Below are 45,911 nucleotides of genomic sequence, written 5' to 3'. Positions count from 1 at the left end.
ACCCCGGACGCGACCGACGAGGCAACCCCCGCCGACGACGCGAACGGGGGCGGTGGGGCGGACGAGTCCGCGCTGCCGGAGGCCCCCGTGTCCGGTGCGCCGGTGTCGGGGGTGCCGGTCGCCCCGCGTCAGCCTGACCTGAAAGTGCTGATCATGGCCGGTGTGTTGGGTGGGCACCCGGACGGCATCACCGCCGACAATGCGATCAACGAGAGTGGTCTGTCGGTCGTCATGGGCGACACGATCCTCGCCGCGATGGAGGTTGCCGGGGCCGCGCGTCGTCTGCCGGTTGACGACGAGGGTAACGAGTTGTGGGTCGTCGGGGACGGCGACCTCGCCACGGTGGACCCGGCCAACGCCCCGACTCACACCACGTGCCCGACCTGCGGTCACACCCGCAAGATTCGCCGCCCCTCGGCTCGGCGTACCACCGGCACCGGCCGCACGACCGGCGAGATCAACAGCGACGGGTCGGCCAGGTTGGGAAAGAACGAGTTGCGTAACCGGGTCGAGGCGTTCATGCGCGACCTCGGCCCCGGCCACGAGGTGACCCCGGGCACCGTCGCCCGTGAGATCGGCGGACGCAGCCCCGGGGCGGTCCGCAACGGCATGGACAAGCTGACCGGGGTCGGTGTGCTGATCCTGACCCGCGAGGCCCCGGAAACGTACGCCCTCGCGGACAACCCACCCGCCCCGACCGCCGAGGTTCGCGCGTTCCTGGCCCCGCCGGAGACCGACGACGCCACCGCCGCCGAGGCCAACACCGACGAGGCCGCCGCCGCGCCGGTAGCGGCCTGACCGACCACCCCGCCGGGGCCGGGCAGCCTGCCCGGCCCCGGCACCCGCACGCCCACCCGCACGCCCACCCGCACGCGCACGGAAGGAACGGACAATGACCAACCCCCACGGCCACAGCCACCACGACCACCACGCCCACGGCCCGACGGTCGCGCCGGGGTCGCTGCGCTGCCCCGAATGCGGGGAACCGGCCCGGCCAGTACCGCCGCGTGACTGGCCCCTCGACGGATTCGCCTCGCGTCCGGCCGCGTCTCACCACGACGGCACCCCGCTATGCCCGGTGCCCGGCCCGAACGGCTCGCAACCGGCCGAACCGATCGGCGTTCCGGCACGCCTGACCATGTGGCAGGCCGTACGGCAATCCTGGCTCATTCATCCTGATTGGATCGTCGCCGATCACCTCGCGTGGCTCGATGGTGAGGGCTACGACACCGGCACCCTGACCGGCGACCCGGTCGAGGTGGTCGGGCGGTGGCTGGCCGAACACCGGCGTACCGCCCCGCTGTCCCGTCCCGCCGACGACGCTCCGGTGTACGTGGTCGCCGGTGGCGACGTGGTGGCCGTGTTCGACAACGCCGACAGCGCCGGGACCCAACACGGCGTGATGGAGGCCGCTGGACTCGACACCAGCGTCTACACGCTGAGCGCGACGCAATGGGAAACCGCAGCACCGGTGCTGCGGATCGCCAATCCCGGCCTCGTCATCACCGACGCGCGGCCCGGCCGCACCGGCGAGGCGTCGTGACCCGCCCGATGCCGCCCGCCGACAAGCCCGGCATTCCGCCCGCGCTGGCCGCGCGTCCCCACGACGTGCGGCGCGGCCTGCCGATCCCGCCGGTCAACATCCACCCCGACCCGTCCGGCGGCGGGTCGCACGTGGACTTCACCACGATCAACACCACCGTCTCGACCCGCCTCGCCCTCGAACGCAAGTGCTCGCTGTGCGGCGAGCCGATGGGGTATTGGGTGGCGTTTCTTGGCGGCCCTCGTGCGGCTGAGTTGATGCGCTACGCCGACCCGCCGGGGCACCCCGAGTGCATGACCGCCGCACTGTCGCTGTGCCCCCACATCGCGCTCGGGCGGCACCGCCGCGCCCGCGCCGACCGGCCCGGCGCGGGCATCATCCCGCCGGGGTCGCACGGCGACAAACCCGACCGGCACCTGTTGGGCATCACCCGCGATTATCAAACGCGGTTCATTCCCGAACACGGATACACGGTGTACCTACCCGCCCCGTTCAAGACCGTCCACACCCATGTGTACGGCCCGGACGGGCAGCTACGGCCGGCCACCGACAGTCGGTAGGCCACGCCCGGCGGCGGGCGTCAGATTCGCCGCAGAAACCTCGATCGACTCGAATCGATCGTCTTGATCGACCCATCGAGGTAGGGAACATTGTTTGTGACGGCGCGGCCGGGGTCGCAACCCCCGGCCCGCCGCCCGCCGAAACCCAAACGACCTGGAAGGAGTGCCACCGTGGCACACGAACTCGAAACGTTCGCCAACGGCCAGACGGCGTTCGCCTCCGCGCGGCTGTCCGCCTGGCATCAGCTTGGCACCGTCGCCGAGGCGTGCATGACCGCGCAGGAGGTCATGAGCAAGGCGTGGCTCGGCGGCTGGGAGGTCCGCAAGATCGCCATCCAGGGCATCGAGATCACCGACAAGGGTGTGACCAAGATCGACTGCCCCGACAAGTACATGACCGTGCGGACGAACCCGGTCACCGGCGCCACCGAGTACCTCGGCGTGGTCGGCGAGGACTACAGCGTGGTCCAGAACGAGCAGGTCGCCGAGACGCTCAACCTCCTGGTCGATGCCTCCGGCGCTCATTTCGAGACGGCCGGCTCGATGCGCAAGGGCCGGTCGGTCTTCGTGACCATGAAGCTGCCCAAGGCGATGCGGATCGCCGGGGTGGACGACATGGACCTGTACCTCGCGGCCACCACCTCCCACGACGGCACCGCGTCGCTGCGCCTGGACGCGACCCCGGTACGGATTGTGTGTGCGAACACGCAGGCCCTCGCGTACCGGCGGTCGGTCAGCTCGTACACGTTCCGGCACACCTCGAACGTCACCAGCAAGATCGCCGAGGCGCGGCAGGCCCTCGGACTGATGTGGAAGGCGTTCCGCGACTTCGAGACCGAAGCCGAGAAGATGATCAACGAGTCGCTGACCATGGGGGAGTTCGAGAAGATCGTCGCGCAGGTGTGGCCCCTTGCCGACGACGCCTCCGACACGGCGAAGAACAACGCGAAGCAGCGCACCGCGACACTGCGGTACCTCATCCGCGACGCCGACACCCAAAAGGCGATCAAGGGCACCCGGTGGGCCGGCTACCAGGCCATCACCGAGTACATCGACCACTTCGCCCCCGCCAAGACCGACCTCGCCCGCGCCACCCGGGCGCTGACCGGTGCCGGTGCGGACCTCAAGGCCCGCGCGTTCGAGCTGCTGGCGGTCTGAGGTGGGCTGGCGTTGGTTCCGGGGTAGGCGGAAGACCTCGGCCGGCTCCGGTACCGGCGCGCACTGCGCCACCGGTACCGCGAAAGTCCGGATCGAGCCCGTCGTGACGTCACCGCCCGCCCCGATGCCCACCGTCGAGGCAATGATCGCCCTGGTCAACCAGGTGTGCGCCAACTTCGCGCGGGCCGAGGTCGCCCGCGCGATGGCCGAACACTCGACCAGCAGGGCCGAGTACGACAACTCGATCGCCCGCGCCGGGGAGTGGGACGCACTCGTCAACGAGCAGTGGCGGGCGCTGGCCAAGGCCCTTCGTGTGGGACTGCCCAAAGGGGCGCAGGTCGAGCGCTTCCAACCGGTCCGGCCACTGCCTAACGGTCACGTCGAGCTGCACCTGCACGACCCCTCGGCCCGCCGCCTCGTCGTGCTGCTCACCGGCGCGCAGGCCCTCGCCGTGGGCGCACACCTGACCGCCACCGGGGCGATCGTGCTCGACCGAATCGGTCAGCTCAATTCCGGACTTCCGCACGTGAAGGCGGCACCGCCATTCGCCCCCAACGGCACCGTCCGGCAACCGGCGACCCCGCCCGATGCCGCCGTACCGCCCGCCGACCGTCCCTGACCGCCGCAACATGCCGTGCGGCCACGGTCCGACCCCCGGCCGCGCGGCACCCCGGCGATATCCCCTTTGACTCACCACGGAGTCTCCGCATGAACCCAGAACGACTGTTCGACCTCGCGGCCGAGTTCGCCCAGGTGACCGGCAATGCTGAACGCTTCCACGCCCACGCGGCATCCACTACCAGCGACGGCCACACCGTCCACAGCAGGAGCGCCTCGAGGTGGGAGGCCATCGCCGCCCGCCGACGCGAGCACCTACGTACCGCACTGTGCGAGGGACTTCGGGGGACCGTCCACGCGGTCCCGGACGACGAGTTGCCCGTCGCCACCTGGCGACGAGGCCGCGTCGAGATCCGCGGCACCACCCTCGACGGCATCCGGACCGTACGAGTCCGCTACACCCCGGCCCAGGCCCTCGCCGCCGGAGCCGCCCTCATCGCCTGCGCCGCCATCACCGACGAGCAGGCCGGCGGCACCCTCACCGGCATCCTCGCCGCCTTCCCACCCAACCCGGCCACCGGCGACGAGTCGGCCAGCGACGAGGGAAGGCCGGCATGACGAGCTGGATCGACCCCTCGGAGAACACCGACGGCATCGGCGGCGAGCGGCAACACGCCATCAGCAGTCAGCAGCTCGCGGGCGCGCTCGCCCTGCTCGGCTCGGTCGACCCCGTGTGCGCCGAGGTGCTGGCACGACTCAACCTGCGCGTCTACCCCGGTGACGCCACGGCCGGGGACCGCACGGCGTACGTGGTGCTCGACGTGCACGACGTCTCCATCGGCGTCAAACGCCGAGCCGGCGACCTCTACCTGCACGCCGACACCACCGAGACCCCCGACGAGGTCATCACCTTCGAGATCAACGGTGGCGGCGAGACCGACCACCCGACCCGCTGACCCTTCGCATCCCGTGAACGGAGCACCGATGTACCGGTCCCTGGAAGCTGGCGACACCGCCCGGGTGATCAACCCGTCCGACGCCACCGAATACCGCCTCGGCACCGTCACCGACGTCCGCTACGCCACCCCACACACCACCTACGCACGCCGCTACACCCTGCGATTCCCCAACGGCGACGAGCGCACCTATCCGGCCGCCCACGTCGTGAGGTGCACACGAGCCGACGACCACGCCGCCCTGGAGAACGCGCTCATCAAGGCGTGCGTAGCCCTACGCCACGCCTGCCGCATCGCCCACGACTACGACCCCGATCTCAGCGGCGGAACGGCGAGCCTGCTCCGCCGACTCGTCGACCTCGCCAGCCTGCGCCTCAAGCAGACCCTCGACCCGGCGAACCCTGCTTGGCCGCACACCGGCCCCCAGAACGGAGGCGACCAGTAATGCCGCCGCACCTCCCGCACCCCGAGGAATTCACCCGTCCGCCCAAGCCGGCAGCCTTCGACACGAGTATGGCGCCGTTTGAGGAGCCGCTCTACTGCCGCCGCTGCCGTCGAGGGCTGAACATCCGCTTCAACGACCTGGGCCTCATCATCGGGTACCTGCACGCGGCCGAGCAGCGCGGCCAGCACAGCGACCACCGCCCCGAGCCTGCACCCCTCACCGAGATCCCCGATCCGATCATCGAGTGCGACTTCTGCTCCGCACCCGAGGCCGCCTGGATCTACCGATGCGCCAACCAGATCACCGACGCCCGCCGGATCACCCGGCAAGTCGTGTCCGTCAACGACTACCGATCCCGGCACCACGCGGCCAGGGTGCGCCGCACCGACACCGAGCACGCCCTCACCCAGGCGTGGGGCGAGCGGTGGACGGCCTGTCAGGGATGCGCCGACCTCATCGAGGCCCGCGACCTGTACGGGCTGATCCGCCGCGTGGCCGACGCGATGCCCGCCAAGCTCACCCGAGGCAAACACCTGATACGAACCCGAGGCGAACTGCACGACAGGTACTCCGCAGTGTTCGACACCCTCGCACCCGGCCGAGGCCAGATCACCCCCGGCCACCCGCTCGGCATCTGGCCCGACACGGCAGGAGGGGCATCATGACCGTCACGGCGCGGCACGATCCGCCCGCCTCCACCCACGCCAAGGCCCACCGCCGTACGGGGCCGGTGTGCGCAGCCGACGACGGGCCACTGACCCGCGTCACCGAGGACCCCCACCTCGTCACCTGCCCGGACTGCGAAGGACTGGCCGAGATCGACGCGCTTCCCGATGACGCGACCGCAGGCGACCTCCGCGTGATCGAGCTGCTGCGCGAGGCGAAGCGCGGCAACTTCCGCAAGATCGACGGGGTGGTGGTGGACGCGACCACCGCCGCCGCGATCCTGACCGTGTACCACGCCCTCAAACCCGCCACCCGGGCCAAACTCGCCGCCCTGCCACTGCACCGAATGGCGGACGTGGCGTGGCGGCTGCTGCGCCCGAAGCTATAACGGGGTGGTCGGTGGCCGGCGGGCGCACCCGAGGGTGCGCGCAACCCCGACCGGCCACCTCGCCCACTCCGGGCCGCCCGCGGACCAAACGACCGCTTCTACCCGGACCGGGGCGTGCCACCAATCCTACGGCGAGCCTGCCTCGACGCCACCGTGCTCGCAGGAAGCCACCCGGGGAAGGAGGATGGGCGACATGGCACGACGCGTGATCGGCGGACGAACCGCCCTCAACCGGGCCGGCGTCGCCGCGCACACCGGCGCGGCCTACTCCACCGTCAACCACTGGTACCGCCACCGCACTCGATTCGGTTTCCCCGAGGGCTTCCACCACGACGGCCGTGACTGGTTCTGGCTCGACGACGTCGAGACCTTCCACACCGAACACCAGGCAGCGAAACGCGCCGAGCTGACCAAGGTCCACCGCCGCGGCAAACCCGACGACCTCATCGGCTCCGGAGCAGCAGCCAAGATCCTCGGCTACCGCTCCTACCGCAACCTGCCCGACACCCTGCTCAACCACCCAGACCGCGTCACGAAGCTGCCAGACAACCGAACCCGCCGCCTGTGGTTCCGCCGCACAGTGTGGGCCGTGGCCGACGCCCGCACGGGCCGACAATCCACCGGCCGCACCCCCGGCACCACCGGTGCCCGCAAACCGCACCCGTACGCCGACGACTCTCGACTTCCCGCCGCCATCGCGCTCCTGGCCGAGGCCGCCCGCACTGGACGCGACCGGCGCGGCCTCGGCGTCGCGCTGGCTCAGCAGCTCGGCATCACTCAACGCACGGCGCAACGACTGCTTGCCGCCGTGTACGCGGCGAGCGGTACCTCTTCCGGGCAAACGGCTTAAGTACGAAGGGTGCCGCCGAGTCCTTCAGCCCGGCCTCGGCGGCACCCTTACTGCGAGCTGTTCAATCGCCGTCGGCGGCAGTCCGAGGCGTCGGAACCTCGATCAGGTAGCGCAGCGCGCCGTTGATGTCCGTGTCTCGGCTGTCGGTGGTGCGCTTCAGCACGTCGTACACGTCGTCAGTGACCTCGATCGTTCGGGGGCCGGGCGTTTCATCGGTCATGTGTGATCCCTTCTGGCAGCGTTTGGCGCGGTGCCCGTTGGGGCAGCCGTGCCTATCCACGCTGACCTCGACGGCGCGATCAAGACCGCCGCTGGCCCCAGACTGGGTTACGACTGACGGCTCTGTTCGAGGGCGGATCGTCGTCGATTCGCGTTTGGTGTATGTCACTGCGGGACGTCGCCTCGAATGGCCGCGTCGGCGGTGTCGGCGGCGCGGAGCAGGGCGGCGGCGAGGCCGGGAGCGTGCTCCGGGTTGAGGGTTAGTACTGCAACGGCACTGAGCGTGTCGAGCGCTGCCCGTAAAGGGACGGCGTAAACGTCGATATCATCACGGATTACAAGGAGTTGCCGTTTTAAGATGAGCTGGAAGATTGAGCCACCACCTTGCGGCAGTACGCGCGGATGGAGGTGTGGTACGATCGTTTTTTAATTCATCCAGCCAGTCGCCTCGCCCACAGATGCCGCCCACATACGCCATGCCACGTAGCGCATACTCGGGATTCAAGCGGCGCTGCAACCGCATCCTGACGGCTTGCCAGAATTCGTCACCAATCCTACTGTCGACGTGTGCAATTGCCCAGATCGCCGCGTCTGCCACGTCGGGTGGGGTGGCGACATCCAGCGCGATGCGTTCGATTGCTTTTCGTGAATCATTTCCTCCAAGCGTGCCGATGGCATGAATAATCGGCAATATAGTCGATGACTCCCTGCAAGAAAGTCGCCGATCAAGCTCGGTGATTAGAGCTGCAGCAACCGGCAGTCTATAAGGCGTAGCGGCTACCATCTGCACCGCCATGACTCGCGTGGACAACTGCGGGTGGTGCAGCATCTCGTCGAGGAGCCGCTCCAAGATGGGGTCGCTGTCCAACACATCCCGAGGGAGGCGCTGCAAGGCGCGGCAGGCGACTCGTTGGATGACCATCTGGCTCGCTACAGCTTGCATAGTTCGCCCACCAGCAATGATTGACGCCGCAGCCTTGTCCCGAAGAACCGCACGACGCAATGCGGTTGCTGCAATGCTGCCAACTGGAGGCATCCATCGTAGCAGTTCTGCTGCAGCCACTCTGCAGCCCGGCAAATGTGTATCTTCATTCAGAAGAGCAAGGGCTTCTCGGCCGAGTGCTTCTTTCTGCCTGTCGTTGAAGTGGCCTTGGGTGATCTTTTCGGCAGCGGCCCACCAGGCGCCTTGGTGGGCATGTTCGTTAAGCGGGTTAGTAGCATGACGCACGATCTGACTTGCGCTCTGCGGATGCTCCGAGGACTCGAGAAGGAGCAATGGTTCGATGAAGACTTGATTGTCGATATCGCGTACCAAGTCTCCACATGCTTGGACCACTGCGAGTTCGCTACGCGAGTCGGCGATCATGCGGCTAATTGCAACTGAGCGCAGTTGCCACTCCTCTCCATGGGAGATGGTCATCTCTAGCAGGAGTCGTCGACTGATCAAGTCCCAGGGAACTTTCCTTTTGCGAGATACGGCGAGATAGGTCGTGAGGGTGTCCCAGTCCGATCCTGTCATGGTTCCCGACTCGGCCGCATCAAGCAGGTTCGCTGTCGTAGCTCGCACATGCTCATCGTTCGGGTCAATCCGTCGGAACAGGCGTTGGGAGCCCCCTCCATGATCGACCTCTCGGTAGATCATGTCGGCGACCGAGGTCAACGATGCCGGCCGAACTCCAAGGATCTCCTCGTACCGGCGAATGACTAAGTGGTTGGCCTGCTCTGTGCCGCGTTCCCAGCGTGAGACCTGCGCTCGATCTGCTGATCTTCGGGAGCAGCCGCCACGGAACTCTTTGGCGAAGCCCTCCGCTTTGACGAGTCGTTCGTCCCAGCCGTAGAGCCGGTTGACGCGAAGTAGCCAGGCTACTCGATGCACTCGGCCCGGGATTTGATCTTCGATGGGAGAGGTGGGCTGGATCGGGCGGCCGCGACGAACACCGGATACTGCCATGTTCAGAACTCTTCAACAATCCAAGCCGGGAGTCAACACTGCGTGTACGTTCGGCTGTCAACGAAGGGAGCGACGATGCCAAAGATCATCAGGGTCATGGCGTTACTCGTAGCAATCGCCACATCTGTCGTCATACCGGCAACAGCTTCTGCGGCCCCGCCGGCAGGATACTGCTACGGTGATTACTGCTCCGGGATGGACCCAAATACCACACGGCATTACCCCTCCGGGGCCTACTGTGCCGCCGACGGGGAAACCGTTGCGCATTCGTACACGCCGAACCTGAGCTACAAGCTTGTTGAGCTGCGATGGTCCAACCGGTGTGGAACAAATTGGGTGCGAGCAAACTTTGGCCACTTCGAATGGCTGGAGGCCCGCCAGCCATGGCCGTCCTGTTCCGAACGATCCTCCGAATACAAGCAAGGCTACGTGAGCAACAATGGCTCGTACTGGTGGAGTAGGATGATTTATTCGCCCACACGCCCGGTCTACGGCAGCGCCATGGTGCTGTGGGGCTCGGAGCGCTGGCACGACACACAGACCGCTTGCGTTTAGACAATCGAGAGCATAGGTGCAGGCTCGTCGCGCTAATCATATTTGGCGACGTGTAAGGGGACTCGGCGACAGAGTTTCCTGTCGCCGAGTCCCTTCCGGCTCAACATGGCTTCTAGTACTCCAGCCGCCTTTCCGTCCGTGACGTCTGTCCTGGTCAGTGGCTGTTTGTGGTGCGATCTCACCGGTCGAGGGTGGAACTGTAGTCCTATGTAGACTCTGGTATCTGTGTCGATCAAAGAGGCGCCCGGCTGGTTGTCCCGGTTCGATGAGCTGCTGACGGTGTTGGCGCCCCGTTTCGGTCGGGTGGAGCCACGACGGCAGGCGCGGGCCTATCTGCTGGGGCTGTTGTCGCCGATCTCGGACAAGAACGGCTGGACGTTGGCCGAGGCCGCCGGTGACCGCACCCCGGACGCGATGCAACGCCTGCTGAACCGGACGGTGTGGGATCCCGACGCGGTCCGTGACGACCTGCGCGACTACGTCCGCAAGCACCTCGACCAGCCTGGTGGGGTCCTGATCGTGGACGAGACCGGGTTCATGAAGAAGGGCGTCAAGTCCGCCGGGGTGCAGCGCCAGTACTCCGGAACTGCGGGCCGGGTCGAGAACTGTCAACTCGGGGTGTTCCTCGCCTACGCCACCCCGCAGGGCAGGGTGCTGCTGGACCGGGAGTTGTACCTGCCGCAGTCCTGGTGCGACGACCTGTCACGACGACGCGAGGCCGGGATCGACGACTCGGTCACCTTCGCCACCAAGCCCGCACTCGGGCTGAGGATGCTTGCCCGGGCCCTGGACGCCGGCCTACCCGCGTCGTGGGTCACCGCGGACGAGGCCTACGGCAAGGACGGCAAGTTCCGCCTCGAACTTCAGCGACGGCACGTCGGATACGTGCTTGCCGTACCGGCGAACCAGAAGGTCCCGACCGAACGCGGTAGCGCCCGCGCCGACGCTCTGGCCGCCGCCGCGCCCGATCTGGCCTGGAAACGCCGCAGCTGCGGCGACGGCGTCAAGGGCCCCCGCATCTACGACTGGGCCGTGGCCACGCTACCCGACACCGGCACCGCCGAGCATGGCTTCGCCCGCTGGCTGCTGATCCGCCGCAGCGTCGCCAGGCCCACCGAGTTGGCCTACTACCTGTGCTACGGCCCGGCCGACACCAGCGACGAGGAACTGGTCCGGGTCGCCGGCACCCGGTGGGCGGTCGAGGAGTGCTTCCAGACGGCAAAGAACGAGGTCGGACTCGACCACTACCAGGTCCGCCGCTACGACGCCTGGTACCGCCACATAACTCTGGTTATGGTGGCCCACGCCTTCCTCGCGATCACCGCCACACACGCGGAAAAGGGGGCGCCGGAACAGGCCGGGACGGACTCATCCCACTCACCCTCGGCGAGATCCGCCGTCTCCTGGCACACCTGATCACCCAACCCCAACCAGTCGATCACATCGATCGATGGTCAACATGGCGCCGCCGACATCAGTTCCGCGCCAGAACATGCCACTACCAGCGAAGACTCCATCTGACGGAAGGGCGGCTGGAGTACTAGTTGTAGGCCGTCCTCGGCCGGGACGCTGAACTCGACGTAGGGGCGTTCCGATCGGTGCCGATCCAGCTCGGGACTTTGTCCCAGAACGCGACCCGCACGCGTGCCTCAACCAGGAGGCACGCCTGATCGTAGACGTGCACGGTGTCGGCCACACCTTGGTCCAGGAGTGCCTGGGGCGAGAAGGGACCGGCGTCATCGTGGCGGCAGTCGATACACCAGGGCGGGCAGTGCTGCGGGTGCGGTGGGCGGGCGGCGCTGGCCGCTCGGGCAGGCTCGGCTCACGTGCGACCTCCTCGCGCGTCTGATCGTGTGCGGTGACCTGACGTGGGCACGTTATACCGATGCGGTGGGGCGGGAGCCGCTGACCGAACACGCCTCCTGGCGTAGCGTGGCGAGAAGTTCCGACACGGCGCTGTTGCGGATCGAGTGGCCGTTCTGGCGTATGCGGCGTGCGAGGGCATCTCGGCTAACGGTCTGGCCTTCGCGGATTAGCTCGTCACGGGCTGCGCGGGCGGCGGGCAGCAGCGGTACGAGGTCCGGGGCAAGGTCTACATCGGCGTCGTCTGTGTCGGCGGACGATTCGTCATCGGCAGATTCCGTGTCGAGGTCATGACCAGCCTCATCGGCGTCTGATTCGTGGTCGCCTTCCCGACCTTCAGCGGTGTCAGAAGCCTCACCAAGGCCCGACTTGTCGACATCCACATCGACGTCGACAGCAGGGCACTCGGGCAGCGGCCTCTGATCGGCTGGCGGGAATCCGCTGGTGCCGGGCGAGGGCTCGACAGGCGCCGCACCGGCCCGCCCGGCCGGCGACGGTGCCGGTGGTGCCTCGGCCGGCACGGCGTGCGGTTCGCGTTCGGCTTCGCGGCGGCGGGCGGCGAGTTCTACGAGCGATACCGACGCGACGATGATCAACCCGTCCACCGAGAGCGGTAGAAGGTAGGGCACGGTGCCCGTCTCGCCGTAGCGGGCGACGACTCCGACCATGTGGTGGTAGCTGATCCATGCGGCGATGGCGGCGATGGCGGAGGCGGCGACGATTCGGATGACGCCGAGCGCGCGTCGGTGGACGGGTATGCGGGTGACCAGTTCGACGGTGATGAGTAGCGCGAGGGGTGGCCATGCCGCGATGGCCTGGGAGATCGGATTTGCCTGCGCGTGCAGGATGTTCGCGGTGACCGAGGCCGCTACGCCGAGGGCCAGTGTTGCCCGTACCGCCCACTGCATCCGTATGAGTTGGGTGTTGGTCATGGCCGCGCTCCGATGATGGGGGCGACGGGTCGGAGTTGGCGTTCGGCGACGCGGCGGGTTGCCTGTGATGGTTCGGTGTCGCCGAGGTCGGCGAGGCGTTCCTCCAGCCGCCGCAGGGTGCGTCGTACGGCGTCGGGGCGTTGCTGGCGGCCGTGGATCCGCATGATCCGCTGGTGCAGTTCCTCGTTGACGGGGTCGAGGTCGGCGGCGCGTTCGAGGGCGGCAACCGCTTGGTCGGGGTGGTCGGGTTCGAGGATTTCGGCGATGCGGGCGTGGGCGGTCAGGATCTGGTGTCGGTAGCTGGTGGCGTAGTCGGTGGCCCACGGGTGGTCGTGGCCTTCGGCGAAGTCACCCGTGTATAGGTCGGTCGCTCGGCGTAGCGCGGCGAGCGTCTCTTCGTCGTCCTCGGTGGTGGCGGCGTGGTTGATGTTGGTGAGCATCTGCCAGAGGTCCACGGTGACGGTGGCGGGGTCGAGGTGGTATCGGCCGGTGGCGGGGTCGTAGACGATGAACATGGGCTCGTCGTGGCCGGTCGCGGTCCGCAGGACTCGTCGGGCAGTGGTGATGTCGGTTCGTACGCGTTTGGCGGCGACGATGGGGTCGATGTCGGGGTGGAGGTCGGCGGTGAGCTGGTCGAGGGTGCGGCCGGCGGGGTGGGCGGCCAGGACGGTGAGGACGGTGTAGGAGCCGCTGCGCATTCCGGTGGCGATGGGGCCGGTGCGGGTGGTGACGGTGACCGGGCCGAGTACCTGGAGGCGGACCAGGGCCGTCGTGTCAGCGGTCCGGGCTGGTACCGGCTCGGTCGTCTCGGTGGGCGCCGCGGCTGGTGAGGTCTCGGTGGGCGGGTCGTCGACGTCGGTGCCGGGCTCAGGGCGGGCCAGGGTCTCGGTGAGCATGGTGAGGACGTCCGCGAGATCGTTCGCGTTGAGGGTGGACAGCTTTGCCGCCGGAAACGGGAAGTCGCCCGTGACGGTGCCTGCGTCGCTGATCTCGACGGTGGGGAGGTCGTCTTGCGCGCCGAGGATGACGGGGTGGAGGTCCAGGGTGGCGCGGTGGGTGGCGATGGCCTGGAGGCGGGCGGTGTGCCGGTTGGTGGACTCGATGAGTAGGACGTACGGGGGTTGGGTCTCGGCGTGGTCGTTGCGGGTGTTGAGGTCGGTGATCGTTTGGGCGTCGAAGGTGTCCAGCAGTCGTCGGCGGCCGATCATCTCCTCTTCGGCGTGGGTGATGGCTGCGGCGGTGTCGGCGAGCACGACGAGGCGTTCGCCGTCGTAGGCGGTGCCGTCGGGGTCCAGCCCGACCGCCGGGGTGTCGTCGGGCAGGAGTCGGGTGAGTAGGTCGGTGGTCGTGACGACCACGGGCTGCAGGGCGGCGGTCTCGGTCGCGTTGGTGGTGAGGACGGCGGCGAGGATGGCGCGGGCCGCCGGGATGGCTCCCTGACCGTGCAGGGCGATACCGGGACCGGGCAGGTGGAACAGGCTCACCTCGGCGGCTTCGGCGTCGACGCCGATCGGGGCCGGCACGGCGGGTGTGGCGGGCCGTCGGCCGCTGCTGTCGAGGTCGAGGTGGCGGCTGCCGATCGTGTTGACCCGGGCCATGGACGGTGACAGCGGGGCGGGTCGCGGCGTGATGCTGGCTGGGGTGGGAAAGGTGAGCCGGGCGCGGCGGCGTCGTTGCAGGCGCAGCAGGGCGGACACGGCGGCGATGGCGGCGGCCAGGCCGAGGCTAATCCATCCCTGGGCGGGTAGGGCGGACTGGTGTGGGGCGGTAGGCGGTGGGGTGTTGTCGGGTACCGCCGGTTTGCCCGGCCGGTTGGCCGTGGAGGGACTGTCGCGCGTGCCGGTGCCGTCGGGTGTTGTTTCGGGGGTGGAGGGTGTGGTGTCAGGTTCTGCAACGTCGTCGTCGTGATGGTTGCGGGGTGGCTGGTCGGTGTCCGGTTCGGTTGGTACGTGCGGGCGTTCGGCTGGTTGGTCGGATGTTGGTGGGGTGGGCAGGGCCAGGACCCATCCAGGTTGCAGGTGGTGGCCGCCGCGCATCTGGTAGCGAGTTTTGTTGAGGTTGTGGATCTCGGGCCATCGGTTCGGGTCGTCGAGGTGGGTGCCGGCGATACGCCACAGCGTGTCGTGGCGTCGGACTGTGACCGTGGTGTCGTGCTCGGCGGTGTTGTCCCGTTCGGTGGCCGTGTCCTGCGACGGGGCGGGGTTGTGCCGGGCGAGGTCGGTGGCCTTGTCGGGTTCGGCGCCGACGGTGGCGGTGACGGGGCCGGCGTGTGCCAGGGTGGGGGTGGCGGTAGTGACTGCGGCGGCGCCGAGCAGGGTGGCGGCGAGGCTGTGCATGGGTGCCGGCAGGCGTAGTTGTGCCAGCCACCGTCGGCGTGCGGACAGGCCGATGGCCAGTCGTGCGATGGCGGCGGCGACCAGCAGTATCCAGATTGTCCAGGCTGAGGCGGCGAGGCTGCCGGCGACGAACCCTTCTGTCAGGGGCTCGTCGATCCAGGCGATGACCGTTTGCCGGTCGGGTAGGCGGACGATTGGCGGTCCGGCCACGCGTACCAGGACCAGAGGTGTCCCGGCCAGCACCATCCCGACCATGATTGCGTCCCATATTGCTTTGAACAGCCGCATGCGGGGTCTCCTTTTTCGGTCCGCTCACGGTTGGTGGCCATGCTCGTGCAGGCCGAGCGTCGAGGGGTGGGCGGTAGGAATCGCGCCGATGGCGTTGCGCCGTGTCTTCGACGCTAGGGCGGCACGCCTGCCGGGGCCAGAGGTGTTGACCTCACAGCACCTCACACGGACCTCACACGACCTCACACCACGCTGACCAGTACCTGCGGGAGGACACCTTCACCGGCATGTTCGCCGACCAGTTGCCGCCGAGACGCGACACGGCGCTGGATGTCGTGAATCGGCGGACGCTGCTGCTGCGACCCGAGGCACGACGGCCGCTTGGAACAGCCGTTACTGCCCGTATTTGTGGATGACGTTTGGGTCGATCATCGGGTAGGAAGGTGAGGTGACGCCTGGGGAGGCACGTCTAGCGATCGATTGTGGAACGTCGTCAACGGTCGGGGTGGTGGCGTGGCCGGGTGGCGAGTGGACGGTGTTGCGGTTCGATGGTGTGCCGATGTTGCGGGGTGGGGTGTGGGTGGCGCCGGACGAGACTGTGTTCACCGGTGAGGTGGCGTGGCAGCGGGCGTCGATGGAGCCCGGCCGGTTCGTGGCGGCGCCTCTGCTGCTGACGGGTGACACCGCTGTGGTCGCGGGTGTCGAGGTGGCGGTGCTGGATCTGGTTGCGGCGGTGTTGCGTCGGGTGGCGGTTGAGGCGGCGCGGGTGGTGGGTGGTCCGGTTGGTGAGGTGCGGTTGGTGGTGCCGGCGGGTTGGGGTCCTCGTCGGCGTACGTGGTTGCGTCAGGCGGCGTATCGGGCGGGGCTGGGGCAGCCGGTGTTGGTAGAGGCGCCGGTAGCTGTCGCCGGCCAGCTCGTGGCGGGCGGTGCCCGGGTTCTGGTGGGCCAGTTCCTTCTGGTGTGCGATTTCGGTGGCGGGTTCGAGGCGACGGTGCTGCGTGGTGGCCCGCAGGGCTTCGAGGTCCTGTCTACCTTGTACGACGCCGATGCGGGCGGGTCGCGTTTGGATGAGCTGTTACTGGCCCGGTTGCGTCGGGCCGATCCGGGGCTGCCGGAGTTGTCGGAGCCGGGTGGGTGGGGTGTGTTCGTGGCGGTCCGGTCGGGGCGGGAGATGTTGTCGCGGCAGTCGGTGGTGACCGTGTTCCCGCCTGAGCCGTGGCCGGCCATGGTAGTGAGCGGTGGGGTGCTGGAGTCGATTGCCGGGCCGGTGCTGCGCAGGGCGGGTGAGGTGGCTGGTGCGGCGTTGTCGGCGGCGGAGGTCGAGCCCGGCCAGGTCGCGGGAGTGTTCTGTGTCGGTGGTGGCGCGGTAATGCCGGATGCTGTTCAGGCGGTCGCCGAAGGCACCGGTCTGGCGCCGGTAGCTGTGGAAGAGCCGGGGTTGGCGGCGGTTGTCGGCGCTGCGATGGCAGGCAGCCCTGGCCCGGGGCCGTCGGCGGCAGGTGTGGGCAACGCGGGTGGTGCGCCGGTGGATGGGGTGGGGTTGCCGTCGTTGCGGCGGGTGGTGGGGGCGGCCATACCGGTGTTCATGTCGCTGGTGGTGTTGGCGCACTTCGTGACGACCGCCGAGCTGCAGAACGGGACCAGGTTGTCCAAGTCGCCGTTGACGTATCTGTTGGCGAACTGGGGTGAGTTGGCGGTAGCCGCTGTCGCGGCGGTGGTCGGGTGCCTGTCGTTTGGTGCGGTGCTCGCGTCGGTGTTGGCCGTATCGGGGCCGCCGACGCGGCTGGTCGGGGTACGGGTGGGAACCGGCCTGGTCGCGGCAGCGGTCGCGGGCGTGTCCGTCGCCGGGTTGTACGGGGTCGGTGCGGCGTTGTTCTTCGGGATGCCACTCGAACCGTTTCTGCGGTGGTCGCTGTGGCCGGTCGTTCCGATCACGGCCGTAGCCGTCATCGGCTCGCTGATCGCCGCACGCTCGGGCCGCACCCCGGTGTCAGGCTGGCACGGCTGGCTGGCGTTCCCGCCAGGCTCGGTCGTGGCCGCGGCGGTCGGGATGATGCTGGTGCAGTACGCGATGACGACCGGCGGCACAGCTGATACAGCGCTGCTCCTGGAGGCTGCGGCCCGGGGCGGTGGTCTGCTCCTCGGGCTGGGGATGGCGTTGGCGGTGGTGTCGGGTTGGCTGGCCAGGTTGATGGTGGCGCCGCTGCTGGCGTTGTTCTGCGCGATCGTGGTGAGCGTGCAGGCGACCGGCGTGATGGCGGTGATGTACGTGGTCGCGGTGACCGTCTGGTGGCTACGACGACTGTGGCAACTGGTCCGCAGCCCGGCACAGGCCGACCAGCATGCCTGGTAGACCAAGCTGGACCACCGGCTGGGCACGACCGGCGGACGCCGCGGCTGGACCACCGGGTACGACCCGTAGTAGCAGCCGAGTCGCTTCGTACAGAGTCCGGGGCCGGCCAGTCCGGTCGATGCTCCATACGCTGGTGCCGCGCGGGTGGTGCTAGCGGTGCGCTGGCCTCAACGCCTGATGACGGCACTGTCCGTCGCCGCCCTGCTGGTCGGTCCACCGGTCGTCCTGGTGCACCTGGTCGGCTGGCCGCTGCCCCGGCACTGGCCCAGCCGGGACCAGGCGGCGACGTGGATCGCGGACCCGTTGAACGAACGAACCGTCGCCGTCGCGATCGCACTGCTCGGCTGGGCACTGTGGCTGCTCATCGTCGCGACGGTCGCCGCCCACCTGCTTGTACGGCTACAACGCACAGTGCGCTGGCTGCGCCGGATACCGGTCCCAACACCGTTACAGGCAGCGGCGAGCGGCCTCGTCGGCGCGACCGTTCTCACCGCAGCCGGCGTGGACCTTTCCCGGCCCGCTGCCGCACAGCCGTCTCCGGCGACCGGAACCCCCGCCGATCACAAGCCCGACCGGCCGACACCGACTCGGCCCGACGACAGCGATGCGGGCCGTGCACAGCTGGTGGGGGTGGAGCTGCCGGATGGCGGCTGGCTACCGTACGTGGTGGCGCAGGCGGTCGTGTCGGCGGCGGCACTGATCTGGTACCGGCGTCGACGCGACTACATACCCAACTCCCGCAACGTCGACCTGGCCCCGTTGCCAGCCACAGTCGCGGCCGTCCAAGCCACGCTCGACCCACCCGACTCCGAAACGGCAAGCTGGCGGCCACCGACACCACAACGTCCACCAGGCGGGGACGTCATCGGCCCGGTCGACCTACCCCCTGGCCTACTCCACCTCACCGGTCCCGGCGCGGCAGACGCCGGCCGAGGCCTACTCGTCGCCGCAGCTTTGACCAGGCACAACAGCCGCCACACGCTCGTCACCACCAGCTCGGACATCAACATCCTGCTAGACACCGACCCCAACGTCGGTGGGACATGGCGGGACATCCACGGGCTACTGGTCAGCGACACCCTCGACGACGCAATGACCACCTTCGACCAAGACACCAACGACCACGAACCTCAGACCGGACACGAGGGTCACCCGGCGAAGTCCACGCTGGTGCTACTGACCCATGCCTCGAGCGGCCCAGCCATCATCGATCACCCCGCCCCCCACACCAGCCCTTCACGACCGGCGACCACCGTCTTGATCGGTGAACCCGCATCCGGCGCGCCGACCTGGCACATCGCCGCGGACGGCAACTCCACGACCGGACAACGGATGTGCATACTAGGCGCAGCCTCCGCCCGAGACCTGCTCACCCTCGCCCGGCACGCCCACCCGACCGGCAGTGAACCCCACGAGAACCCGGCCGACGACCACACCACCAGACCCCACGCCAGCGGCACCGGCCCGCCCCCACCCGCCGACAGTCGCCTACGACTGACCGTCCTCGGCGAACCGAAGATCACCTGGAACGACACACCACTGACCGTCCGCCGCAACGCTGCCTGGCAGATCCTGATCCTGCTCGCCGTCCACCCAGGCGGCCTCACCAGCGAACAGATGACCGAAGCCATCTGGCCACAACTACGCCCACACACCGTCACCGGCCGCTTCTACACCACCATCAGCGAACTCCGGATAATGCTGCACACCACCACCGGCACCCAGGTCATCGACCGTGACAGCAACCGCTATCGACTACGTCCCGAGCACATCTACGTCGACCTCTGGCAACTTCATTGCAAGATCAACACGGCCGGCGACCCAGCGGTACCCACACCACCCAACCAGGCACTGCAGGCCATCATCGATGCGCCACCGGGCCTACTCGCCGCAGACCAAACCTGGCCCTGGCTGACAGCACCCCGCGAGACGATCCGCCAACACCTGATCGATGCCCACACAACCCTCGCCAACCACGCCAGCCCACACGCCGCAATCAAGCTGCTACAGCAGGCCATCGCCCTCGACCCGCTCAACAAGCACCTACACCACCAAGCGATTCAAGCTCTGGCCGCAGCCGGCCAAGATGACGCCATCCCCACCTTGATCGCCACTTACCACGAACGACTCACCCACGCGAACCTGCCCTTCAGCAACGACCTGCACGACCTGACCAGCAGCCCGGTAGCCAGGGCCCACGCCATCGAACCAGACTGACCACACCATGCCCGCCCGACGGTTCAGCAGTGGGTCGCGGGCCAGGTTCTGATCTTCTCTAGGGCTGCCTCGCAGACGGCGCCGGCCGCCAGGGGGTCATGGGCATCGTCTACCGGACCATGATCAAAGATGCGCAGACCTCGCTGCTGCCACCTCTTGACACAACCGCCCACGTGGCCGGCCGGTGATCCGATACGCGCCAGAGACCAGTCATGATCGTTCTCTACCTCATCCCGGGAACTGGACTGGACCGGACCGTCCGCTCCCGTATCACCTGAAACGACCTCGGATCCTGCTCGTACCAGGTCTCATAGCGGGGCAGGAACACCAACACCGGCGCATCCGGGGCCAACTGCCAGCCCGCGCCACCAGACCCCGCACCTGCGGCAGTTGCTCCGGCGTCAACCCATTCGCCTCGCTGGCACGGTCGACGGCCGGATCGGGGAGTTGATCGAGGCCTCAGTCGTAGGCGATGTCCACCCCCGCACTGTACGACCGAACCGACCGCGGTCGCGGCCGAGACGTCTCGCCAGCAGGGAAGAGGCCAGCCGTACCAGGTGGCCACCACCGACGGATGTGGGGCGAGGGCACTCACACCGACTCAGGGCAGATTCAGGTGGGGACCCTGTCAGCCTCTTCGCGTGCCGATGTCGAGTAGTTCGGTGGCTCGGCGACGGCGGCCCGCGCGGCTTCACTTAGCGTATGTCGGTGCGAGGTTACGCCACCGCCCGTTAGCCATGATCAGTTGCAGGCTGACCTGGTGTCGATCCAGGTCACGGCGGTAGGTGTGGCAATCGCCGGGGGCAGCCCAATCGTCGAACTGGACCTGCTCCACAAGCTCGGCCGCAATCTATTAGAAGGCCCTGCTTGACCGGGGTTGGTTTGGGGTCACTCTTTTAGAGTATCTATTATTTCCAGAGCTAATTGCTCGCTTCCTGCCGCTACGAATGCCTGCCGGCGCTCCATTGCGTCCGCAATATCTGATATGGAGTCGAGTTTATAATCAAGAGATAATGGGCGGCCTTCAAGATCCATCACGGTGCCTCCTGCAGCAGTCAGGATATAGTGGCCGGGTGCTAGATCCCAGATTGCGAAGCCTTTTGCGAACTCGACGACGGCCTCCGTGAACCCGGCAGCAACGTGACACAGGCTAACGGAGCCGAAGTCCAGTCCAATTCGTCCTCGCCGTTTGCCGTCGAGCCCCGGCATGGCGAGGGCTTCAATCAATTTACCCTTTTGGCTCAACGGAAGAAACCGCTCGACTGGTCGCATTAAGAAGTTCGTGACGATAGATTCGGACAACCCCTTGGGTGATCTGGGCGTAAGTTGACGCCGCCTGTTATCGGCTGTGGTTACGTGTGCGCGATCTATTCCATCCTCATGTCGAGACGCCACGTATAGCTGCACGTGATGATAGATGTCACCTACCACGGATGCGACCGGCCGCCTCAGTGACCGGGAGTATGCCATCACGTGCGTGTAGCCGTTGAGCGCGCGGACGGCAAGCTCGCTGGTGTCTAGTGGATCAACGAGGATGCACAGGTCCGGCTCCGGCCCGCCTCCAACGATCTGGGGCTCCGCCTCTTCCGAGGCATATACAAACGACCCTAGCCGAGCCGAGAGCAGTTCTCTGTAGCGGTCATGCATCCATAGGTCGTGTACGGAAAGGAAGTTGTCACTATGGCGCTCGTTCTCGCTCTCACCAGAATTGCCGGAGAACGCCGCCTCGATCAATCTGGGGCGAATCTCGGCTATAACTGATCGGACGACCTCGGCGAGATCGTCGCCGAGTCCTGCAAGTGCCGGTGGCGATAACATACTGTTCTGTCCTTAGCGTAGTTCGAGAGGTGGCTCGATGCCGGGTGGGCTCATGGTTGCCGCTATGAACACCGCCTCAAATCCAGCCGCCCGCATAATGCTTGCCCCGGTTAGGTCGTCAAAACCAGAAACCTCCAAATCTCTCCCTTTGGTCATAGCTCCAAAGACGGCGAAGTATAAGGATGCTCCCGGGTATCGGGCGCGTAGTTCGGCTGAAATGAACCCTACAACGTCGGCATGCTTAACCTCGAAGTCGCAGATGACGATTGTTGGAGCATCCGGCGCTGGAGGCCAAAGGGACTGGGGGGCCAGTGTGAGATCGTCTTTGACTTTGTTGCACCGTAGATAGCCGATCGCGCAACGTCCAAATTGAGCAGAGGCGAGGAAGGTTGCCATGACCAAACCTGCTTCATTGATGCCGAAGCAGATGTCAACATCGAGCCGACGGCCAAGATTCTTAATCTGACGCATAAGTCTTTCGATGCCGAATCCGAATACCTCCCAAGGGAGGTCGAGTAACTGTCCTGGCGATGGATTCGGCAGCGAGAAGGTGCGAACCCGAGGATTGCCGTTCTCGACGGTCGGCACCGGAAGGTTGAAGTCTGGCCCGATCATGTCCATCGTGGGCGAAGGGAAACGGCCTGCGGTCAATTGTGGTGCACCGATGGTAGATTGCATCGGAGTTGCTTGCTCGATGAATCGCTTGAGCGAAAGCTGATCTTCAGGCGCCAGCCGCTCGTATGCCTCCGCAACCAGATCTCCTGGCGAGACATTCTCATCGGCGACGCCGAGCGGTCCGCGACCGTAAGCGGTAGCGAGGATGAGTAGGCTAGAGAATGTTGGTGGGGATCCCGCACCTCGTAGGCGAGCCCACGTCTCCCAAGCATTGACGGTCGTGCCACCAATGCTGGTTTGATGGCCGGCCGTCTCATTGTATCGGGCGGCTGCCTGATCTTGGGATAGGCCGGCCGCATACCTAAATGCTTGAATGCTGGAGAGATCTCGGTGGCGGTTCATGAGTTCAACCGCAGTGAGCTTGACTGAACCTAGCTCCCGCCACAGCTCTTTGCCTTGGCGAGCGAGTTCGCGCCCGCGAACCTGGGGGCTACCGCTCGAATGGGGTAGTGCGCCCAATCTCTCTACCTCCGACCGCGGTCCGTTGCGAACGTAGCCCACAACACGCTACCGCATCGCCCATCCGAATGGGCAACTTGGAAGCGGCGTTGTGAACCTGCAGGTCAGGGCCGCCTATGAATCCGAGCGTCAACGCTCCATCACTGAGGTGTCTAGATCGGCAACTGTTGGCATCGTCGACGCATGCGTTCGCAGAGATCCACTCCGGATCGTCTTCTGTTGGCGGCCTTCCATGTCCAACGCGAATCAACATCGGAGGAGGGAACTGGGATGACGTCCGTTTGTTCGAGGCGGTTGCATTACCCGGCGCAGCGGGGATTTCCTGATCATGCCTGACGCGCCAGGTGATCTTCCGTCGGGAGTGGACAGGGAGCGTCCGAGTGCGGCGCGTGTCTACGATGTGCTGCTTGGTGGGTCGGCGAACTTCGAGGTTGACCGGGTACTGGCTGACCGGATGGTTGCGGCGGAGCCGCAGGCCGCTCGTTACGCGCGGGCGAACCGGAGGTTCCTCCGCCGAGCGGTGCTGGAGCTGTTGAACCAGGGCATCGACCAGTGTGTCGACCTCGGTTCCGGACTACCGACCGTTGGGAACGTGCACGAGATCGTGCATGCCGCGAACCCTGACGGTCGGGTCGTGTATGTCGATGTGGATCCGGTGGCGGTCGGGTACAGCCGGTACCTCCTTGCCGACGTGGATGAGGCGGCGGTCGTCCAGGCCGACGTCCGCGACGTAAAGACAATCCTCGAGGCTCCCGAGACCCGGCGGCTGATCGACTTCTCCAGGCCCGTCGGTGTGTTGGCGGTGGCGGTGCTGCACTTCGTCGACGACGACCCGGCCGGGATCCTCGACCGGTTCCGGAAGGTCACGGTGCCGGGCAGCTACCTGGTGGTGTCGCACCTGACCACGCCGGCGCAGATGACGCGGGAGACCGTCGGGGTGGTCCAGCGGTACCGGCAGTCGACGGGATCGCCGTTGACGTTCCGCAGCCGTGGCCAGGTGGCCGATCTGTTCGCGGGCTGGGAGTTGCTGCCGCCGGGGGTGATGCCGGTCGACCAGTGGTCGCCGGAGCCGGAAGACCTCGAGGAGTCCGCGGACCTGGGCCCGGTGCCGATCTGGGCCGGTGTGGGTCTGCGGGGATCTGTGTAGCTGTCACCGGTCGGGGGCCGGCGGCAGAAGTCCGCAGGGTCTGGTCGGTGGATCGGCGCGCCCATCGCGCGCCTGTTTTATCCATCTGGGGAGGATAAGTGAGTATCAGAATCGTGCGCCGCGTAGGCGCTGCGGCGGTGGTCGGCCTGCTGGCTCTCACGGGTTGCACCACCGGCACGCCCGCGAAGGCGCCGGACGGCGTGGACCGGGTGACGTACCTGACCGCGGTGGCGTCCTTCGGTCGGGAGGCGTACGCCTGGGTCGCCCTGGAGAAGGGCTTCTTCCGCGACCGTGGGATCGAGGTCGAGATCAAGCCCGGGCAGGGGTCGGCCGACAACCTGAAGCTGTTGGCGGCCGGGCAGGCGCAGTTCTCCGCGAACGACCTGTCCGGGGTGATGGTCATGCTCGGGGAGGGGAACCACAAGGGTGGTGTGCGGGCGGTCGCGGCGATCCAGCAACGCACCCTGAACTCCATCACCGTCCTGCGGGAGTCGGGGATCAGCGTGCCGGCGGACCTGGTCGGGAAGCGGATCGGCGGGGTACCTGGTGGTGCGCCGATGCTGTTGTGGCCTGCCTACGCCAAGCTCGCCGGTATCGACCCGGCGAGGGTGCAGTGGGTGAACGTGCCGGCGCAGCAGACCCCGGCCACTCTCGCCTCGGGCAAGGTCGACGGTATCGGCCAGTTCACTGTCGCCCGCGGCACCGTCGAGAAAGCCGCCCAAGGGCGGCCGGTGCATCTGCTGCCGTACTCCGATGTCATCGCCGACCTGTACGGCAACGCACTCATCGCCCCGACCCGGTTGATCGACGAGGATCCGGACCTGGTACGCCGGTTCAGCGAAGCCCTCCTCGAAGGACTCGTCTACGCCATCGACCACCCCGACGAGGCCGGCCAGATCCTGCACAAACACGTACCCTCCGCCGACCCGGCCGCGGCCGCGCAGGAGGTCGCCCTGATGCAGCCGTATGTGCTGTCGAACGCCCGCGCCGGCGTCCTCGACCCGGAACGGATCGCCCGCGCCATCGCCGTACTCCAGGGTGCTGGCGTGATCCCGGCCGGTCTGACGCCCACGGATGTGGTAGCGACCGGGTTCGTCCCCGCCTGATCTTTCCTCCCCAGCAGGGTGGGCCGGGAGTTCCTGGGCGCCTCCGGCCGGCAAATTCCCGGCCCACCCGCCTCTCATCTGGAGTGCTTCGTCATGACCGACGCGACTGTCACACAACACGGTTACGCCTACGACAACGACCAGCCGTCTGCCCGCCGGCACCTGTCCGCGCTTGCCAGGGCCCTGGACGACTTCACCATCGGCCGGCTGCACCATCTGGGCCTGGCCGGTAAGCGCTGCCTGGAGATCGGTGCCGGCGGCAGCGAGATCGCGGTCTGGCTGGCCGCTCAGGTCGGTCCGGCCGGCAGCGTCACCGCGACGGACCTCAAGCCGCGGCACATCGGTTCGCACCCGCGGCTGACCGTGCTCCGGCACGACATCACCACCGATCCGCTTCCCGACGGCCCGTTCGACCTCATCCACGCCCGCCTGGTCCTTATGCACCTGCCACAGCGGGAGCAACTCCTCGCCATCCTCGCGGCCGCCCTCGCTCCTGGCGGTGTCCTGGTGATCGAGGACTGGCACGCCACCGCCGACGCCGTCGTCCTCGACGCGGCCACCGACGACGACCGGGACCTGTTCACCGCCTACCAGCGCGCGGTCAACCAGCGCGTCTTCCAGGCCGCCGGCTCCGACCCGCAATGGGCGCTGCGCCTGCACCAGCAGATGCGGCGCGCCGGACTACACGATGTGGACACGGTCATCAACGCCCCCGTCTGGCACTCCGGCAGCCCCGGGCTGATCCTCGCCCTGACCGCGATCGCCGAACACCGCGACCGACTGCGCGCCGCCGGCCTGACCGACGCCGACCTCACCCGCGTCGAACGCCTGCTCATCAGTTCCGACGCCGGCCTCGTCGTACGCGGCCACCAGCTCTACTCGGTCAGCGGTCGCAAGCCGTGACCACCCGCCGTGCGGCAACCATTGCTTCGCCGATCGTCGGCACGCCGCCAGCCGTCGCGAAGCAGGTTCCGCAGCTGCCGGCGCAGGCCGGAACCAGCGCGTTCGCCAGCGGTACCGCGACGTACGGCCGGCAGCGTCAGGGCTATACCTGACCTGACCCGCGCAGGACTGCCATCCACCCTTTGGCCCCCGCCGAATGGATGGTGCGAGCCGTCCGGCCCGTATCACGCCGGCACGTCTCCGGTCGCTGGCCGATGGGTTTCCCAAGCCCACCGGCCAGCGCCATCGTCTACCTGCCGCTGGCCGTGCCTGGCCAGCCAAGGAGGAAACCCAGGTGCGGGCCGCTTCCTCGGCTCGCACTCCGGGGACCAGTCGGTGTCCGAGCCGACCTCTCGACCGTCCTCGCCACGTCCTCTCGTCCACACCTGCCCACCACAGAGCACCACCGTCATGGACCGACCGCGTTGGCCTGACAACCCCAGCGAGTCCGACAAACGCCTCCATGCCCGTCCAAGCCATCATCGATCCGTCAGCAGAGGTGCACCATGGCGCCAGACCCATCGAACGAACCCGAGTCCGACCAGTCGCCTCTCGTCACCGGCGGGCCGCTCCTGCTCGACGACGGCCGGGTGGTCACCCCGCGACACCTCGGCGGAACCTACACCCTGTGTGAACTGCTGCACCGACCCGACACCCGCGAACCGGCGACGACCCGTCAGGGCCTCGACCACCGAAGCTCCCGCCCCGTCGGCAGCCTGATCCCCCTGCCCAACAAGACCCTGGCCAGCGCAGCACCCGTCGACGCGGATCCCGCAACTGGCAGGGCCCGCCACAGTGGCCGGCGGCTTTGAAGGCACACAGATGCCTCCGGCCACACCCAGCCCGCCCCTGGAAACGCCCTATCTCCTCAAGGAGCAGTGTCGTGCCATACAAGCGGCCGCCGACCAGCCTGCGCGCACGGTGGCTCGCCGAGCAGATGCGCCGCCTGCGCAAAGAACGCGGCGTCACCCTGAAGACCGCCAGCTGGCACCTCGGCATCGACCACTCGGCACTGGCCAGACGAGAAAAGGGCGAGTGGCCGTTTCTCGACGGAGTCGCCTCGCTACTCGACGTCTACCAGCTCACCGACGGTCGCCGCCGCGCCACGCTGCTGCACCTCGCCAACGACACACATCGCCGCGACGCGTGGGAGCGCGACGACATCCCGCCGAGTAGCCCGGACCAGCAGGAGAACGCTGTGCCCTTCCCCGAACGTCACCGGCCGACCGTCCGCAGCCAGTGGCTGGCCGAACAGCTCCGTCAGCTACGCGTCGACCGCCGGCTCACCCTGCAACAGGTCGGTACGCAGCTCGGCGTCGACTGGAGCAGCGTTGGCCGGTTCGAACGCGGCGAACTCAAACTCAAGTACGACACCGTCACCGCACTACTCGACCTCTACCACGTCTTCGACGACCGCCAGCGCGACCTGCTGTGCTCCCTCGCCCTCGACGCCCGCCACGGTGACCACTGGGATGTCGACTTCGGCGACGAACTGGACTACCGCCCCTACGTCAACCTCGCCTGGCTCGAGACCCGCGCCGTCCAGATCCGCTACTACGCCACCGGCCGTATCCCGGACCTGCTCCAAACCCCCGAGTACGCCGCCCGTCTCATCGAAACCCAGATGGGCATCCGCCAACCCACCCCCGAACACCAGGCCGCCGTCACCGCCCACGCTGCCCGCCGCCGCGCGTTCCAGGACGGGAAAACCCGAGTGTCCGCCGTGATCACCGAAACCGCGTTACGAGCCCAGGTCGGCGACGCCCACCTGATGGAGCAGCAGGTCGCCCACCTCCACAAAATCGCCAACCAGCCCCGCTACACCATCCGCGTCCTGCCCGACGGAGACGGAATCGTCGCACGCTACGACACGCCGTTCACCGTCTTCGACATGCCCGACCCCTACCCACCCGTCGCCGTGACCCAAAGCCTCGCCGGCCGCCTCTACCTTGAACACCCCCGCAGTCTGCGGTTCGTCGTCGCCCACGACCACCTCCACGCCACCGCCCACGACCTCACGCCTGCCCCGGCCAGCCCACCCACCCCACCGAACGGGACAGCCGGCCGCGCCGCTACCGCAGCGCCCCCGCGCACCACTAACAACGCACACCCCACGCCGCCTACCCAGGCACCAGCCCAGGCCAGGAGGGAGAACCGATGAGCCGGTCCTTCCAGACGACTGACGGCAAGACGCTGTGGAATCCCTCCAACTCGATGGCGGCCCTGTTCGCCGGGACAGCGCAAACCCTCGCGCAGATCACCGCCACCCCCTCGGGCATCGCGCCGCCGCACCAGGACGAGTACGTCGTTGATCTGGAACAGTTCGTCGTCTTCGTGGCCGCCGTCACCCGTTGGTTCGACGCCTCCCGCCACGACTGCCGGTGGGCCCTGGCCGCCGGCTGGCTCTGCGTCGCCCGCGCCAAGTTCCTCGGCGAGACGCCGCTACCCGGCTACACCAACATCCAGGTCATCGATCACAACCACCCCCGTCCGGCGGTCGACCACACCGCCCGGCTCACCGACTACGTCCGCGCCTTCCTCACCTGGGAACCACAACGGTGGCCGACCGACCCGTTCGGCGCCGAGTTCCTCGCCGACTACATCGACACCGCCCACACCCGACTACGCGAAGGCAGCAGCGACTACATACCAACCTTCTTCGGCGGCGGTTACGACATCGATCTGCGCGGCGCTGTCCTGGACGGCATGCCCCTGGACGACGCGTGGCTGGGCGACTGCAACCTCGAAGGCGTCTCACTCCGCGACACCCGCCTCTACAAGGCCAATCTCACCCAAGGACGCCTCGACCGTGCCGACCTGACCGGCGCCTTCCTCCGCAAAGCCGACCTGTACAAGGTGTCGGCACGCGGCACCATCCTGCGCGCCGCCGACCTGCGCAACATCTCCTCATTCGACGCCGACCTGCGCGACGCCGACCTGTCCGGCGCCGCCCTCCACCTCGCCACTCTCAACGGAGCCGACCTGCGCGGCGCGAGCCTGCACGCCGCCAGATTCGACAACGGATGGATCAGCCTCGACGGCGCCAAGATCGCCGGCGCCCGGTTCGACGGCGCGATTGGCTGCATCTGGGGACCGTGCGACGTCAGCGACACCGACAACCCCCACCTGCTCGACGGACCCGAACTCGAACAGTGGTTCACCGACAACCACCCCGACGCCCAGGTCACCATCCGACGCACCCCACGTCAGTCCCATGCTGGCACGTCAGCGCCGCAGCCCTGACCTATCACCGCACAAGTCCATCCGCGACCGGGCCTGCGAACACGATGTCGTACCTGTGCCTATGGCACGAGTCGAACCCACGCCGCCTGGAGCGGGTGTTCAGGACGCCAACCGTCCTACAAGATCCGATCCGCTTGAACAACCGGTCGTGCAGGTAGCTGCGGGGGCTACCTGCCCACCCGTCATCCAAGTCCCTTCTGGAGGTACACATGGACAACCTGCTTGCCATCAGCGACGACCCGTTCGAGTTGGACGTGGAGATCGTGACCGAGGGCCCGGTCGCTGCGGCGCTGTTGGCCGACACCGACGACGGTTGCGACACCGTCAAGGGCAGCGACTGCTAGTCGCGCCGTTCAGCCGGTTCCGGCGGGCGGCCACCCGACGCCTGCCGGAACCGGCATACATCGAGCAGCTTCAACAGCGAGAACCAGGTCGTGACGGCAGGAGGCAGCATGTTCCTGCCTGCCGTTTCGGCCCGCGCTGCGGTACGGCAAGGTGCTACTGACAGCCGCGCGGTGGCGAATCGACCCGGCCAGGCTGCCGGCTACCGATGCGAGCGACCGCGAATGGTCGACAACCTGGGAGGCCCTGCGGACCAGGCTGCGGCTGCCGGGCTGGGTACAGGTCGGTAGCGGCGACCAGCGGCTGCGGCTCGACCTCGATCAGCCTATGGACCGAGCCCTGCTGCGCGCCCACCTGGGCGCCAGTGCCGGGCCGGTCACCGTCGTGGAAGCGGCAACGCCGCGCGACTTCGGGTGGCTGTCCGGCCGCGCCCACGAGGTCGTCTTACCGGTCGCCTCCACCACCGCGCCCGCCCCCGTGCCGGCCGCGGTGGCCGCACGAGGCGCATGGCCGCCCGCTGCCGCCGCGCCGGTCATGCCGGGCTCGGGCGGGCTGCTGTCCGCGTCGCTGGCCGTCGACCCGGCCAGCCCTGACAGCGGGACCAAGTCGAGCCGTCATTAGAGCAGAGGTGACGGCATGACGTTGCGGCGCCCGAGGCCCACCTCTGTCCGTTGTCGACAGTGGTGGTCGCTGCCATACTCTCCGTGATCTTGTCGCTAGAAGTGCTCTAGGTGTAAGGGGCACGGGCGGACGGCGTTTCCAGAGGCGCCACGAGGAGCACCGACCAGCGGCGCCGGCCACGAGCGGAAGGGCGGCAGCAAATTCCTACGGCGTGGGTTGGATCGCGTCCAGCCAGTCGAAGATCTGGGTCGCGGCGAGCACGAGTTGATTGCATTCGTCGCGGTCGACCGCTTCACCCTCATGTGCGATCTTGTTTCGTAGCTTTCTGAGCCGCTTGGCCTTGGTGAACAGGGCTTGGTTCGACAGCCTGAGGGACACCCCGAAGGCTTGTTGATAGAACCGGTCGATGACCTCGTCGAGGTCAGACACCCCGCCAAGCCCTTGGCGATGCTCAGGTTTGGCTCGCTCGATGACCACCCGCTTTGCCTTCATCTCGCAAGCGATGGCGGCCACCAGGACAGCGCGTTGCGCGTCAACGGTGTCGGCTCCGCTGGCCAGGAAACGCGCGTCGGCGAGCAGAGCTTCGGCTGCGGGCGGTTCGCCGATGAGCACCAAGTCGCGTGCGCGGTTGAGCTGGTCAATAGAGAGCGCGAGCCCACCGTGGCGCAGGGTTAGGGATTGTTTGGGACCGAATGCCAGGAAGCCGACGCCGGTGGCTTCGTCAACCAGCCGGCTTCGGCCATACTGCTGTGGGATCTCGGCGGTGATGCCCAGCCAGGGCTGTTCCGAGATGGTGCGAACGTGGGCCAACCAGGCATGGGTCAGTCGTTCAGCGACGTCCCGGCCACGGGTCCAGAGCTGCTCAGTTCGGCTCTCGTACTCATGGCGCGAGCTAGTGGTATCCGCGGTGGCCTGCTTCTTGTCCTCCAGCCATCGCTCCCTGTCGGTGAGCCAGAGAGGCCCGTTGAAAGCGACGCGGACTTCGACGAGGTGCACGACGGCTGCCGGATGGCTGCCGCTGCCGGAGAAGACGGGCGCACGAGTGACAGCGGGAACCGGCCCTACCTCAGGCTCGTCGTCTCTGAGGAAGTCGTTGGGGTGGCGGGGCAGGGTGAGGGTGCCGTGGTATTCATCGGTCTCCCACGTGTATTGGCTGCCGAGGGCGCCGGGTTCGACCCATATGCCTCGCAAGGCGAATCGGATGATGGTGGTGAGCCGGTTGCCAGCGCTGGATCCTTCTCCCGCAACATCAGGGGTTTCCTGGGTGGTCACGAAGCCTCACTTTCGCTCTGCCTTGCGGGTGACTATCGCTGGCAGATCTCCGGTCGCCGAGCGCGGGAGGCTCGGGGTGAGCTAGTCGATGTCAATCGTGGCCTAGAGGGGCGAGGACTTCCAGTCAGTTACTACGGAGCCGAGGCATGAGACGGACTCGTACGACGGGGGCGCAGGTTGGCGCCTTCGGTGGAGAACCGAACCGCGCCCCGAACGGGCGACCGCACGGCGCTTGACCTGCTCATACTCGCCCCTCGACCGGTGAGATCGCATCACAGACAGCCGCTGACAGGGCAGACGTCACGGACGGAAGGGCGGCTGGAGTACTAGCCCAGGTGTGCATCGATCCGGGCCTGCAACGCGGCGAGCCGCTGCGCCGCGTGGCGCATCAGCGCGGCATCCATCTCCGCCTGCGCGACAAGGTGTGGGGCACTGACGAATTGTTCATACCCGAGGCGGAGCGGGAGCGGATGTGGCGGGAGTTCGCGCGTCTTCCAGGCGCGGTGGACGGAGCCATCTCGGCACAGTTGAGCTTTTTCGCCGGGTCACGTCCACGGTGGTGGTGTAAGAGCTGACGGCCACCGGTTGATTCTGGGATGAGCTTATGCGGTGGTCAGTGCGGGTTTGGGTTGCGGCACGGTGTCGGGGTGTTGGTCTTCGGGGGTTTCCTGGCGGGCTTTGGTGAGGAGTTCGGGTCCCATGTAGCGGCGTTGTTCGGTCCATTCGTCGGTCTGTTCGGCCAGGACGGCTCCGACGAGGCGGATGACGGCGGCCCTGTTGGGGAAGATCCCGACGACGTCGGTGCGGCGGCGGATTTCCTTGTTCAGCCGTTCCTGTGGGTTGTTGGACCAGATCTGGCGCCAGATCTCGTGTGGGAAGTTGGTGAAGGCGAGGAGGTCCTCTCGGGCGGTGTCGAGGTGTTCGGCGGCGGTGGGGTACTTGGCGTTGATGGTGTCGACGACGCGGGCGTACTGGGCGCGGACCTCGCCGGGGTCGGGCTGGTCGAAGATGGTGCGGACCATCGTCGCGACCCACGGCTGGGCGCTTTTGGGGACCTTGGTGAGCAGGTTGCGTAGGTAGTGGGTGCGGCAGCGTTGCCAGGACGCGCCGGGTAGGGCGGAGCCGATCGCGTCGACGAGGCCGTGGTGGGCGTCGGAGATGACCAGGCGGACGCCTTTGAGACCGCGGGCGGTCAGGCCGCGTAGGAACGCGACCCAGCCGGCGCCGTCCTCGCTGGCGCACACGTCCAGGCCGAGGACCTCGCGGTGGCCGTCGGCGTTGACGCCGACCGCGACCAGGCAGGCGACATTGACCGTGCGGCCGTCCTCACGGACCTTCATCGTCAGCGCGTCCAACGCCACGAACGTGTAGTGGGCGGAGTCCAACGGCCGGCTACGGAACGCCTCGACCTGGGCGTCGAGGTGCTGCGCCATCTGTGACACCTGCGACTTCGACAGCCTGGTGACGCCGAGCTGCTCGGCGAGTTTCTCGACCCTGCGGGTCGACACCCCGAGCAGGTAGGAGGTGGCCACGACCGTCACGAGGGCCTGCTCGGCGCGGCGTCGGTGTTCCAGCAGCCAGTCCGGGAAGTACGAGCCGTGCCGTAGTTTCGGCACCGCCAACTCCACTGTTCCGGCCCGGGTGTCCCACTGTCGGGCCCGGTAGCCGTTACGCGAGTTCGTCCGGTCCGGGCTGCGTTGGCCGTAGTCGGCCCCGCAGACAGCGTCGGCGTCGGCGGACATCAACGCGTTCGCGAACGCGGTCACCATCGCCGCCAACACGTCCGGGTCGCCCTCGGCCAGTTGCTGGCGCAGCAGGTCGGCAGGGTTCACACTCTCTAATGCGGTCATCGGTGCGGTCTCCTTCAAGATCTTGGTCGGTCTCTGAAGGATCAATCCGATGGCCGTTCATCTCGTTACGGGCGAGTCAAGGACCCGACCGCCGTACACCACTCCCGTGGACGTGACCTTTCGCCCGCGCAGCCTCAGGGCACAGAACCTACTTCACTCCCGGCAGGTCCTGCCGTGGCTGCCTGCCTGGACCAGGTAGACGATCGCGGCCAGGAGTGCTCGGTCGTCAGCCCGCCACTTCCGCCCCCCCTTCGGTCGTGCCGGCGGTACCGGGATCAACGGCTGGGCAGCCTGCCGGAAAGTCGTCCGTAGCCCAGGTCCGCACCATGTCGTCCACATCGACCATCACGCAAGGAGGATGGCAAGCCAGGCTAGCCCATCACCATCGGGGATTAATCCTAAAGAAAAAGCGAAGGATGCGCGGCATGCTATGGCGTGCCCTTAGGTGGAGGGTCGGCCAGCATCTTGATCGCGATTTCTTCCAGATTTAGGAAGACTCGTTCAACGTAGTTGAGATGCCGGTAGATGACCGAGCGCTCCTCGCCTTTGGTAGTAGATCCGCGCCAGATCGGGTCAAAGACCTCCGGACTACCCACGGCAGTTTCCGCAGCATCGAGCGCCTCTAGCAGATCAGGGTGCCTCGTCTCGAGGCGGAGCTTTCGTACGTTTGACCTAATGAGCTGCATGTCACTCGCCATCGCACTACCATTATCAGCTACCCACTCGGTGATGGCCCGCTTGTTCCACCGATCGCCTGCGCTGCTAAGGGTGGCCGTCCGCAACGCTCCGGTCCAGTTGTTGGCGGCACGAACCGTGTCCGCAATAAGCAACCGCTGCCGTTGGCGTCGCTCATCCTGTCGGGCAGATTCCGCAGCTGCACAGATCCCCCTGAGAAGCCGATCTTCCAGCGTAGTGAAGGACGCAGTGAAGACGTCTGTCACTTCGGCGTCAGTCAGGCTCCAAGAACGTTGCAAAGTCTGATACTCAGCGAGTTGGGTCTTCTTCCACTCGCGGAGCATGTCAGCGGTGAAATGCTGCGGGGTTTGATCAATTTCCCATGCATGTGTGTCGCACAGCAATATCAAATTCGACGCGTCCCGATTAGCCGCCTCAGACATGCCCGGGTCCCAGCGTGCACCGCCCTGGCTACGGGCGTGTATGTGGGCGATCCGGCTGTTGAGGATGTACTCGCCGGTGTCACCGTTCAGCCGATACAGGGGCTTCTTGCAGGTTGGCTCGCCACACCGCCATGCCGTGCCGTAGAGCTGCTTGATGGTGCCCTCCGTCGGCGTCCGATGCTCAATCGACCCGGCGCTAGGTACGTTCGACACCCGACCATCATCGCCTACGACAGCTCGTCCAGTGCCAACCCACGGGTCGGAAACTCTGAAGTCCGTGTCCAAGCATCGACGCCTGAGGCTGCAGAAGGTATCGATCTCATTCAGCGCACCGCCGGCACTGGACGCTGCCGCTGAGTTCGTTGATCCGGGCACGGATGCTCTTCACCTGGTCACCCATCGTGATGAGCCGGAACCGGCGGGGATCATCGGCGGGCGCTCCGGCGACGGTGCCAGCAAGGTGGTCGTACCGGGCCTGCGCGTTCTCCAGCTCCGGAACGAGTTCGGTGAGCTGCTGCTCTCGTGGCAGCACACGGAACTGTCGTCCGAGGTCTTCGTGTAGCGCGTTCACGACCGGGTCGTTGAGCCAGCCGTCCACCATGGCATCCAGTCGGTCGCGGGGTGCACAGAGTGCGGGCCGGCCGCGTCCATCGACCGCGAGGTGGATCTTCGTGCTCAGTCCTCCGCGTGACCGGCCGATGGCCTCACCATCTTGCGCACCAGGCGTCGCCGGACCTGTTGGAGAGCCCCCTTTTTCCGGGCGCCGGCGGCGTGCTGGTGCGCCCGTACGATCGAGGAGTCGACGCTGATCGTCCACTGCACGGGTGTGCCGTCGTCATGTACCTGCGCCGCGGCCAGGATCCGCTCCCAGGTGCCGTCGGCCGTCCACCGACGCAGCCGCTCGTGGCAGGTCTTCCACGGCCCGTACCGGTCAGGCAGGTCACGCCATGGCGCACCCGTACGCAGCTTCCACAAGATCCCGTTGATGACCTGCCGGTGATCGCGCCACCGCCCGGACCGTGTTCCCGGTTGAGGAAGCAACGGCACGACCACGGCCCGGGCTTCATCGGTCAACTCGCCACGACGTACCACCGGCACATCGTGAACGAACCACCGCTACAAGATCGGCAGGACACGCCCTAGGCGGCGCTCTTGGTCGTCAAGGAATCTTCCGACTCTCGCCGCCTTATCGGCCGTCGCTTGTACGTGTACCCACCGGTGCGGCAATGTCACGGATAGGCGTTCATCTGCGAGGCGTCGGGCCTGCTCAACATTCACTTCCATAGGACACTTCTAATCAGGGCTTCTTGCTAGTACGCCTAGACCGGACTGCGGGGGCCGTTATTAGGTGACCTATGGTGGATTCGTAAGCTGAGAACAAAATTCTCATCCGTTCAGTAACGGTGGCAGGTCGACCGCGAGGAGTGAAGACTCGGTCGATCGCTCGGTCGATTTCCCTATGCGCGGCGGCGATCTCACTAGGGGTCGCAAGCGGGTTGTACATGTCGGCCAGCGATGCGTCCTTATACTTGCTACGAGCAGTAAGCAATGAGACTCCAGCCGAGATGATGCGGGTTCGTTGCTCTGTACTAAGCGTAGGTAATGGGAAAGTGTTGTATACCATTGGTCCGGAGAATCTGAGGTCGCTCTTGATGCGTCCTCCAATTGTTCTTAGCCATGCCGCAAACATGCTAGAAGAGAGAACGGCGAATATCAGGCCGTCCGGGTCTACCACCGTAAAGAGGGCATCAGATGCAATTACCTCAGGTTGCTGATGGGTGACCGTGAACCACGTTCGGGTCTCCGAGACGTGGCGCGGAATGGCGATATACGGCTTTGTGGGTTGAGGTACCCGGAAGAAGCGCCATGGCATAGACGACAGTCTTCGTGTATCCGCTGCGGTGCTTTTTGCGCGGAAATCCTGCACCGCTCTCAGGCGGCGGCGCAGCCATTCAGAAGCCTTGACCGTCTCGGCATCTGGAGTTTCCATCCAAATACAAAAGCGCTGTTCGCTATGGAGGAGGTCATGCGCGCCAACAAAGGGGCGAATGTACTTCCAGGCAGGGTCGCCAGGAGGCGGGACCTCCTCCGGTTTGAGTATCAGGTTGCCATCGTCAGAGGGCTTGTTGCCGTACTGGACGGCCGGAAGGGTCGATGAGATCGGCGTAGTGGCCGACTCGACGATGACATCTGGGGCGTCAAGCAGGTACGGGTTGATATGGTTTACGTATTCGACCTCAGGCTCACCTCGGAGTTCTGGGTATTCAAAAATGCGTCGACGCCTCGTTTGGTCTTCCTTCGAAAAGCCGACGATTACGACATGTACTACTGCCCTTCCATGCGCTTCCGATGTCCAGGCAAATGTCCTGTGGGCGAAGTCAATGCTTACTCCCTTGCTTAGTAGGGTCCGCCAGATCCGGGCAACCTGCTCTCCTTGGGTGACCGAGTTCGTTGAAACGAATGCCACTCGTGCGCCTGATGCTGCGATGTAGTTCGCCGCCAGTATGTACCACCCGCTGACGTAGTCGAGCCACCTGGCGAACCCCGTTCCCCATACATGTCGCAGATCAGAAGTCTGGTCAGCCTGTCGAGTCTTCTGTCCAGCGAAGGGTGGATTGCCAAATACGTAGTCGCACCGGTCGGCTGGCAGTACCGCGTTCCAGTCTTCTCGAAGGGCGTTTCCGATCTGAATGTGCGGAGAAGCGGGAATCGGGAATCGGGAGTACTGCTCGCCAAACTCGACCGATACCCGCCGATTCTCAAGGTGATCCATCAGGTAGAGTGCTGTCCGCGCAATTCGTGCGGGAAACTCTTCAAGTTCCATTCCATAGAACTGATTTACTCGCACCTTGCAGAGAAGGTCGAGGGTGACAGCCCGTTGGCCGGTCGTCTTCTCCTTTTCGGCGAGTTGGCGAAGGCACTCTGTTTCGAGACGACGGATTTCGCGATAGGTGATAACAAGGAAATTTCCACAGCCGCATGCTGGATCAAAGAAGGTTAAGCTCGCAAGCTTATCGCGGAATGCGCGTAGCTTCGGTGCACTGTTCGCGCCGGCTAGTTCCGTCTCCAAGTCATCCAAGAAGAGAGGGCGGATGGTGCGGAGGATATCTCGTTCTGAAGTGTAATGCGCTCCTAGTTGTCGTCGTTCCCGCTTCGTCATCACGTTCTGAAAGAGGGAACCGAAGATGGCAGGAGATATGACTGACCAGTTAAAGGCGCATGCAAGAAGGAGCGACCGGCGCAGGTCCGGGCTTCCAGTCACCGGCCAAAGGTCATTGGCGAACAGGTCGCCGTTGATGTATGTGAACTGGTCTAGGTCTTCATCGAGATTCCGTGGGCGTTTGTCGGGATTGGTGTTCAGGACCCGGAAGACGCGCGCAATAACATCACCTAAGTCGTGGCCATCCGGTGCTGTGTGTAGGGCCAAGTACGAATGAAAGGAGCCTCGGTCCCAAACGCCGGCGTCGTCGGCGAAGAGGCAGAAAAGAAGTCGTGTAACCCACTCGCGTGCCTCGGCTGTTGGATAGCCTGAGGCAAGAAGCGCGTCGTGAACATCTGCGAGCAACTGCGTTGCGGCAAGGTTCGCAGCAACCTCGTCTTTGTAGACGCGGTGCTGTACTTGATAACCGGCAAGCCACCAGAATAGTTCTAGATTATCGGGGAGATCTTCCAGAGTGAAAGAGCCTTCGGCACCTGTCTCAAGATTTTGCCACTGAAACCGCGCGAAGTCCGAGACCACAGCAAGCCACGGGTGCTCCGCTCCGGGTAACGAGGGGAGATAGTCGATCAGCTGCTGCATGGCCTTGGGAAGAGATTCGCCGACCGACTTGTGCTCTACGGCCATCTGGCCTGGCAGTAGTAGGTCAAGCCATCCGTGTCGCCCCGTGGATGCCCGTTTCGCAATCGCCTCGTAGGTTGCTACCTGGCGGCGAAGTACCCCGAAAATCTTGAAGAAGTCGTCCCAGAAGGGTTGCTTGTCAGATTGTTCAGATTTAGCCCCAGCCCATGTCTTGGCGAATAGCCGAGCACGTCGCCGCATCTCGGCTTTATCCAAGGCTACAACTGCATTCCGGTTCACCAAGGTCATGGTGCACAGCCTATCTGTCCATGCTGGTTGATGCCTCAATCGCCTGGGCCGGCAAGTCATGGTTGATCTCGTGGACGTTCGGCCGATCGGGGGATGTGAGAACTTTCTGTACGGGTTCAAGGCGGCCCGCTTCGCAGGCCGCGCGCGCCGCCGACCAGGGGCCGGGCCTGCCGGCCCGCCGCCGGCGCCTTGCCGCTTCGCTCCCGGCGCCGACGGTTCCAGCCCCGCCGGCGGCGCGACGGTAGATAGCAGAAAGCCCCGGGCCGCCTGAGTCGAAGACGGTTCCGGGGCATCTGGTTGCCAGTTCAAGGACAGGAAGGGCTCTTCGAGCCTCAGGCTCCGGGATGGGGCCATCCCGCCCACCGTCGACCCAGGCAAAGCCGAGCAGACCAGGGCCAGGGCGCCAAGGTCGTTCGTCCGGTAGGGCGCTCCACCTTGGCGCCCTGGCCCTGGCCCGCTCCCCGGTAGGTGGGTCGACGGCAGACGGGAAGGCATCTGTACGGCAGCTATCGCGGCCGAGGAATTTTAGCCTTCTTTGGGGCTGAGGTATCGCCCATGAAGCGCTGGAGGTCCTTTCCCCAGGATGAGCCTTTAATAGCCTTGCAGCCAGTGGCACGGAGAATTCCAGCTAGGTGTTCTGGGTCTGTAGCAGCCTTTTGGCAGGAGCCGGCCTGCTGTCTCAATGCGACTCCGAGGACGGCAAGGAAGTCGCGTCCTCGGTAGTAGGGAGAAGAATGACGGGGGCATGATGATTCTATGACGGTAGGATCCAAACCCTCAGCTACTGCAATGAGCGTGGCGAGCGGCGGAGAGTCCGGACTCTTCTGGCGGAGCGCAGTGCAGTATCCGCGCAGGTTGAAGGTTAGATCATTAAGGGCAATTTTGCTGGCAAGATCGACCTCATCAAAAGCCAATCCCCAGCCATTTTGGCAGTTTGCTGCACGGAGACGCGCGACCGGGATTGCTGTCGCAGATACCAGTTCTGCCAGCCGTGCTGGCCCTCCCAGACCCTTGATCTTCTTCTCGCTGCCAATTTCAGAAATCATAACGCTGAAAGCATCCATGTGGGAGAGCATTGCTTCGAGGTCGGCATTCTCGTAAGCGAAGACAGGAACCCCTACTGCCTCTTTGTCCTTGACTTCCCCATCGAAGTCACGATCGACTACGCAGGCGACGTTAGTTAGCCGCCATTCCGTAAGCTGCTCGGTGACCTCAAGCGCGATACTGCGGGTATTTGCAGGAAATAGGGCGTATTCCTCGTCGAATCCTGCACGCAGAAAACGGTAGTCCGAGGGACCTTCAACGACGATGATTGGTCGAGTATCCGCCTGCCTGTGTTGCCTAATGCGGTCAGCTACTCTGTCGAAGTTCTTGATTGATGCTGTCACCGATCTACCTGTGAAGTCCGAGTTCTTGAACGAGATCCCACCGGCCGTTAATGATGCCGCTTGAGTGTGTTGCCAAGACTATTTGCAGATCTGCAATGTTGGCCACGTCGGTTATGTCGTCTAGAAAGGCGTGCTTCCATGCGGCGTGGAGGGATATCTCGGGCTCGTCGATTAGAACAACAGATCCGGGTTGAGCAGAGAACAGTAACATGGTGAACAGGGCGAGGATGTGCTGCTCGCCCGATGAGAGGAGTGTTACAGGTATCAGTGACTTATCGTCGTTGGCGACGAAGACTAGTGCACCCGCTTTATCTAGTCGAAGTTGTTTCCCTACAAACTTTTCGTTGACGATCCTTTGTAGGGTTTTTAGCTTTTCATTGACAGGGCGGAGTGGTTCAAGCTTGCGTTCCCAGTCGTCGATGAAAATCGAGAGGACTCGGGTCTCTGTGGCGTCGACGGTGCTTGAGGGAAACTGCACATCGACTAGGGTTTCGGATAGTCCGCTTCTGTAAAGCTCTGCGCTTCGTTCGGCGATGTCCTCGTAGCGGCGTTTAAGGGCCTCGCTTTGGGAGGCGTTCTTTAGGTTTTTTGATCGCGTTAGAACGCGTTTTGCGAAGCTTTGGTCGGTCTCTTGAGTGACGGCCAGGGAAGCGCTTCGCGCTTCTGCAACTTGTACCTTCACTTGCTCAATATATTCATCGATGCGCGATTTGACGCCTGGGCCCCCCTCGGCTGGTCTCTTTGGCTTCGGAGTGTCCAGCCGCTTTGTGTCGATGAAGATGGGTCTGGCGCTATCGATGATCTCGCCGAGCCATTCGAGGTCGATGTGGGTAAATTCAGTATCGAAGAGCGTCTTCTGTAGGTTGCCCCCGGCGGTCCTGAGTCGTCGCTCCCGTACCCGCATTCGTCGGAGGTACTCGTCGATAAGATCGGCGTCAACCAAATTGCCGGTCGCGCGATCGAGAAATGCGGTGCCATGCTTCTCGAATCGTTCGAGCGACATTCCAAACTCGGGGTCTGTAATTAGTTCGGTTCTGCCTATCTTGCCGCCTCGTGGCCCAGTGCCCTCGAAGGTCAGGTGGCAACCGAGTCCGCTGTCGACGGGTTGGCGGTATACGGTTAGCGACTTTGAGTCTGCAAACCTTAAGGATGCCTCTTGGAATGGCATTCGGATCAGCGCGTTGATGTTTAGGTCGAGGATTGCGTGCATGAGTCGCAGAATGTGTGTCTTGCCGACGCCGTTTGGGCCGGCGATGATGGTGACTCGGCTATCCTTTGGAAAAGCTATCTTGTGCGAGAGTGTGCTGCCGAAGAGTCCATGTACTGCAAACTGTCGGATTTGCTGCATTTTCCCTCCGTGTCTGGTTAGCTCTGTGATCCTACCCAGATTCACCTGATCAATACAGGTGCGAAGAGGGGCTGTGTTTTGAGAGTGAGGACTTGCTGTGACGTGCGTCCGCCCCGAGGGTCGTTACTTGAGTGCAGCGCCTGCGCAAAGTGCGCTGTGATCGACTTGCAACGTGTCGCGTCGGAGGTTCGCCAGTGGTCGACATGCAGGTCGACGGTGGGGCCGGCAACGTCTATTACTTGCTGGAGTGCCAGCGTCGGGCAGGAGTGAAGATGGTGGTCTGTCCAGCGCCTCATGATCGTTTCCTCGGGGCGAGATATCTCCTAGTGGCCCCGATGCGGTCTACTCAGGGCGTCGGTCGCGCCACGGCGTGCGGCCTCCCCGCCCACCGCCTCTTGCTCGCATCAGTTCGGCTTCGCCTCGGGCGCCCCGGCAGCACCCGTTGAGGGAGAGGGGCGACTCTACCGGGTAGCCAGCGTTGTCTGACATGAAGCGAGCGATCAAGGTCATCGGGCACAAAATGGGCACAACTGAGCGTCACCGGGGCTGAAAAATGTTAGCAAGGGTTGGCAGTGTGTTCCCTGCTCAGGGTGGGTAGTTGGTCCGATCGGCGTTGATCCAGCCGCTACCGTGGGTGTAAGGGGTTCAGATCCCCTGCTGCCGCAGTAGGCATAGCCGACCTGGAGCGCCGGTCGGGTAGAGAGCTAACCTGACGTTCATGGATGGCCCTGTGGAGCCAGGTGCACTGAGGCAGCTTCGGGAGCAGGCCGCGACGCACGTTGGTCGCCGGCCTGGTCGAACTCCACTCCGGTCCGCTTTGTACCACCTGACCCGAGGCCGGATTGATAGGCGCCCGCGGTACACCGTCGGCCAGCTTCCGATCCTCGATACCCCTTGGCAGGACACCGTTTCGGGTCGGTACTTCGGGTGGCGATGCAGGCAGGCGCACTTGAACCGTGCCTTCGTGTTCGCAGTCGAGTACCTCGTGTGTCCGTACTGCAAGCTGGGATGGGCAGAGAAGCCGTACACCGTTGAGAAGTACCAGCGCAATGGGCTCGCCTCAGCGGGGTTGGAGGCCCTTCGCAAGGAGGACCCGAGGGTGGCGTGGCACACGGCCGGCGGGCATCTGGGCGCCTCGAAGGGGTTCTGGTCAACTGTTGGTGAGGGAGTTCCGGGCGGGTACCACCGGCGGGCGCTGTGCGAGCACGTTGAGAGGCATGGCGGCCTCAAGCCATTCTGGCGTCTCAAGCGGAGATGATCTCTTCGCAAGTGCTCTGAACGAGGTTGCTGGCATGCCCGTAGGGTGGCATCGGAGGGGCGGTAGCGGTCAACGGCGGTCACGGCATCGTCAGTCTGGCCACTGGGAACAGTAGGCGGCGGCTTCGATTTCCTTGTCCGACCGAGGATTTCCTAACCGTGTGCCGCAGGTTCGAATCCTGCCGGGGGCACGTCACAGAACTGCAAATTCGCAGCGCGACCGGTTGATCACTGATCGTGGAAGCCAGTTTCGCGTTCGAGTAAGCGATCGAGGATGCCCCAGCCCAATGGCTGGGGCATCCTCGCGTTGGCTCGATCTCCGACGACACCGTCTACTTTTACAGCCCAGATCGATCCGGCCAGTACCTACGCCCCTGCGGCGACGGGACGATGACCGACCGTACGACAACATCCAGGCTGGCTCAGAACCAATTCGGGGCCGTCCCGCCATCCGGCTCCAGCCCTAACCGGTGAATTCGCTGCCAGCCGGGGTCGTCGGAATATGCATCGATCAAGATTGTCAGGCAATCGCCATCGCCGGCGTCCGTCGCGAGCCGCGCCAATCTTTCCGCCTCTTGATCGTGACCGCCGTTGCCACGCGCCACGACGAGGCTTTGAAAAGCGGACACGTCTCCGGCACACGCTGCACGCTTAGCAAAAGCTTCTGCCTCGTCGCGGTTGTCCTTGTCTTCGCACACTTCGGCTAACAGCGCGAGGTCATACGGGTTACCCAGACCGCCCGCCGATTCTGCTTCGGACACGCGCAGCCGAAGGCTTCGCTCCATTTTGTCCGCACCACCACTCCGCTGTTGGATGTCCCACAGCGGCCGACGAGTGAAGACCTGGACGCCCTTCGTTGCGCGCGCACGGAGTTCTGTTGCCTCACGTGCGTCACCGGCTTCGGAGCGGAGGCGCGCTAGATGCCTGAGAGGCCGTGCTCCCTCGATACCGGCCGCTTCGACCGCTTCTCGTAGCCACTGTTGCGCGCGGCCATGGTCTCCTTGCGTTTCAGCAAGCTGGGCGAGTAATTGCAGGGCTCTAGCGTTGTTCTTACCTGCCGCCACCCTCAGCCATCGTTCGGCTTCATCGATCTCACCGCGAGCGTCGAGAATGCGGGCGAGCTCAATCTGCGCGTTCGTAGCGCCATCGGTCGCTGCTCGCCGGTAGTGCAGTTCGGCTTGTTTGGAGTTTCGGGATCGAGCGTGCATTTCACCCAGCCGAACGCGTGCCTGGACGCTCCCGAGTTCCGCGGCGCGCTCGAACAGCATGGCTGCGTGTCGGAGCCGCCACCGGTTCGCTGCCGCGGAGCCAAGCGACACGAGGATTCCGGCGTCGGCGAAGTGATCGCCGGCCGCCTCCCAGAACTCGGCTGGCGGGACCTGGAAACGCCTGCTGGTTCTGGCCCGTTGCGCCAAGTAGTCGCTCACGGTGTAGCTCGCTTCGCCCTGCGCCCTTTGTGTCGGCTTCTGCCTCCGCCGCGTCATTAGTCCGGATGCACCACGGCACCTGGCGCCCGTGAAAGCCAGTGCCTGGTCCAACCAGTCGTCGCTGACCGCCTGCCATTCGGAGCTTGATAGATATCCGGGAGCGGCGTGCTCCAAGAAGGATCGGGGAGAATCAACGTCGTCGACGAACCGACGGAGGTCGATCGCGGCATCGATAACCGCTCGAGCTGCGGAGGGGGCAGCTTGATACCGCTCGACCATGGCCGGTCCAGCCGCGAGGTACTGCGTGATCTCGCCAGACCTTGAGAAGGACAGGGCCTGCCGCAAGCGTGGGTCGTCGTCTCCCGCATCGCGGACGGCTACCAACTCCTCTGGGCTGAACCGCCCAGGGATCGGCAACTCGTTGCCGGCAAGGAGGATACGAGCTTGTGCGTGCAGATCCGCCTTGTCTGAAGGTGGGAGAGTTGTGACCCTGCTGAGGTACTCCGGCCAGATCGTTCCCAGGATGAGCACGGGTGCACGCTTGTGATCACGAAGGAGTTCGCGCAAGTTAGCGGCCACTATCTCGCTCACACTGGGGTCGGGTGAAACCAGGACATGCTGGAGTTCGTTCAACCAGACGACCGTGAACGGGGGTATCCGCGCCAACCCATCGAGCACGGCCTGTGCCGGCGTCGGCGAGATCGGGTGCCACACTCTCCACCGCGACGGCAATTGCTGGACCGCCTCCCAGCATGCTCGTGTCTTGCCCGACGAAGACCCACCGACGAGGACGATGAACTCGCTAGTGCCGTCGCACGCACGTTGCACGCTCTGACGGAGCTTGCCGTCGTGCGGTCGTAGAACGTATCGCGGAAGCTCGGGGAGCGCTGCTCCTGCTTCGCCTGGAGCGGTGATGGCTCGGTGAACCTCGAGATCGAAGGGGTCGAGTTCGGTGACAGGCACCAGTCGCAGCTCGGGGGTCCCTGATGCGAGCGCAGAGGGATCAACGACATCTGTGTGGTGATAGCTCGCCGGACCGGCGGTGGCCGCGGAGATCCACAACTGCCGGACCTGCTCGCCGACCCTCGCCACCGGTTCATGGCCGGCGGCCCGGGCAAGAGCGACGGCGACTGTCACTGTGTCCTGCTGCGACGCGAGCCCCTCACCGGCGATGACCTTGTTGATCAGGTCCTTCTTCGGCGCACCGGGCAGATCGTCGTTCTCGGCGATCTGCCGGACGAGGGCATCCAACCGCGGCCGGTCCGCCTCGACGTACAGCAGATAGATCGCATCGCGAAGATCCCGCAACGGCCCTGCGGGCAAGTTTTCCTTCTCCACCGCTCGGGAACGGCGGATTCCCGGTCGGGACTCGTCGGCATCCATCGCCTGACCAGCTTGCCGCACACATGTGATCACGCCCTCACCGGCACCGCCCGTCGGCACTCATCGACACCGAGTGGAGCACCTCAGGTGGGCCCTGAACCTGGAATCACAGCCGGCCGGCTCGACAGGTTCCCGCCAGAGCGAAGGACTTTCCGATGAGCACCTACAACAGCGACCGCAACGACCGTCCGCAGAGCAACAGGATCCGCGTCGCCCTCGCCGCCCTCACCGGCCTGATTGCCGGCGCTTCCCGCGCAGCCATCGACCGGCTACTTAACTACCTCAACCTCTAAACTTTTTCTTTAACCTCGGCGGCCGTGGGCCGTGGTGATCCTGTGTGGACTCGGCGTGTCGAGGAGACGTAGACCGGCCACCGCCTGATGATCCTTCACGTTCCCTGCAAGGACATGAAGAACAGAACAGGTGGTGGCCGTGACCACGATTCTGGACTACCTGGGTGGCGTGGTGTTACCCGACACGCCCACGCCGGACACGTCGGTGGTCGGGTCGGCAGCCGGTCCAGCAGCGAGGCTGGCCGGGTTTCGTCGGGACTTTTACCAGTGTCTGCCGCGTCGGGCGGACGCGTTGTTCGAGCTCACCGACGCGCTGCTGTGCTCGGGCGGGCCGGTGACCAGCTTGGTCGACCTGTC

At 65.6% G+C, this 45,911-nt stretch carries 40 protein-coding genes and 3 pseudogenes; 28 read left to right on the top strand and 15 right to left on the bottom strand.

Annotated elements, in window-relative coordinates; all coding sequences use genetic code 11:
• The 11 genes from AB0M79_RS30135 to AB0M79_RS30085 all read left to right on the top strand — a co-directional run.
• Nucleotides 1–798: hypothetical protein (locus AB0M79_RS30135; RefSeq protein WP_364220165.1), on the top strand; the 798-nt coding region annotated here is incomplete at its 5' end.
• Nucleotides 799–892: 94 nt separating this feature from the next.
• Nucleotides 893–1,543, top strand: a complete 651-nt coding sequence (locus AB0M79_RS30130) for a hypothetical protein (RefSeq protein ID WP_364220162.1) — start codon at nucleotides 893–895, stop codon at nucleotides 1,541–1,543.
• Nucleotides 1,540–2,103: a hypothetical protein gene (locus AB0M79_RS30125; protein ID WP_364220159.1), complete on the top strand. Its 564-nt coding sequence runs from the start codon at nucleotides 1,540–1,542 to the stop codon at nucleotides 2,101–2,103. The genes AB0M79_RS30130 and AB0M79_RS30125 overlap by 4 nt, the downstream gene beginning before the upstream one ends.
• A gap of 171 nt (nucleotides 2,104–2,274) precedes the next feature.
• Entirely contained in the window at nucleotides 2,275–3,261 is a 987-nt protein-coding gene (locus AB0M79_RS30120; RefSeq protein ID WP_364220156.1) for a DUF932 domain-containing protein, read from the top strand.
• Nucleotides 3,262–3,364: 103 nt separating this feature from the next.
• Nucleotides 3,365–3,880: a hypothetical protein gene (locus AB0M79_RS30115; RefSeq protein WP_364220153.1), complete on the top strand. Its 516-nt coding sequence runs from the start codon at nucleotides 3,365–3,367 to the stop codon at nucleotides 3,878–3,880.
• Nucleotides 3,881–3,969: 89 nt separating this feature from the next.
• Nucleotides 3,970–4,437, top strand: a complete 468-nt coding sequence (locus tag AB0M79_RS30110) for a hypothetical protein (RefSeq protein ID WP_364220151.1) — start codon at nucleotides 3,970–3,972, stop codon at nucleotides 4,435–4,437.
• A complete protein-coding gene (locus AB0M79_RS30105; RefSeq protein ID WP_364220148.1) occupies nucleotides 4,434–4,775 on the top strand; it encodes a hypothetical protein in 342 nt (113 codons plus the stop codon). Before AB0M79_RS30110 ends, AB0M79_RS30105 begins: the two co-directional genes overlap by 4 nt.
• 28 nt (nucleotides 4,776–4,803) lie before the next feature.
• Nucleotides 4,804–5,220 (top strand): hypothetical protein, encoded by a 417-nt coding sequence (locus AB0M79_RS30100; protein WP_364220145.1) that lies wholly within the window; start codon nucleotides 4,804–4,806, stop codon nucleotides 5,218–5,220.
• Complete coding sequence (locus AB0M79_RS30095) at nucleotides 5,220–5,885, top strand: hypothetical protein (protein ID WP_364220142.1); 666 nt, start codon at nucleotides 5,220–5,222, stop codon at nucleotides 5,883–5,885. Before AB0M79_RS30100 ends, AB0M79_RS30095 begins: the two co-directional genes overlap by 1 nt.
• Nucleotides 5,882–6,274: a hypothetical protein gene (locus AB0M79_RS30090; RefSeq protein WP_364220139.1), complete on the top strand. Its 393-nt coding sequence runs from the start codon at nucleotides 5,882–5,884 to the stop codon at nucleotides 6,272–6,274. Before AB0M79_RS30095 ends, AB0M79_RS30090 begins: the two co-directional genes overlap by 4 nt.
• Nucleotides 6,275–6,458: 184 nt before the next feature.
• Complete coding sequence (locus AB0M79_RS30085; protein WP_364220136.1) at nucleotides 6,459–7,124, top strand: hypothetical protein; 666 nt, start codon at nucleotides 6,459–6,461, stop codon at nucleotides 7,122–7,124.
• 61 nt (nucleotides 7,125–7,185) lie between these two features.
• Here AB0M79_RS30085 and AB0M79_RS30080 read toward each other — a convergent pair whose 3' ends face one another.
• Both AB0M79_RS30080 and AB0M79_RS30075 read right to left on the bottom strand, forming a co-directional pair.
• Nucleotides 7,186–7,344, bottom strand: coding sequence for a hypothetical protein (locus AB0M79_RS30080; RefSeq protein WP_364220133.1), 159 nt, complete (start codon nucleotides 7,342–7,344; stop codon nucleotides 7,186–7,188).
• A 327-nt stretch (nucleotides 7,345–7,671) separates the two neighbouring features.
• Nucleotides 7,672–9,294, bottom strand: coding sequence for a hypothetical protein (locus AB0M79_RS30075; protein WP_364220316.1), 1,623 nt, complete (start codon nucleotides 9,292–9,294; stop codon nucleotides 7,672–7,674).
• Between AB0M79_RS30075 and AB0M79_RS30070 the strand changes: the two genes are divergently transcribed.
• Together AB0M79_RS30070 and AB0M79_RS30065 are read left to right on the top strand one after the other, a co-directional pair.
• Nucleotides 9,214–9,849, top strand: coding sequence for a DUF2690 domain-containing protein (locus tag AB0M79_RS30070; RefSeq protein WP_364220130.1), 636 nt, complete (start codon nucleotides 9,214–9,216; stop codon nucleotides 9,847–9,849). The two genes, AB0M79_RS30075 and AB0M79_RS30070, sit on opposite strands and share 81 nt — an antisense overlap.
• Nucleotides 9,850–10,122: 273 nt before the next feature.
• Nucleotides 10,123–11,393, top strand: a pseudogene (locus tag AB0M79_RS30065) (IS701 family transposase).
• Nucleotides 11,394–11,726: 333 nt separating this feature from the next.
• Here AB0M79_RS30065 and AB0M79_RS30060 read toward each other — a convergent pair.
• The gene (locus tag AB0M79_RS30060) at nucleotides 11,727–12,644 is read right to left on the bottom strand and encodes a DUF2637 domain-containing protein (protein WP_364220127.1); all 918 of its coding nucleotides are present in this window, start codon (nucleotides 12,642–12,644) and stop codon (nucleotides 11,727–11,729) included.
• Nucleotides 12,641–15,268 (bottom strand): BTAD domain-containing putative transcriptional regulator, encoded by a 2,628-nt coding sequence (locus AB0M79_RS30055; protein WP_364220124.1) that lies wholly within the window; start codon nucleotides 15,266–15,268, stop codon nucleotides 12,641–12,643. The genes AB0M79_RS30060 and AB0M79_RS30055 overlap by 4 nt, the downstream gene beginning before the upstream one ends.
• 520 nt (nucleotides 15,269–15,788) lie before the next feature.
• Here AB0M79_RS30055 and AB0M79_RS30050 point away from each other — a divergent pair.
• Both AB0M79_RS30050 and AB0M79_RS30045 read left to right on the top strand, forming a co-directional pair.
• Entirely contained in the window at nucleotides 15,789–17,561 is a 1,773-nt protein-coding gene (locus AB0M79_RS30050) for an Hsp70 family protein (protein WP_364220121.1), read from the top strand.
• 228 nt (nucleotides 17,562–17,789) lie between these two features.
• A complete protein-coding gene (locus tag AB0M79_RS30045) occupies nucleotides 17,790–19,778 on the top strand; it encodes a hypothetical protein (RefSeq protein WP_364220118.1) in 1,989 nt (662 codons plus the stop codon).
• Between the two features lie 888 nt (nucleotides 19,779–20,666).
• Here AB0M79_RS30045 and AB0M79_RS30040 read toward each other — a convergent pair.
• Together AB0M79_RS30040 and AB0M79_RS30035 are read right to left on the bottom strand one after the other, a co-directional pair.
• Nucleotides 20,667–21,596 (bottom strand): inositol monophosphatase family protein, encoded by a 930-nt coding sequence (locus tag AB0M79_RS30040; protein ID WP_364220115.1) that lies wholly within the window; start codon nucleotides 21,594–21,596, stop codon nucleotides 20,667–20,669.
• Between the two features lie 12 nt (nucleotides 21,597–21,608).
• Entirely contained in the window at nucleotides 21,609–22,613 is a 1,005-nt protein-coding gene (locus tag AB0M79_RS30035) for a hypothetical protein (protein WP_364220112.1), read from the bottom strand.
• Nucleotides 22,614–23,058: 445 nt separating this feature from the next.
• Between AB0M79_RS30035 and AB0M79_RS30030 the strand changes: the two genes are divergently transcribed.
• The 9 genes from AB0M79_RS30030 to AB0M79_RS29990 all read left to right on the top strand — a co-directional run bounded on the left by AB0M79_RS30030 (nucleotide 23,059) and on the right by AB0M79_RS29990 (nucleotide 30,131).
• Nucleotides 23,059–23,877, top strand: a complete 819-nt coding sequence (locus tag AB0M79_RS30030) for an SAM-dependent methyltransferase (RefSeq protein ID WP_364220109.1) — start codon at nucleotides 23,059–23,061, stop codon at nucleotides 23,875–23,877.
• 98 nt (nucleotides 23,878–23,975) lie between these two features.
• A complete protein-coding gene (locus tag AB0M79_RS30025) occupies nucleotides 23,976–24,983 on the top strand; it encodes an ABC transporter substrate-binding protein (RefSeq protein ID WP_364220106.1) in 1,008 nt (335 codons plus the stop codon).
• A 93-nt stretch (nucleotides 24,984–25,076) separates the two neighbouring features.
• Nucleotides 25,077–25,886, top strand: a complete 810-nt coding sequence (locus AB0M79_RS30020; RefSeq protein ID WP_364220103.1) for a methyltransferase domain-containing protein — start codon at nucleotides 25,077–25,079, stop codon at nucleotides 25,884–25,886.
• Complete coding sequence (locus tag AB0M79_RS30015; RefSeq protein ID WP_364220101.1) at nucleotides 25,883–26,038, top strand: hypothetical protein; 156 nt, start codon at nucleotides 25,883–25,885, stop codon at nucleotides 26,036–26,038. Before AB0M79_RS30020 ends, AB0M79_RS30015 begins: the two co-directional genes overlap by 4 nt.
• 393 nt (nucleotides 26,039–26,431) lie before the next feature.
• Nucleotides 26,432–26,737 (top strand): hypothetical protein, encoded by a 306-nt coding sequence (locus AB0M79_RS30010; protein ID WP_364220098.1) that lies wholly within the window; start codon nucleotides 26,432–26,434, stop codon nucleotides 26,735–26,737.
• A gap of 71 nt (nucleotides 26,738–26,808) precedes the next feature.
• The gene (locus AB0M79_RS30005) at nucleotides 26,809–28,086 is read left to right on the top strand and encodes a Scr1 family TA system antitoxin-like transcriptional regulator (protein WP_364220095.1); all 1,278 of its coding nucleotides are present in this window, start codon (nucleotides 26,809–26,811) and stop codon (nucleotides 28,084–28,086) included.
• Nucleotides 28,083–29,168, top strand: a complete 1,086-nt coding sequence (locus AB0M79_RS30000; RefSeq protein ID WP_364220092.1) for a DUF6086 family protein — start codon at nucleotides 28,083–28,085, stop codon at nucleotides 29,166–29,168. Before AB0M79_RS30005 ends, AB0M79_RS30000 begins: the two co-directional genes overlap by 4 nt.
• A gap of 209 nt (nucleotides 29,169–29,377) precedes the next feature.
• Nucleotides 29,378–29,512, top strand: coding sequence for an FxLD family lanthipeptide (locus AB0M79_RS29995; RefSeq protein WP_364220089.1), 135 nt, complete (start codon nucleotides 29,378–29,380; stop codon nucleotides 29,510–29,512).
• A gap of 118 nt (nucleotides 29,513–29,630) precedes the next feature.
• A complete protein-coding gene (locus tag AB0M79_RS29990; RefSeq protein ID WP_364220304.1) occupies nucleotides 29,631–30,131 on the top strand; it encodes a lantibiotic dehydratase in 501 nt (166 codons plus the stop codon).
• A 204-nt stretch (nucleotides 30,132–30,335) separates the two neighbouring features.
• On the opposite strand, the gene AB0M79_RS29985 is transcribed toward AB0M79_RS29990, so the two are convergent.
• A complete protein-coding gene (locus AB0M79_RS29985) occupies nucleotides 30,336–31,403 on the bottom strand; it encodes a hypothetical protein (protein ID WP_364220086.1) in 1,068 nt (355 codons plus the stop codon).
• Nucleotides 31,404–31,738: 335 nt separating this feature from the next.
• On the opposite strand from AB0M79_RS29985, the gene AB0M79_RS29980 reads away from it, so the two are divergent.
• Nucleotides 31,739–31,978: a hypothetical protein gene (locus tag AB0M79_RS29980; RefSeq protein WP_364220083.1), complete on the top strand. Its 240-nt coding sequence runs from the start codon at nucleotides 31,739–31,741 to the stop codon at nucleotides 31,976–31,978.
• A gap of 27 nt (nucleotides 31,979–32,005) precedes the next feature.
• On the opposite strand, the gene AB0M79_RS29975 is transcribed toward AB0M79_RS29980, so the two are convergent.
• The 7 genes and pseudogenes from AB0M79_RS29975 to AB0M79_RS29945 all read right to left on the bottom strand — a co-directional run bounded on the left by AB0M79_RS29975 (nucleotide 32,006) and on the right by AB0M79_RS29945 (nucleotide 41,194).
• Nucleotides 32,006–33,253 (bottom strand): IS256 family transposase, encoded by a 1,248-nt coding sequence (locus AB0M79_RS29975; RefSeq protein WP_364220080.1) that lies wholly within the window; start codon nucleotides 33,251–33,253, stop codon nucleotides 32,006–32,008.
• Between the two features lie 428 nt (nucleotides 33,254–33,681).
• The gene (locus AB0M79_RS29970) at nucleotides 33,682–34,584 is read right to left on the bottom strand and encodes a hypothetical protein (RefSeq protein ID WP_364220077.1); all 903 of its coding nucleotides are present in this window, start codon (nucleotides 34,582–34,584) and stop codon (nucleotides 33,682–33,684) included.
• A gap of 106 nt (nucleotides 34,585–34,690) precedes the next feature.
• Nucleotides 34,691–34,972 (bottom strand): hypothetical protein, encoded by a 282-nt coding sequence (locus AB0M79_RS29965; protein ID WP_364220313.1) that lies wholly within the window; start codon nucleotides 34,970–34,972, stop codon nucleotides 34,691–34,693.
• Between the two features lie 33 nt (nucleotides 34,973–35,005).
• Nucleotides 35,006–35,418: pseudogene (locus tag AB0M79_RS29960) on the bottom strand (IS5 family transposase); the annotation flags it as partial.
• 250 nt (nucleotides 35,419–35,668) lie between these two features.
• A complete protein-coding gene (locus tag AB0M79_RS29955; protein WP_364220074.1) occupies nucleotides 35,669–38,458 on the bottom strand; it encodes a DNA methyltransferase in 2,790 nt (929 codons plus the stop codon).
• Between the two features lie 506 nt (nucleotides 38,459–38,964).
• Nucleotides 38,965–39,846: a hypothetical protein gene (locus AB0M79_RS29950; RefSeq protein ID WP_364220071.1), complete on the bottom strand. Its 882-nt coding sequence runs from the start codon at nucleotides 39,844–39,846 to the stop codon at nucleotides 38,965–38,967.
• Between the two features lie 4 nt (nucleotides 39,847–39,850).
• Complete coding sequence (locus AB0M79_RS29945; protein WP_364220068.1) at nucleotides 39,851–41,194, bottom strand: AAA family ATPase; 1,344 nt, start codon at nucleotides 41,192–41,194, stop codon at nucleotides 39,851–39,853.
• A gap of 964 nt (nucleotides 41,195–42,158) precedes the next feature.
• On the opposite strand from AB0M79_RS29945, the gene AB0M79_RS29940 reads away from it, so the two are divergent.
• A complete protein-coding gene (locus AB0M79_RS29940) occupies nucleotides 42,159–42,452 on the top strand; it encodes a hypothetical protein (protein WP_364220065.1) in 294 nt (97 codons plus the stop codon).
• A 421-nt stretch (nucleotides 42,453–42,873) separates the two neighbouring features.
• On the opposite strand, the gene AB0M79_RS29935 is transcribed toward AB0M79_RS29940, so the two are convergent.
• Entirely contained in the window at nucleotides 42,874–45,261 is a 2,388-nt protein-coding gene (locus AB0M79_RS29935) for a hypothetical protein (RefSeq protein WP_364220062.1), read from the bottom strand.
• Nucleotides 45,262–45,416: 155 nt separating this feature from the next.
• Between AB0M79_RS29935 and AB0M79_RS29930 the strand changes: the two genes are divergently transcribed.
• The gene (locus AB0M79_RS29930) at nucleotides 45,417–45,554 is read left to right on the top strand and encodes a hypothetical protein (protein WP_364220059.1); all 138 of its coding nucleotides are present in this window, start codon (nucleotides 45,417–45,419) and stop codon (nucleotides 45,552–45,554) included.
• A 139-nt stretch (nucleotides 45,555–45,693) separates the two neighbouring features.
• Nucleotides 45,694–45,911, top strand: a pseudogene (locus tag AB0M79_RS29925) (hypothetical protein); the annotation flags it as partial.

The organism is Polymorphospora sp. NPDC051019 (assembly GCF_040683055.1).
GTDB lineage: Bacteria > Actinomycetota > Actinomycetes > Mycobacteriales > Micromonosporaceae > Polymorphospora > Polymorphospora lycopeni.
Note: the sequence above shows the minus strand (reverse complement) of the source record. Positions and strands in the feature narration are given on the sequence as shown.

What these genes read in the sequence shown, in the direction of transcription:
- AB0M79_RS30130 (WP_364220162.1), top strand. Translation starts at nt 893, where the DNA reads ATGACCAACCCCCACGGCCACAGCCACCACGACCACCACGCCCACGGC.
- AB0M79_RS30110 (WP_364220151.1), top strand. Translation starts at nt 3,970, where the DNA reads ATGAACCCAGAACGACTGTTCGACCTCGCGGCCGAGTTCGCCCAGGTG.
- AB0M79_RS30105 (WP_364220148.1), top strand. Translation starts at nt 4,434, where the DNA reads ATGACGAGCTGGATCGACCCCTCGGAGAACACCGACGGCATCGGCGGC.
- AB0M79_RS30100 (WP_364220145.1), top strand. Translation starts at nt 4,804, where the DNA reads ATGTACCGGTCCCTGGAAGCTGGCGACACCGCCCGGGTGATCAACCCG.
- AB0M79_RS30095 (WP_364220142.1), top strand. Translation starts at nt 5,220, where the DNA reads ATGCCGCCGCACCTCCCGCACCCCGAGGAATTCACCCGTCCGCCCAAG.
- AB0M79_RS30090 (WP_364220139.1), top strand. Translation starts at nt 5,882, where the DNA reads ATGACCGTCACGGCGCGGCACGATCCGCCCGCCTCCACCCACGCCAAG.
- AB0M79_RS30085 (WP_364220136.1), top strand. Translation starts at nt 6,459, where the DNA reads ATGGGCGACATGGCACGACGCGTGATCGGCGGACGAACCGCCCTCAAC.
- AB0M79_RS30080 (WP_364220133.1), bottom strand. Translation starts at nt 7,344, where the DNA reads ATGACCGATGAAACGCCCGGCCCCCGAACGATCGAGGTCACTGACGAC.
- AB0M79_RS30070 (WP_364220130.1), top strand. Translation starts at nt 9,214, where the DNA reads ATGCACTCGGCCCGGGATTTGATCTTCGATGGGAGAGGTGGGCTGGAT.
- AB0M79_RS30075 (WP_364220316.1), bottom strand. Translation starts at nt 9,294, where the DNA reads ATGGCAGTATCCGGTGTTCGTCGCGGCCGCCCGATCCAGCCCACCTCT.
- AB0M79_RS30060 (WP_364220127.1), bottom strand. Translation starts at nt 12,644, where the DNA reads ATGACCAACACCCAACTCATACGGATGCAGTGGGCGGTACGGGCAACA.
- AB0M79_RS30055 (WP_364220124.1), bottom strand. Translation starts at nt 15,268, where the DNA reads ATGCGGCTGTTCAAAGCAATATGGGACGCAATCATGGTCGGGATGGTG.
- AB0M79_RS30040 (WP_364220115.1), bottom strand. Translation starts at nt 21,596, where the DNA reads ATGTTATCGCCACCGGCACTTGCAGGACTCGGCGACGATCTCGCCGAG.
- AB0M79_RS30035 (WP_364220112.1), bottom strand. Translation starts at nt 22,613, where the DNA reads ATGAACCGCCACCGAGATCTCTCCAGCATTCAAGCATTTAGGTATGCG.
- AB0M79_RS30030 (WP_364220109.1), top strand. Translation starts at nt 23,059, where the DNA reads ATGCCTGACGCGCCAGGTGATCTTCCGTCGGGAGTGGACAGGGAGCGT.
- AB0M79_RS30020 (WP_364220103.1), top strand. Translation starts at nt 25,077, where the DNA reads ATGACCGACGCGACTGTCACACAACACGGTTACGCCTACGACAACGAC.
- AB0M79_RS30010 (WP_364220098.1), top strand. Translation starts at nt 26,432, where the DNA reads ATGGCGCCAGACCCATCGAACGAACCCGAGTCCGACCAGTCGCCTCTC.
- AB0M79_RS30000 (WP_364220092.1), top strand. Translation starts at nt 28,083, where the DNA reads ATGAGCCGGTCCTTCCAGACGACTGACGGCAAGACGCTGTGGAATCCC.
- AB0M79_RS29995 (WP_364220089.1), top strand. Translation starts at nt 29,378, where the DNA reads ATGGACAACCTGCTTGCCATCAGCGACGACCCGTTCGAGTTGGACGTG.
- AB0M79_RS29975 (WP_364220080.1), bottom strand. Translation starts at nt 33,253, where the DNA reads ATGACCGCATTAGAGAGTGTGAACCCTGCCGACCTGCTGCGCCAGCAA.
- AB0M79_RS29965 (WP_364220313.1), bottom strand. Translation starts at nt 34,972, where the DNA reads ATGGTGGACGGCTGGCTCAACGACCCGGTCGTGAACGCGCTACACGAA.
- AB0M79_RS29955 (WP_364220074.1), bottom strand. Translation starts at nt 38,458, where the DNA reads ATGACCTTGGTGAACCGGAATGCAGTTGTAGCCTTGGATAAAGCCGAG.
- AB0M79_RS29945 (WP_364220068.1), bottom strand. Translation starts at nt 41,194, where the DNA reads ATGCAGCAAATCCGACAGTTTGCAGTACATGGACTCTTCGGCAGCACA.
- AB0M79_RS29935 (WP_364220062.1), bottom strand. Translation starts at nt 45,261, where the DNA reads ATGGATGCCGACGAGTCCCGACCGGGAATCCGCCGTTCCCGAGCGGTG.
- AB0M79_RS29930 (WP_364220059.1), top strand. Translation starts at nt 45,417, where the DNA reads ATGAGCACCTACAACAGCGACCGCAACGACCGTCCGCAGAGCAACAGG.